This is a genomic window from Mesorhizobium sp. 131-3-5 (genome assembly GCF_016756575.1).
GTDB classification, from domain to species: domain Bacteria; phylum Pseudomonadota; class Alphaproteobacteria; order Rhizobiales; family Rhizobiaceae; genus Mesorhizobium; species Mesorhizobium jarvisii.
On sequence record NZ_AP023254.1, the window covers coordinates 1,072,436 to 1,128,034 of the forward strand.

A 55,599-nucleotide genomic window follows, 5' to 3' on the forward strand; every position below is an offset into this window, starting at 1 on the left:
GGCACCTGAAGCTGCAGGGCGTGCCCGAATATCTCGACGCCATCACCGAGGATGATGACGAGGATGAGGACGAGCCGTCCGGCAAGGGCGGTGGCTCCGGCGGCGGTGGCGGCGGCAATTTCGAGGATTCCGACGACCCCTACGACCAGGCGGTGGCGGTGGTGCTGCGCGACGGCAAGGCGTCGACCAGCTACATCCAGCGCCGGCTCGGCATTGGCTATAACCGCGCCGCCTCGATCATCGAGAAGATGGAAAAGGAAGGCATCGTCGGCCCGGCCAACCATGCCGGAAAACGCGAAATCCTGGTGCCGACCGAGGACGACAAGTTCTGATGGCGGGGAGCTCACGGCAACTTTGAACCCTCTGGCGCGTTCAGCAACTAAGCAGCGTTCGCCCCGCCAAACTTCAGCCCAACTGGGGGTTCAGGACAGCGACAGATACAGGAATCACCACGAGAGTGACCGACATGAAAAACGATCTTTCCAAGCTCAGCGATTTTGCCCCGACCCGCCGCCAGCTCCTCGGCTTCGGCCTTGTCGCTACGGGTGCAGCCGCCTTCAACGTGGTGCCCGGGTTCGAGCTGCTGGCTTCGGCGCAGGCGGCCGTGCCCGCCGCCGCGCAGAAGATCGCCGACCATTTTTCCTCGGTCAAATCGATGAGCGGCGAATTCGTGCAGTTTGGCCCCAAGGGCGAGCAGACCGGCGGCAAATTCTTCCTCGAGCGGCCGGGCAAGATCCGCTTCAACTATGATGGAGCGTCGAATTTCAAGGTGATTTCCGACGGCAAGTCGGTGGTCATACTCAACAAGAAAATGAACACATCGGACCTTTATCCGCTGTCGAAGACGCCGCTGAAGCTGCTGCTCGATGACCGGATCGACCTCTCCGGCGACCGCGTCAAGAGCGTCAAGGAAGAAGACGATCTCACCACCATCCAGCTTTCCGACAAGTCGGTGTTCGGCAATGCGCGCATCACCATGATGTTCGATCCGAAAACCTATGATCTGCGCCAGTGGACGATCACCGACGCGCAAGGCAAGGACACCACGGTGATGATCTTCAACACCAAGGAAGGCGTCAGCTTCGCGCCCGACACCTTTGCCATCGACTATACGGCGAACCGCGAGCTGAACACCAAGACAAGATAGCTCCCGTCGCTACGGCAAGTTTGCGGCGGCGGCGCTGAAACCAGTTTCTTTCTCCCCGTTTGCGGGGAGAAATGCCCGGCAGGTCAATGAGGGGCGCCGAGATCAATAACTGGCGCCCGGCTTGTCTTTGCTGCCCGCGGCTGGCAGTTTCCGGACTGACTCCCTCAAAAGGCGTCTTCTCCGTCAGGGCCTATCGATCCTGGCTGGCTGCACGCTGTCCGGATTGCCAAATGCCCTTTTCCGTCGCCACTTGGAACATCAATTCGGTTCGTCTGCGCATGCCGATCGTGGAGCGACTGCTCGACGAGTACGCGCCCGACGTGCTTTGCCTGCAGGAAACCAAGGTTCCCGACGAGCTGTTCCCGGAAAAGGCATTCCGCAGGCTCGGCTACCAGCACATCGCCTTCCATGGCCAGAAGGGCTATCACGGCGTCGCCACGGTGGCGCGGCGGCCGATCGAGGTGGTCGAAAAGCGCCGCTTCTGCGAGATCGAGGACAGCCGGCATCTGTCGGTGACGGTGCGCGCCGGCGGCAAGACGATCCTGCTGCACAATTTCTACGTTCCGGCGGGCGGCGACGAGCCCGATCCCGAAATCAACAAGAAATTCAAGCACAAGCTCGATTTCGTCGCCGAGATGAACGCTATTCGCGCCGAGCACACAGAGGTGTCCGCCTCGGTGCTGGTCGGCGATCTCAACATCGCGCCGCTCGAGCACGACGTCTGGTCGCACAAGCAATTGCTCAATGTGGTCAGCCACACGCCGGTCGAGACCGAAAACTTCGAGGCGATGCGGCTCGCCGGCAATTGGGTCGACCTGATGCGGCACAACGTGCCACTAGACCAGAAGCTCTACACCTGGTGGAGTTATCGCGCGCAGGACTGGGAAGCATCGAACCGGGGCCGGCGGCTCGACCATGTCTGGTCGTCGCCCAATCTGGTGCCTGATTTCGCCGGCTACGAAATACTGCGCGCGGCGCGCGGCTGGGAGCGGCCGTCGGACCATGTTCCTGTCATCGCACGCTTCGATCTGGACTGATTATCCCAACCGGCGTTTTTCCCATTCCGGCCGCAGCTGCGCCATGACCAGTTCGTCGCGGTGCACGCCATTGAAAAACGCGCTTCCTCGCGCAATACCTTCGGCTGTGAATCCAACAGCCTCGTAGGCGCGCCGCGCGCGATGGTTGTCCGGAAAGAGGCCGATGCATAGCCGATAGGCGTCGGTTTCGACAAAGGCCCGGTCAATCGCTGCCGCCAGCAGCATTCGGCCCTGGCCTTGGCCCGGCGCGACAACGGCAATGCGCTTGACCAGTGTCACACGTTCGGCAGAAGCCCAACCGCGCAAGATCACGAAGCCGATCGGCGCCGAGCCTTCGATCCCTACGAAATAGGCGTGGGTGCCGTCGGCAAAGGCTTGGCGATGACATGGCTCATCCCAGCGTCCGACAAAGGCATCGTAGCCTGCGCGCCGTTCGGTGGCCATGATGAAGGGCAGGTCATTTTCGGTGGCTCGAACAAGCCGGAAGTCCATTCGCGGCTCTCACCTACCCGAAAACCGTGGCGCCAGTTCCTCGATGCGGCGGATCATGTCCTGGAATTCCTCGGAGATGCGCTGGTGCAGCTTCACCGCCAGTTCCGGATATTCCTCGAGGATGCGGCGGAACATCTTGCGGCTGAGCCGGATCACTTCCGAATCGATTTCGGCCGACGCGCTGGTCAGCCGATTGGTGTCGGCGATCAATGCCAGTTCGCTGAGCATGGTGCCGGGGCCGGCGGTGCCGATCGGGATACGCTCGCCACTCTGCTCGCGATAGAGCACGATGCGTCCGCTGACCACGACATAGGCCGAATCGGCCTCGTCGTCCTCGCGGTAGAGCTTGTGGTTGGCCTGCAGCAGGGTGGTCTCGGCGCCGAAGGCGAGCAGGCGCAGCTGTTCCTGCGTGAAACCCTGGAAGAGCCTCACGGCGGACAGAATGCGGATGTCGTCATCCAACGCCATCTCTAGCTGCGTCCCCGAACGGTCAGTCCAATCCCTCCTTCACGAGTCGATCCTTAATCCCCTCCAACAGGATCGCACCCGAAAGCGGTCCCGCCCAGACCGCTTATTGGATAATGAAATGTTTAAGGAACCAGCTTGTAGCCACCGCTTTCTGTCACAAGAATTTCCGCATTGGAAGGATCGCGCTCGATCTTCTGGCGCAGCCGGTAGACATGGGTTTCCAGCGTGTGCGTGGTGACGCCGGAATTGTAGCCCCAGACTTCCTCCAACAGCACGTCGCGCGTCACCACCTTCTGGTCGGCGCGGTAGAGATATTTGATGATCGAGGCTTCCTTCTCCGTCAGCCGCACCTTGCCGCCACGCGGGTCGATGAGCAGCTTCTGGCTGGGTTTGAAGGTGTAGGGGCCGACCGAGAAGGTGGCGTCCTCGCTCTGCTCGTGCTGGCGCAGCTGGGCACGGATGCGCGCCAGCAGCACCGCGAAGCGGAACGGCTTCGTCACATAATCGTTGGCGCCGGCCTCGAGACCCAGAATCGTGTCCGAATCGGTGTCGTGGCCGGTCAGCATGATGATGGGCGCCTTATAGCCGCCCTTGCGCAGGATTTTGACGGCCTCGCGGCCGTCCATGTCGGGCAGGCCGACATCCATGATGAGCAGGTCGATGAGGCCGCCGCGTGCCGCCGTGACGCCTTTTGCCGCAGTCGCTTCCTGCAGCACGTCGAATTCCTCGTAGAGGGCGAGTTGCTCGACCAGTGTGCCGCGCAGGTCGTCGTCGTCGTCGACGATTAGGATGGTGCGTGAAGTCATGGATCAATCCGTTGTTTTGAAAATGAAATTCAGTTGACCGCTGCGTATTTATGCGGAAGCTGGCCGACACAATAGCCGATCACAGTGATTTGTTCCGTGGCACGATCATACAAGAAAAAACGCGATCGCAATGCAGCCGGCGCAATTTTGCCGAAACGGCTGCGTGTGCTGACCGTGCGGGCAAGGCCCGGCCACCCCAGCCAGGGCCTGCTGCAGGCCGGAAAAACCGTGTTTGCCTGCGCGCTCGGGCGTGGCGGCATCTCGGCCGACAAGCGCGAGGGCGATGGCGCCACCCCGCTCGGCTCGATGCGGATCCTGTCGGGTTATTTCCGGGGAGATCAGTTTGCCGGTGGCCGCCGGACGCGGCTGGCGATGACGCCGATCGGGCCCGACCTCGGCTGGTGCGAGGTATCAGACGACCGCAACTACAACAGGCCTGTCAAGATCCCCTATGGCGCCAGCCATGAGCGCATGCGGCGCGACGACCGGCTCTACGACGCCTGCCTGGTGCTCGACTGGAACATCGCGCCGCGCCGCCGCGGGCGCGGCAGCGCCATCTTCTTCCACCTGGCGCGACCGGATTTCACGCCGACGCAAGGTTGCGTGGCGGTGACCGCGCGCACGATGGCCCGGCTGCTGCCGCTGCTGTCGGGTAGGACAGTGGTGAAGGTGGTGCGGTAGGGAATGGGCAGTAGGCAGTAGGCAGTAGGCAGTAGGGATCTCTTTCTACGTCTATCCCCTACTGCCGACTTCCTTTTCTATCGCTTCTGCCAACCCGTGCCCAGCAGTCCGATTTCACGGAGTTCCCGGTCCATCGCCCTGGCGATGTCGCGGCGTTCGCCGCCGATATCGCGCAGTTCACGGTCGGAAAGGTCGTCGACCGATTCCAAGGGAAGCCTGGCGGCGACGTTGGCCTGGCGCAGCCAGTCGAACGTGGCGCGCAGCCACTGCGGGAGAGATGATTTCAGGGCGGTATGGGACTTCATAGCGATGTCGGTCATGGCTTTATCCGGTTTCTCCGGATATCAAATCCGGTTTGAAGGTATCTCGATGTCGAGATCATGCCGGATTGAAAAACAAACGGGAAACGAGTAGTTCTTTTCAGATCATCAAGTTTTATTTGGAGATCAGATGTCTCGCCTCCTGCCCGGAACGCGCGCGCTGAGGACCTTCGAGGCGGCGGCGCGTCACCTCAATTTCACCCGCGCCGCCGACGAGCTTGGGCTGACGCCGGCCGCGGTCAGCCATCAGGTCAAGGAAATCGAGGATCAGCTTGATCTGGTGCTGTTCACCCGCACCAGCCGCACCATGCGGTTGACGGAAGCGGGAAACGTGCTTCACGAGGCGTCGATCGATGCGCTCGACCTGCTCAACCGGGCGGTGTCGCGCGCCCACAAGATGACGCGCGGCACGGCGCTCTTGAAGGTGACGCTCGACGCGCAGTTCGCGACGAAATGGCTGATGCGGCGCATCGACGATTTCCGCGGTCAGAGGCCGGGCATCGAGTTGCGTTTCGACATCACCTACGATGTCAGGGACTTCGAGCGCGACGACGTCGATATCGGCATCCGGTTCGGCACCGGCAGATATGCCGGGCTTTGCGCGCACCGGCTGTTCGACAACATCATCATCCCGGTGTGCAGCCCGGCGCTGCTGGCTTCCGGGCCGCCGCTCAACGAACCGCGCGATCTCTTCCGGCATACGCTCGCGCATATCGATTGGTCGCGGCAAGGCGTCACCTGGCCGAACTGGAGCATGTGGATGCAGGCGGCCGGCGTCGACGATTTCGACGACAGCCGCACGCTCGTCTTCGGTTCCTCGACCGATGCCACGCAGGCGGCACTCGACGGCAATGCCGTGGCGCTGGCCGACTTCGCCATGGTCGCCAATGATTTGTCGCAGGGGCGTCTCGTGCGCCCCTTCGAGCTCGGCATCAAGGTCGCGCCGGAATTCGCCTATTTCCTGGTCTATCCGGAAACCGTGAAGGACGACGCCCGCATCGCAGCGTTTCGTGAGTGGCTGCTGGAGGAAGCGGCAAAGACGCACGGCACGGAGAAGGTGTAGGCGGCTGCCGGGCCTGTCTTTCGGTCACGACCGGGCGTTGTAGCCGAAGATCATGCGTCGGAACTTCTTCAGGGTCCATTTCAGCTTTTTGTAGAAAAGCGGCTGCTTTTTGCCGGCGACGGAGGTGTGAAATGAGCCGTTCTCGCTGCCCTGCTCGGCAATCGGCCGCTCGAACCAAAGCATCTCAACCCCGAGCCTCTCGTCCATCTGCTCAATCTGGTGGTCGATCGCCGTCGATATCTTGTTTTGCGCGATCCAGGCGCAGCGGGCCTCGGCAACCGGGCGGGTGATAAGGTAGGAATCGGCGCATCTTGCATGGAGAGCCGGATAAAGCTTCTGGCCCTTCCGCAATTTCCAACTCGGCGTGTAGTAGTTGCTGCCATTGCCGAGATAGATGACGGCCTTGCGCGTTGAGCCGCCGAGTTCAGCCAGCCCCTGCCGGAACTTGGCGACGAAGTCGCGGGCGAGGAAGACGTCGTCCTCGAAAACCAGGCAGTAGGGCTGGTCGGTCTCGAGGAAATCGCGCCAGATGCCGACATGTTTCAGCGCCAGCGAGACGGTCGCCAGGTGGGTAAGGGCGGGCGCGACCAGCTCGTTTCGGATTTCCGGCGTGATGTCTGCCTGGTCCCAGTCCGTGTAAAAATAGACCGGCACGCCGCGCCGCTCGAATTCGCGGACGATGTGGCGGCGCCGGTCGTCATAGCCTTGCTTGACGTGGCAGATCCGGGTGAACACCTGGTCGCGTGGAAATCCGGACTCGTCCGCCATCGACAATGCGCCGGCTTAGCTTGCCGCGGCGCCGAACCAGCCGATCACCGCGCCGACGATCAACAAGACGCCCAGCCAGTGGCCACCGTCGATGAGGGTCAGGTCCCAGCCGAAATTCTCGTAGCGATGGTTGACTGACAGCGTCGTGGCGACGAAACCCAGCCAGAGCACGAAACCGAAGACAAGCCCGGCGAGCAATGTCGGTTCACCGCCGGTCATCGCCCCGACCACCAGCGCCATGATGGAGGCCATGACCAGTTCGGCGACGAAGCTGATGACGAAAGGCAGCGGCGATTTCTTCATCGTCGCCGGATCGAGCTTGGCGGCCTTCAGCCACGGCTTGCTCAACACCATGTACCAGGCGGCGCCGAACAGCCAGGCCAAGACGGCGGCGGCAATGACCGCCAGCCAGTTCACTGCTGAAAAATCCATGAGCTTCCCCCTCCAGATGCAGGCCATGCGACATGCATGCATTCTGTATCAGGCGCTTCGGCGATGGCGTCAAGCAAAGCGCCAGACGGTGGTGCGCTTGACTAGGGAATCCTCCAGCGCCCGCGTGACTTCCACCTCATAGACTGCAAGCGGCTCCAACCCCGATTTCGGCAGATACGACCGGCCGGGATCGCCGACGAAGATCTCGGCTCCGCGCGCCTTGAGTGTCGCAAACCATGGCATCAGGCGGTCGGCGAAGGATTTGTCGTAGAAAACGTCACCGGCCAGCACCACGTCCCAGCCCGCATCGGTGCCGATGCAATCCGTGCCGAGGAAGCCGATCCCGACGCCATTGGCCTCGCCGTTGAGGCGGATCGCGGTGGCGCAGAACGGGTCGATGTCGGCGGCGATCACTTCGGCGGCGCCCGCCTTGGCGGCGGCGATGGCGACAAGGCCGGAGCCCGAGGCGAAGTCGAGCACGCGCTTGCCCCGCACCGTGTCGGGATTGTCCAGGACATAGCGGGCAAGGCCCTGGCCGCCTGCCCAGGCAAAGGCCCAGAAGGGCGGCGGCAGGCCGATCTCGACCAGTTCGTCCTCGGTCCGCTGCCACAGATCGTGCGCTTCATCGGCGAGGCGCAGCAGAATCTCCGGCACGTGCGGCGGCGCCATCAGCGCCGTGTTGTCGAGGATGAATTGCTTCGCGCCGTGCGGGGTGAGTGCCGTCACGGAGCGGGCGTCAGGCCGCCCATGCGGCAGACTTCCTTCCATTCGGCCGGGGTCACCGGCTGCACGGAAAGCCGGCCGAGCCGCACCAGCGCCATTTCGGCAAGCTTCGGATTGGCTTTTACCTGTTCCAGGGTCGGCGGGTTCGGCACATCGCAAACCGCGCGGATGTCCACGCATTCCCAGCGCGGATCATCCGAAGTGGTGTCGGGGTGGGCCAGCGCGCAGACTTCGGCGATGCCGACGATGTTGAGCCCCTCATTGGAATGGTAGAAGAAGCCGAGATCGCCGATCTGCATGGCCTTCATGTTGTTGCGGGCGGCGTAGTTGCGCACTCCGTCCCATTGCGTGCCTGCCTTGCCCTTGGCCTTCAACGCCTCGAAGGAGAAAACCGAGGGTTCGGATTTGAACAGCCAGTAGTTCATGTTTCTCCTCCGTGCGATCCAGGTGCCGGCCACCGGAATTAACTAGCCGCCGGCTTGTTGAACGTCCAGTTCCACTGGCGAATTTCGACGCTTTCGAACAGGCCCGCCTTGGCATAGGGGTCGGCGGCCGACAAGGCCTGCGCCGCGGCCAGATCCGGCGCCTCGACGACCACGAGACTGCCGTTGGGCTGGCCGTCGGCATCGAGGAACGGACCGGCGAAGGCCAGTTTCTTGTCCGCATTCAGCCCTTCGAGAAAGGCGACATGCTCGGGCCGCGTGTCGAGGCGCACCTGCAGGCTTCCGGGCTTATCCTTGCAAACAAAAGCAAACAGCATGGTCTTTCTCCTGGTCGTTGAGATTGAAATTGGGGGGTTGAAGTTGAGGGATCAATCGTTGGTTTCGGTCTTCAGCGGCCGGGTCATCAAGGCCGTCACGGCCTGGCGGATGGTGATGGTGCCGTCCAGTATGGCTGCCACGGCAGCGATGATCGGCGCGTCGATGCCGCGCTCGGCGGCGATGCGGGCGGCGATCGCCGCCGTCGGCACGCCCTCGGCCAGCGCCAGTCCGGCAAGCGCCTTGCCTTGCCCGAGCGCCAGCCCGTAGGCGAAGTTGCGCGATTGGGCGGACGAACAGGTCAGCAACAGGTCGCCAAGGCCGGAAAGCCCCATCAAGGTCTCGGGCCTGGCGCCGAAGGCGGCACCGATGCGGCGCAGTTCGACGAAGCCGCGCGTCACCATGGCGGCCTGGGCGCTGGCGCCGAGCCCGGCGCCGGTGACGGCGCCCGCGGCAATGGCAAAGACATTCTTCAAGGCGCCGCCGATCTCGACGCCGATCAGGTCGTCGCTCGAATAGCAACGCAGGTTTTCGGCGGAAAAGCGGGCGGCAAGGTCGACCGCCAGCGCCTCGTCACGGGCGGCGACCACCACCGCCGTCGGCAGGCCGCGGGCGACATCGGTGGCGAAGCTCGGGCCCGACAGTGCGGCAACCGGATTTCGCGGCAGGATTTCCTCGACAATTGCCGACAGCAAGGCGCCGGTGTCGCGCTCGATGCCCTTGGCGCAGAGAACAAGCGGGATGCCACCCAGTATATGGTCCTTCGCGGCCGTCAGCGTCGCCCGCAGCGATTGCGCCGGCGTCACGGCCAGCACGCAATCGGCGCCCGAGAGCGCTACCGCAATGTCCGATGTCGCCTCGATGCCGGGCGCAATGGCGATGCCGGGCAGATAGCGCGGATTCTGGCCTTGGACGATCGCCGCCACGGTTTCCGGATCGCGCGCGAACAGCCGCACCTTATGGCCGGCGCGCAGCATGGCCAGCGCCAGCGCCGTGCCCCAGGCGCCGCCGCCCAGCACGGCGACCTGCCAGCCGCCTTTACCGGGACGGGCCATGCCCTGACTGTTCTCGCTTGGACCAGTCATGCCTTGGCTCCGCGCCGGCCGGAACCGACCATCGGCGCCGAGATGCTGTCCAGCGGCCAGCGCGAGCGCGGCACGAAATCGAAGCCGTTCTCCTGCGCCATGCCTTCCCGCAGCCGTTCGATGCCGGCCCAGGCGATCATCGCGGCATTGTCGGTGCAAAGCTTGAGCGGTGGCGCGACGAAGGTGAAACCGGCCTCGGCGCACAACCGTTCCAGCGTTGCCTTGATGGTGCGGTTGGCGGCGACGCCGCCGGCAACCACCAGCGCAGGGTTTTTCGTGTCGGGAAATGTCTGGCTGAATCGCGCCAGCGCGCGCGAAACGCGGTCGGCCAGCGCATCGGCGACCGCTGCCTGGAACGAGGCGCAGATGTCGGCGACGTCCTGGTCGCTCAGCGGCTCGATCGCGGTCGCCGCCTGGCGCACGGCGGTCTTCAGGCCGGAGAAGGAGAAGTCGGGCTGCGCCGAACCCTTCATCGGCCGAGGGAAGGCAAAGCGCGAGGCGTCACCTGATAGAGCCGCCGTCTCGACGTTCGGTCCGCCTGGATAGGGCAGGCCGAGCATCTTGGCGGTCTTGTCGAAGGCTTCGCCGAGCGCGTCGTCGATGGTGGTGGCCCAGCGCTGATAGTCGCCGACACCGCGCACCGCCAGGATCTGCGTGTGACCGCCGGAGACCAGCAGCAGCAAATAGGGAAATTCGAGCCCATCGGTCAGCCGCGCCGTCAACGCGTGGCCTTCGAGGTGGTTGACGGCGATCAGCGGCTTGCCTGCGGCGGCGGCGATCGCCTTGGCCGTCATCAGCCCGACGATCAGGCCGCCGACTAGGCCGGGGCCGGCGGTGGCGGCGATGGCATCGATATCGGCAAGGGTTGTGCCCGAATCGGCCAGCGCCGCCTCGATGATGCCGTCCAGCGCCTCGACATGGGCGCGGGCGGCGATCTCGGGCACGACACCGCCGAAGGCGGCATGTTCCTCGATCTGCGAAAGCACGACGTTGGACAGGATTTGCGGCGCGGCATCGCCTTCCAGCGCCACGACGCTGGCGGCGGTCTCGTCACAACTCGTCTCAATGCCCAGAACGCGGATCAATTCGTCGCTATCCCAAGAGATTGTGTAGCCAGGCGTTCCCCTTTAGGGAGAATGCCGGAAACGCAAAGCCAGCCGGGGGGTTATCACGGACCGCGCGCCATGCAAACAATCTTGAAAATCGGAACACGCGGCAGCCCGCTGGCGCTGGCACAGGCGCATGAAACACAGGCGCGGCTGATGGCCGCGCATGGCCTGCCGGCGGAAGCCTTCGAGGTCGCCGTCATCTCGACCAGCGGCGACCGCATCCAGGACCGGCCGCTGTCGGAAGCCGGCGGCAAGGGCCTGTTTACGAAGGAAATCGAGGAAGCGCTGCTTGCCGGCGCGATCGACATCGCCGTTCATTCGTCGAAGGACATGCCGACGCGATTGCCGGACGGTCTGGAACTCAGCGCATTCCTGCCGCGCGAGGATGCGCGCGATGCCTTTGTCGGCAAGGCGGCAAAGGCCATCGCCGAGCTGCCGCGCGGCGCCAAGGTCGGCTCGTCGTCGCTCAGGCGGCAGGCGCTGATCCGCCGCATGCGGCCGGATCTCGACGTGGTGATGTTCCGCGGCAATGTGCAGACGCGGCTGCGCAAGCTCGACGAAGGCGTCGCCGCCGGCACCATCCTCGCCTATGCCGGGCTGAAGCGGCTCGGTCTTGAGCATGTCGCCACCGATTTGATGCCGCTCGACATTTTTCCGCCCGCACCCGGACAGGGTGCGATCGGCATAGAGAGCCGTATCGGCGACCGCGACGTCGAAAAGATGCTGACGGGGATCCATGATGTTCGGACGGGGCAGGCGCTGGCCTGCGAGCGCGCCTTCCTGGCGGCGCTCGACGGCTCCTGCCGCACCCCGATCGCCGGCCATGCGACGATCGAGGCCGGAACTCTCTCTTTCGCCGGCCTGATCATCTCACCCGACGGCACGCAGTCGCACACGGTCGAATTGCAGGGACCGGCACAGGATGCCGCCCGCATCGGCGATGAGGCCGCCCGGACGGTGCGGGCCAGGGCCGGCGAAAAGTTCTTCGACGGCTGGCTCTGACGATGCTTCGCGTCCTGGTGACCAGACCGGAACCGGGCGCATCGCGCACGGCGCGGCGGCTTCAGGAGACGGGCTTTCAACCGGTCGTTCTGCCCTTGACCGAAACGGTGGCTTTGCCTGCCGATGCGGGGTTCGTCACTGGTGATGCCGTTGCCGTTGCCGTTACCAGCGCCAATGCCGTGCGCCATACCGCAAACGAGGTCATCGCGGCGCTTGCTGCTCTTCCTTGCCATGCCGTGGGCGCCAGGACCGCCGAAGCGGCGCGCAAGATGGGGTTCTCATCCGTCATTGAAGGCTCGGGCGATGCCGAGGCGCTGGCCGACGCCATCGCGGCGGCGTTGCCCGGCAAGGCAATCACCTATCTCTGCGGGCGCGTGCGGTTTCCGATGTTCGAACAACGGCTGGAAGCGGCTGGAGTCCGGGTTCGCGCCGTGGAGACGTATGACACGCTCCCGGTGCCATATTCAGACGAGACCATCCTCGCGCTGCTGTCCGGCCAGTCGGTCGATGCGGTGCTGCTCTACTCGGCCAAGGCGGCCCTCGCGATGCAGGCTTTGAGCAAACGGCCTGCCTTGCAAGAGGCCTTTGAAAAGATACAGGTTTTCGCTCTTTCCGCCCGCATAGCCGCTGCCTTCGGCGACGGCGCCGGCAAAACAATCCGCATCGCCGCGCGACCCGACGAGGAGGCGCTGCTGGCGCTTTTGCGGGTGCTGCCCTGAGCCGCGTCATCACACCGCCCCTTTTCACCGCTTGGTGATGTGCTAGACCCTTTCTGAACCATCACGCGCCGGCAGGCGTTGAGACGAAGCGAATTTTGCGGAGCCCAGGCATGGTCAAGACGCCGAAGATGCGACACTCGAAAAGCCGCCGCGAGCCGGTGACCATCGATCTCGAGCCCGGTGCCGTTTCCCGCCTCGTCGACGAGGATGCCGCCAAGGCAGCGGCCCAGACCGACGAGGCAAAGGCCGAGGAAGCCGCTGATGCCTCGCAGCCGGAGGCTCCCGAAGAGCCGGTGCATGCCGACCAGACCGATCTCGAACCCTGGGAGCATGCCGATGGCGTGGGACAGGCCGGGATCGAGCCGCCCACGGAGGCCAAGGCCGCTGAGCCGGAGATGCCCTATCCCGGCTCGGATGCGCCAGCCGATCGCACTGCCGCCTCCGACTATAATTTCGAGGATGCGTCGGCCAAGCGCACCGATGACAGCAAGGCAAAAACCCAGATGCGGGACGAAAAGATAGCGCCGGCCGTGGCGAGGCGTGGCGGCCTCAACAGCATCGCTGCCGGCATTATCGGTGGCGTCATCGCGCTCGCCGGCGCCGGCGGCTTGCAATTTGCCGGCCTGCTTGGCGCGCCGGGTTCCGGCGCCGGCGTCTCGCTCGACGGCGTCAATGGCGAGATCGCTTCGCTGAAAACCGAAATTGCCGGGCTGAAGGACGGCGGCGGCAATAACGATGCAGCGGCCAAGGTGGTCGGACTTTCCTCGGGACTGGAGCAGGTAAAGGCCGATGTCGCGGCGCTGAAATCGGCGGTCGAACAGGGCGGTGCTGGCGACAATGCCGGGCTTGCGGCGCTCGGCGACAAGGTCAAGCAGATCGAAACCGCGGTCGCCGCCCTCGGCAAGGCCGGCAGCGCGGCGCCGGTCGATCTCGGCCCGCTCAACGAAAAACTGGCGAGCCTCGACGCGCTGGTGAAATCGACGGGCGAAGCTGCGAAGGCCCAGGACAGCCGGCTCGCCGCGCTGGAACAGTCGGTGTCGCAGCTTTCCGGCAAGGTCGAGGCGGCGGCAGGACAGCCGAAGATCGCGCTCGCCATTGCCGCGTCGGCTTTGAAGTCGGCGCTCGAACGCGGTGCGCCGTTCTCGGCTGAACTCGATACGCTGGCGGCGATTTCGCCCAACGCGCCTGAGCTCGCGACCCTACGGCCCTATGCCGAAAAGGGCGTGCCCACCCGCACCGAGATCGCCTCGCAAATGGATGCCGCAGCCAATGCCATGGTCGCCGCCGCCACGCCGGTCGACCAGAATGCCGGCTTCCTGCAGAACCTGATGTCGAGTGCCGAATCGCTGGTCAAGGTCCGGCCGATCGGCGCCGTCGAGGGGCCCGGCGCGCCGGAAACCGTTGCGCGCATGGAGGTGGCCGTCACACAGGGCGACTATGCCAAGGCGCTCGGCGAATACAATTCGCTGCCTGAGGCCGTGAAGGCCGCCGGTGCCGACTTTGCCGGCAAACTGAAGGCGCGCATCGAGGTCGAAACCCAGGTCGACGCGCTGATCTCCGGCGCGATGAAGGCATGAGGGCAAAACGATGATCCGCCTGCTCGCCTTCCTCATCGTCGTCTTCGCGCTCGGTCTCGGCTTTGCTTGGCTGGCCGACCGGCCGGGCGACATGGTCGTTACCTTCAGCGGCTACCAGTATCAGGTCAGCCTGATGGTGGCGGCGGTGGCCATCGTCGCTGTCGTCGCCGCGGTAATGATCCTGTGGTGGCTGATCAGGTCGCTGTGGAACAGCCCCTATACCATCTCGCGCTATTTCCGCGTGCGCCGCCGCGACCGCGGCTACCAGGCGCTGTCGACCGGCATGATCGCCGCCGGCGCCGGCGACGGTGCGCTGGCCCGCAAGAAGACCAAGGAAGCGGCCAAGCTGATCCGTTCCGACCAGGAACCGCTGATCCATCTGCTCGAGGCGCAGGCTTCGCTGCTCGAAGGCGACCATGAAGGGGCGCGGCAAAAGTTCGAGAGCATGCTCGACGATCCCGAAATGCGGCTGCTCGGCCTGCGCGGGCTTTATCTCGAAGCCGAACGGCTGGGTGACCGCAATGCCGCCCGCCACTATGCCGGCCGCGCCGCCGCCGTTGCGCCGCAACTGGCCTGGGCGGCCGAATCGACACTGGAGGAGCTGACCGCGCGCGGCGATTGGGACGGCGCCTTGAAACTGGTCGACGCGCAGAAGGCGACGCGGCAGATCGAGCGCGATGCCGCCAATCGCCGTCGCGCCGTGCTGTTGACCGCCAAGGCGCAGTCGCTCGCCGACAGCGATCCCACCACCGCCAGGGCGGCCGCACTCGAGGCCAACAAGCTGCAGCCGGATTTCGCCCCCGCCGCCGTTGCCGCCGCCGCCGCGCTGTTCAGGCAGAACGATGTGCGCAAGGGCTCGAAAATCCTGGAGACCGCCTGGAGGGCCGAGCCGCATCCCGAGATTGCCGAGCTCTACACCCATGCCAGGCCGGGTGACGCCGTGCTCGACCGTCTCAACCGGGCGAAGAAGCTGCAGGAGATGAAGAAGAACCACGCCGAATCGTCGATGACGGTGGCGCGTGCCGCGCTCGACGCACAGGATTTCGCCACCGCTCGCACCGAGGCCGAGGCCGCGATCCGGATGGACCGCCGCGAGGGCGCCTATCTGCTGCTGGCCGACATCGAGGAGGCCGAGACCGGCGACCAGGGCAAGGTGCGGCAGCTGCTGTCCAAGGCGGTGCGCGCGCCGCGCGATCCGGCCTGGGTCGCCGATGGCGTGGTTTCGGAACGCTGGGCGCCGGTATCGCCTGTCACCGGTCGGCTCGATGCCTTCGAATGGCGCGCGCCGATGGAGCGGCTTGGCCAGTTGATCGACAGCCGTGACGATGCGCCCGAGACCACGGTGCCGGTGATCGAGGCGTTGGCGAAGCCGGCCAGCGAGAAGCCGATCGACGCGATCGAGCCTGCCACGGCGAGCAGCGAGACAACAAGCAAGGGAATCGATAGAAGCGAAGACCACGTCACGCCGGTCACGGCGGCTGCGTTCGCGGCGGTACCAGCCGATGCCGAGGCCGTCGAGCCGGCGGAAGAACTGGCGCGGCTGCCGGACGATCCGGGCGTCGATCCGGACGAGGAAGCGGAAAAATCGCCGCGCCGCTTCCGGCTGTTTTAATTTTTGGCCTTCGGGTGATTGACTTGGCCCTTGGGCCGTTTGGGAATGGATTGATGTTCGAACGCGTTCTGTCGTTTCTCAGGGATTTGCCGGCCGGCGCCGGCGCGCAAACCAGCACGGACGACCCGCGCGTCGCCGCCTCGGCGCTGCTCTACCATGTGATGAACGCCGACGGCGTGCGCCAGGACGTCGAATGGGAGCGGTTCAAGGCTGTGCTCTCCGAGAGCTACTCGATCAGCGGCGCCGAACTCGAAGCGCTGGCCGCCGCCGGCGAGCGCGCCGACAATGAGGCGATCGACCTCTACGCCTTCACCAGCGTGCTCAAGCGCCATCTCGACGCGGACGGGCGCAAGGCCTTCATCGGCCTGATGTGGGAGATCGTCTATGCCGATGGCGAGCTGCATGAGCTAGAGGACAATACGGTGTGGCGGGTCGCCGAACTGATCGGCGTCGAGCGCCACGACCGGGTCGAGGCGCGCCGCAAGGCGGCGGCGCAGGCGCCGGGTGCCCGCGGAATATCCAGCGACGAATAGACGGGATCTCGCCTGACGATGCCGCGCGCAACGAGCTCGAAGCCAAAAATCCTGATCGTGCTGCATCAGGAGAATTCGAGCCCCGGACGCGTCGGCCACATGCTCATCGAAGAGGGTTTCGAGCTCGACATCCGCCGGCCGCCGCTCGGCGACGCCTTGCCGGAGACGCTGGACGGCCATGCCGGCACGGTGGTGTTCGGCGGACCGATGAGCGCCAATGACGAGGACGAGTTCGTTCGCCGCGAGACCAACTGGCTGGAAATCCCGCTCCGGGAGAACCGGCCGTGCCTTGGCATTTGCCTCGGCGCGCAGATGCTGGTCAACCATCTCGGCGGCAAGGTCGAGGGGCACGGCGAAGGGCTGGTCGAGATCGGCTGGTATCCGCTCAAGGCGACCGAGGCCGGCAGGAAGCTGATGCACTGGCCCGACATGGTCTACCAGTTCCACCGCGAGGGCTTTTCCTTGCCCCGCGACGCGACGCTGCTGGCGACGGCGGAGACCTATCCCAACCAGGCCTTCCGCTATGGCGACAATGCCTGGGGCATACAGTTCCATGGCGAACTGACCCGGGTGATGATGCAGCGCTGGGTGGTGCGCGGCGCGCATCGCTTCGAATTGCCTGGCGCCCAGCCCGGCCGCGATCACCTCGGCGGCAGGCTGATCTGGGACATGCATCTGAAGCGCTGGCTGGACGAGTTTTTGCGCATGGTGTTTGGGACGCCGGCGGTGCGGTAGCTCCATCTCTTGGAGCAATTCTTTAGCTAGGGTTCGAGCACCGGCCGCATGAAGCTGCGCTCATAGCTTAGAATGCTGCGATTGCGCTTTTCCGCTTCAAACACATCCTGGCATTCCGGGTCGGCTGCCATCCGCTTGCGATAGTCCTCATAGTCGGCAAGGCTCGGAAAGCTGAACATGGCATAGGCGATATTGTTCGCTCCTTCGCTCGGCAGGAAATAGCCATGATGGTTTCCGCCTAGGCGATTGACCAGACCGATCCAGCGACGGCCATATTCTTCAAACTCGGCAAGCTTGTAGGGGTCGATGACATATTTCAGGCAGCAGGTGATCATGGGATTTCCTGTGACGGGGGTGATGTATCTTGCCGACCATCGGCGAGCGTCAGTTGCGCCCGTCGAGGTGGCGAACCCTGCGCAATTGCGGAAACAGCCAGGCCCACAGGCCTGCTACCGCGATGGCGCCGACGCCGCCGATCACCACCGCCGGCACGGTGCCGATCAGCGCCGCCATGGTGCCGGCACGGAATTCGCCGACTTCGTTGGAGGCGCCGACGAAAACCTGGTTGACGGCGTTGACGCGGCCGCGCACCTCGTCCGGCGTCCACAGCTGGATCAGCGTCTCCCTGATGTAGACGCTGAACATGTCGGTGGCGCCGAGGAGGGCCAATGCGACGATCGACAGCCAGGTGAGGGTGGACAGTCCAAACAGCACGGTTGAGGCGCCGAATGCCGCGACGAAACCGAGCATGATCACACCGGCATGGTTGCGGATCGGGTGCCCGGCGAGCCACACCGCCACGCAGATGGCGCCGATGCCGGGCGCCGAGCGCAGCAGGCCGAGGCCCCACGGGCCGAGCTGCAGGATGTCGCGCGCATAGACCGGCAGCAATGCCGAGGCGCCGGAGAGAAGCACCGCGAACAGGTCGAGCGAGATGGCGCCAAGCACGATCTTCTCGCTCCAGATGTAGCGGAAGCCGGCAAACAGCGTCTCCATGGTCGGCTTGTCGGTGGCGGTCCGCTGGGCGGGCCTGGGAATGGTGAAAATCAAAAGGGCGGCGGCCAGCATCAGCATGGCGGCGATGGCGTATGCGACTTCCGGAGAAACGCCGTAGAGCAGGCCGCCGGCAACCGGTCCAACGATGGTCGCCGTCTGCCAGGCGGACGAGTTCCAGGCAATCGCATTGCCGAAATCCTCCGGCGGCACCAGATTGGCGAACAGCGAGGACGAAGCCGGGCCGTAAAAGGCCCGCGCCGTGCCGAACATCGCGAGCACGGCGAAGATCGGCAGCGGGCTGACAAGACCGCGCAGCGTCAGGACCAGCAGAGTGAGGGCGCATATGCCCTCGATCACCGTCGACAGCGCCATGATCAGCCGGCGTCCGAAGCGGTCGGCGACGACGCCGGTGACCAGCACCAAAAGCAGCGATGGCAGGAACTGGACGATGCCGACAATGCCGAGGTCGAAAGGATCGCGCGTCAGATCATAGATCTGCCAGCCGACGGCGACGGAGACGATCATGGTCGCGAAGGTGGTGAGGAAGCGCGCCGTCCAGTAGCTGAGGAAGGCTTTGTGCCGGAAGGCAGCGTAACGCTGCTCAGGTGAAGTTTGTAGGGATGTCATGAATAAAGGCCCCGTTGCGATGGCATTGGAGCGACGTGCGTCCAATTGGACGCACAAAGTGCGCTCCAACACTGTTTAGTTTCGCATCGTGCTTTCCGAAAATCGGAGTGGACTTTCGGGCCGATGCGATGCCGGCGGGGCACTTCCCAAGGTTGGGCGCTGGTCCGACCAATGGAACGTCTAGCAAAGTTCGATGCGCGATGCGTGCGAAAATCAGCACTGGATCAAGGGATTTTCAGCCTGTTGCGCCCATCGCACAAGGAAATTACTGCCGAAGTGCTGCCGAAATGGCGTCGAGCCCGCCTCGCAACTCGGCCTCCGTCGGCCAGCCGAAGCCGACGCGGAAGAAGCGCTTTTCCATCTCGAACCAGTGGCCGGGCCCGACATAGGTGCCATGGTTTTCCAGCAGGTTCACATAGAAGCGGTCGAGATCGAAGCCGGGTTCGACATTGAGGCGCGGGAAGCCGACGACACCGCCTTCGGGCCGCACCCAGTCGACCAGCGGTTCGCGGTCGATCCAGGCCTGGACGATGTCGCGGCGCTTGGCCATTTCGGGCAGCAGCGCTCCCAGGAAGGCGTCCCGGCGTTCGAGCATGCCGCGCGCAATGCCTTCGTCGATGACGCTGCCGCAGATGCCGATCTGTTCCTTGGCGGCAAGGAACGTCTCCTGTAGTGCTGGATCCCTGGTGATCAGCCAGCCAATGCGGATGCCTGGAATGCCGAAGGCCTTCGACAGCGACGCGACGCTGATCGCCTTCGTGCTCAGCGAGGCCGCCGACGGCAGGCGCCGGCCATAGGAAAGGTCGCGATAGGTCTCGTCGACCAGCAAATGGCAGCCGCTGGTCTCCGCGAGCGCCACCAGCGCGTCGAGATCGGTCTGGCCCATCATCGTGCCGGTCGGGTTGTGCGGGCACGTAACGCTGATCAGTTTCGTGTTCGGTCGCATCGCCGCCCTGACGGCCTCGACATCGATGGCAAAGCCGTCCTCGAAGGCGAGGTCGACGAAGCTGATGGCGCAGCCGATCGCCCTTGGGGTTTCGATGTTGGTGGCGTAATTGGGCCGGATGACGACGAGATGGTCGCTCGCCGACAGAAGCGATGTCGAGATGATGAACAGCGCGCCGGCGGCACCGGCGGTGACCAGCACATCGTCAGGCGAGACGCCCGCGTCCTGTGCCGCGATCAGCGCGCGCAAGTCCTTGTCGCCGCGATGCTCGCCATAGAACAGCGTGAGGTCCGGCAGCGACAGGCCGATGTCGGAGAGCTTCTGGTCGGCGATCGAGCTCTCGGAGAGGTTGAAGCGGATGCGGTCGTAGCCGTACTCCTCCGGCGCTTCCTTCTCGATCACCATCCTGGTGTAGTTCATGGCTTCCCCCAGATCCCCTTGTCTGGTTTATCCAAGCCACAAAAACAGGAAGCCTGCCAAGGCGGTTTCGCCGGCAGGCTTCTGTTCCAGTCGTCCTAAATATTGGCTCAGGACTGAATTGCTCAGGCCGAAACCTTGGCCTTGCGGCCCTTGGCCTTGACGGGCGCCACCTCAACGGCCTTGCGGCCGAGTCCGATGGACTTCGCCAGTTGCGAGCGCGAGGCCGCATAGTTGGGGGCAACCATCGGATAGTCAGACGGCAGGCCCCATTTGGCACGGTAGGCGTCCGGCGTCAGGCCGAAATGCACGCCGAGATGGCGCTTCAGCGATTTGAACTTCTTGCCGTCTTCGAGGCAGATGATGAAATCCGGCGTCACCGACTTTTTCGGGTTGACCGCGGGGACCAGCGGTGCGGCCACCGGCACCGCCGGCTTGCCGAGCCCGCCGATCGAGGTGGCGACGCTGGCGATGAGGTCGGCCAGGCCGGAGGCGGGCAGGCGGTTCTTCTCAACGTAGGCGGATACGATGTGGGCGGTCAGCTCGAGAAGGTCGATGCGAGCGTCGTTGCTATCGTCGGTCAATGTTTCCTCCGTCTATGGTGCACGGCCTCGAAAATGGGGTTCGTTTTCGAAAGGACGAGGCACAAAATCAAAAATGCTGAAGCGTTTCTGGCGTATCCAGTGGACCGCGCGGGGGCAGCGCGCAAAATTCCTAGTCGGCAAATCTGCACAACGCAATGATTAAGCGCGGCGCCACACGTTATTTTGAACAACTATACTAAACTGTAATAATATCAGACGATCAGAGCCTTGTCTCGCCACAGACGAAATCCGCCTTCGAAGGCGCGTGTGTTGTCACCGCGCCTGGTCTCGGCCGGTAACGCGTCGAGCTTGTCGACATTGCCGCCGCCAATGACGACATAGTCTGGCTGCAGGGCGGCGCGCAGGCGAGTGACGACGTCGAAGACGTATTTGCGCCACTTCTTCTTGCCGTGCTTTTCCAGGCCGCGCTCGCCGACATAGTCCTCGAAACTCCGGCCTTTCCTGTAGGGAAGATGGGCGAGTTCCATCGGCTGGCCGACATTGTCGAAGACCATCGCCGCGCCGAGGCCGGTTCCCAGCCCGAGGAACAGCATGCGCCCGCCTTCGTAGCTGCCGATGGCCTGCATCAGCGCATCATTGACCACCTTGACCGGCTTGCCGAATTGGGCGGCGAAATCGAAGCCAGCCCAGCCCTTGCCAAGATTCTTCGGATCGAGCACCGGCTTGTTGTGACGCACCGGGCCGGGATAGCCCATCGAGATGACGTCGTAGGACAGGCCCTCGGCGAGCTTCTTCACCTTGTCGATCATCTGCTGCGGCGTCAGGCCCGGGCCAGAATCGTCCCGGCGCTCGGCGCCGCCGGCGCTGGTCAGGATCTTGACGTGCGAGCCGCCAATGTCGATCGCCAGAACGATCTTCTCGGTGTCGGGTGCCGGGTGCTTCATCGCCTTGGCCATCGTGTCTTCTCCGATCATGCCACCGGGTCGATCCAGCCATTGGGCGGTCCGAAGCCGGCCATGGCGTCCGTCGGTCCCCATGTCTTCGGCTCGTAGAGATGCGGCGGCGTGGTGTCGCCGAGCACCGGCCCGACGATGCGCCAGGCAAGCTCGGCCGCGTCCTGGCGGGTGAAGAGCTGGCCGTTGCCGTTCATGGCGTCGCCGATCAGCCTTTCATAGGGCGGCATGTCGGCCTTGCTGTCGTCGAGCGCCGTCAGTTCCACCTGCTCGCCGACCATGTCGTCGCCTGGCGCCTTGCGCTGGGCGCCGATGGCGATCACCACTTGCGGGTCGATGCGGAAGCGCACGTAGTTCTGGTCGGCGGGCTTGATCGGGTCGAAGACGTCGAGCGGCGGCCGCTTCAGCCGCACCACCACCTCGGTGACATGCACCGGCATGTTCTTGCCGGCGCGGATGAAGAAAGGCACGTCCTGCCAGCGCCAGGTGTCGACGAAGAAGCGCACCGCCGCGAAGGTCTCGACCGGCGAGTTCGGCGCCACGCCGGGCTCGGCGAGGTAGCCGGTGAACTGGCCGCGCACGACATCGTCTTTCGCCAGCGTCCGAATCGCCCTGAGCACCTGGACCTTCTCGTCGATCAAATCGTCGGCGGAGCGGCCGACCGGCGGCTCCATGGCCAGCAGCAGGAGGATGTTGAGCAGATGGTTCTCGATGACATCCCTTATGCAGCCGACATCGTCATAGAAGCGGCCGCGCCCCTCGACGCCGAAATCCTCGGCCATGGTGATCTGCACGCTCTCGACGAAATTGCGATTCCAGATCGGCTCGAGGAAGGAATTGGCGAAGCGGAAATAGAGCAGGTTCTGGATCGCTTCCTTGCCGAGATAGTGGTCGATGCGGAAGATCGACTGCTCGTCGAACACCAGATGCAGCACGCGGTTCAGCCAGCGCGCCGACTGCAGATCATGGCCGAACGGCTTTTCCACCATCAGCCGCGCGCCACGCGCGGTGCCCGACTGCTCCAACCCCTGCACGACAGTCTCGAACATGGTCGGCGGCACCGCCATGTAGTGCAGCGGCCGCTGGGCGGTGCCGAGTGCGGTCTTCAGCTTCTCGAAGGTGGCCGGATCGCGGTAGTCGCCGCTGACATAGCGCAGCAGCGAGGCGAATTTGGCGAACACCTTCTCGTCGATCTTGCCCAGCGCATTGACGATGCCGTCGCGAGCGCGGGCCTGCAACTGCTTGATGTCCCAGGCGTCGAAGGCGACGCCGATCACCGGTTCGGTGAGCGAGCCCTTGGCGACCATCTGGTAAAGGGCCGGAAATATCTTCTTGTGGGCGAGGTCGCCGGTGGCGCCGAAGAGCACCAGCGTGTCGGACCGTTCCTGGCTCATGCGTGCGTCTCCTGCTGTGGCGTCACTTGCCGGCCTTCGGCTTTTCGACATGGCCGCCGAAGGCATAGCGCATGGCGGACAACAGCTTGTCGGCAAATTCGGATTCGCCTTGCGAGGAGAAGCGGTCGAACAGCGCCGAGGACAGCACCGGCGCCGGCACGCCGGTGTCGATCGCCGCCTTCAGCGTCCAGCGTCCTTCGCCCGAATCCGAAACGCGGCCGCCGAACTGCGCCAGGCCCGGATCGCCCTTCAGCGCGCCGGCGGTGAGATCGAGCAGCCAGGAGCCGATGACGCTGCCATGCCGCCAGACCTCGGCCACCTGCGGGAGGTCGATGTCGAACTGATAATATTGCGGGTTTTCCAGCGGGCTGGTCTCGGCGTCGGCCGTGCGTTGCCGCTTGCCGGCATTGGCCGACTTCAGGATGTTCATGCCTTCGGCATAGGCGGCCATGACGCCATATTCGATGCCGTTGTGCACCATCTTGACGAAGTGGCCGGCGCCGCTCGGCCCGCAATGCAGATATCCGAAGGGCGCGGTGCCGGCAGCCTTGTCGGGAGCCGGCGCGCCGGCATCGGCGCCGGGCGCCAGCGTGGCGAAGACCGAATCGAGGTGCTGCACCGCCACGTCGGGGCCGCCGATCATCAGGCAGTAGCCGCGCTCGAGGCCCCAGACACCGCCGCTGGTGCCGACATCGACAAGATGGATACCCTTGGTGGTCAGTTTCGCGGCCTGGTCGACGGCGTCGTGATAGTAGGAATTGCCGCCGTCGATGACGATGTCGCCGGGCTCCATCAGGGCTGAGACCTGATCGATGATCTTGCCGGTGATCGCCGCCGGCAGCATCAGCCAGACACAGCGCGGCTTGGCGAGCTTGCCGACGAATTCCGTCAGGGATGCAGCGCCCAGCGCGCCGTCGCTGACCAGGGCGGCGACGCTTGCCGGGTTGATGTCGTAGACGACGCATTCATGGCCGTCGCGCATCAGGCGCCGCACCATGTTGGCGCCCATCCGGCCCAGTCCCATCATTCCGATCTGCATGGTTTCGTCCCGATTGCTTGAGGAGAGAGAAAATCTATCGGCCCGGCCGCTTTTACCACGATGCGTCGATGCCGACGCTGAAGTCGACATTCTCCCAACGCATCGCATCGGGCCAGAAAAAAGTGAAGACGATGGTGCTTCCCGACGTCAATCCGGCAACCGGCAGGTCGGCCAGATGGACGCCAAAAGCGGTTTCCCTGGTCTTGTGGTCCTGGATCGTCAGCCAGTTGTCGCTGCTCCAATGGACGACGCCGGGCGCTGAAAGCTCTACGCGTAAAGCCTTGCCGGCCGGGATGGAGCGGATTTTGTTGTTGAAGCGCCATATCCTGAGCGGCGAGCTTGTCTTGCCCTTGATGTAGCGCTCGACGCCTTGCGGCGGCGTGTCGAAGACCACGCCGTCGCGCAACGAACGCAACAGCTTTATGTGCTCGGCATGCGCCCAGACCAGTGGCATGGCGCTGCCGGACGGTTTGCCCTCCCACAGCTCGCGGCCCGGCACATCCGGGCTGTCCCAGACCTGTTCCGGCAGCAGCCCGCCCATGCCAGCCGAACGCTCGAAGGTCTCCAGAAGCTGCGCGGCTTTCTCCTTGCGGCCGGCGGCAAGCTCGTAATGCGCCCGCTCGCCGGTGAGCAGGGGCCAGGCGCGTCCCCGGCCTGTGCCGTCGAAAGGCGTGCCATCCTCGTGCTCGCCATAGCCGTCATCGGTGTAGCGGTACCAGACCGGGCCTTGCGGCAGATCGCATCGCAAAAGGGTGTCGACGGCCTTGACGGTACCGACGATGCGCGGATCGTCGGCTGCCCTGAGGCCAAAGCGAACCAGGGCCAGGGCGTCGGGGCTGATTATGGCTTCTGCCGGTTTGTCAGTGTCGGCCGGCGGCCGGTTCTTGATCGGCACGAAGCCGTCCTTCGGCGATGCGGCGCCCGCATCGTCCGGTGGCGCGATGCGGACATAGTAGCCTGTGATGCCGGCCTCGATGCAGAGCTGGGTGCCCGTGACGTAGGTCCAGCGTTCGACCTGATCGTTCCAGCAATCAGCGGTTTCGCGCAGGTAGTTTGCCGGCTCACTCTTTCCCAGGATATCCAGCATATCGGCGGCGGCAAGCAGCGCGGCGATCTCGACGGCCAGCGTGAACGGGCTGTACCCGGCGTCTTCCTCCCAGCGGTCCTCGCCGGTGACGGGGCCGTTGCGCACGACATAGGAGGAGGCGGCTTCGATCATGGCCAGGAAATCGGCGAGCCTGGCACGCGGCAGGTGGCCCGCCCGGCGCAATGCGTCGGCCAGCAGCAGCGGAAAGGCGCATTCATCCATCTGGATGCCGGGCCAATAGGCGGTGCCGTCCGACCAGACATTCTGCGGCCAGTGACCGTCCGGTTGCTGAATCGAGTGCAGATAGGTCAGGATCTGCAGCGCCTGCTTGCCGTCGCCGGCGGCGAGGAAACCGCCAGCGGTCTCGACCAGGTCGCGCGGCCAGACCAGATGGTAGCCGCCGAGATCGTCGTCGCCCTTGTTGAAGCCCCATGGGATCGACAGGCTGGCAACAGCGGCGCCGGGTCTCGCGACCGAGAGATGCGAGGCCAGAACCGCTGTGCTCACACGATAGGTGTTCAGCCCGGAGGCAGTGTGGCGGTCGAGCTTCTCAAGCCTGGTCTGAAATGTCCGCCAGTTTTCGACATAGGTTTCGGCGGCGGCGTCGAAACCCTGCTTGAGACTGGCCAGCGCCACGTCGGCGGCGGCTTCCGGCGTCGCGCCGAAGCCAAGCGCCAGCAAGGCCGTGGTCTTGCCGGCGGAAAAGCCGATCTCGCCGGTCAGAGCGACATTGCCGTCTTCCGCCCGCTGGCAGGAGGGATCGAGCGCACCGCCGTTCTGCAATTGCTGCCATCCGTCGGAGAAACCGACATAGCCGGCCGAACAGGTATTCCAGGGCAGTGAGGAGACCAGCGCAAGGGATACGCCGCGCCCCGTGGCGAAGAGCATGCGCTGGCCCATGTGTTCGCCGACCCAGGCAGTGTTGCCCATGCCGGCGTTGACGAGGTGCGGCGCAAGCAGCGCGTAGATCTTGTAGTCGGCCGCCGAATGTTTCAGCGGTACGAATGCAATCTCTTGCAGCAGGACAGGCCGTTTCGGATCCGTAATGATGCGCTTTTCGATACGGTAGGCGCCGTCTGCCGCAGTGTTGGTCAGCCTGTAGCCGGGTACGCCGTCCTCGAAAGGCGCTACTGCGTGCGCGGCGTCGCGCTTCTCTTCCGAGAAATAGCCACCGGGGCCGGTGACGATCAGCTCCATGTCGCGCGTGCAGGCGCTGTCGAGACGCGGATAGTACATCTCGTTCAAGATGCCGTGGCTGATGGTGAACCAGAGCGGGCTCTTGGCTGAAAACGCGGTGCCGACGCCGCTCTTGGCGCTCGACGTCCAGCGCGCCGGAATGCCCGGTGCGCCCGGGGGAACGATCGGCGTCACTGCCATCTCTGTTTGGCCTCCTGTGCGCATGGCTTACCGATCCAGCCAGACCATTTCAATTGGCGCACCGCAAGTTGATCGGCGGGCTTTGCGGATTGCAGTTGACAGGCTGCCGCGCCATCTGCATTTGTCTGACAATCGATAAAAAACAGGAACACAGGCTCGATTTTTCATCTAGAATCCGCACGACCAGCAACTCTTGGGAGGAGTATGACATGAAGAAACTGTTAGCCTTGAGCGCTCTTGCCGCGATGCTCGCATCGGGGACGGCGCTTGCCGATACCAGCGGCAAAAAGATCGCATTCTCCAACAATTACGCCGGCAATTCGTGGCGGCAGGCGATGCTCGACAGCTACGGCATCGTCACCAAGAAGGCGGTCGCCGACAAGATCGTCGGCGCGGCCGACATCTTCACCACCGCCGACAAGGAAGTGCCGACGCAGGCGGCCCAGGTGCAGAACCTGATCCTGCAGGGCTATGACGCCATCGTCATCAACGCCGCCTCGCCGGACGCGCTCAACGGCGCCATCAAGCAGGCCTGCGATGCCGGTATCACCGTCGTCTCCTTTGACGGCACCGTCACGGAGCCCTGCGCCTATCGCGTCGTCGTCGACTTCAAGGACATGGGCAAGCAGGAAGTCGAGCAAATGGCCAAGTTCCAGCCCAAGGGCGGGAACCTGTTGGAAATCCGTGGCCTGGCCGGCACCTCGATCGACGATGCCATCCATGCCGGCATCCTCGAAGGCGTTGCCGCCCATCCCGAGTTCAAGATTGTCGGTTCGGTGACCGGCGACTGGGACCAGACCACGGCGCAGAAGGCGGTCGCGACCATCCTGCCGTCGCTGCCTGACGTCGTCGGCATCGTCGACCAGGGTGGTGACGGCTATGGCGCCGCACAGGCTTTCGCCGCCGCCGGCAAGCCGCGCCCGACCATCATCATGGGCAACCGGCAGGACGAGCTGAAGTGGTGGAAGGAACAGAAGGACAAGGACGGCTACAAGACCTGGTCGGCTTCGATCGCGCCTGGCGTGTCGTCGCTCGCCTTCTGGGTGGCGCAGCAGGTGCTCGATGGCCGCAAGGATATTCCGCACGACCTGCTGGTGCCGTATCTGGCCTTCACCCAGGACGACTTCGAGGCAGCCCTGCCGAAGATCAAGGAAGGCGGCGTCGCCACCCACGAATACACGCAGGAAGACGCCCTCGCGGCGATCAAGGCCAACATCAAGTGAATGTCGCGCTTGCGTTGCCCTTCGTACCATCGCGCGGATAGTGTTGAGCATGCCTGAAGGGAACGCTGACATCATCAGACTGAACGGCGCCGAAAAACATTTCGGCGCCGTTCGCGCGCTGGGCGGCGTGGACTTCCATGTCCGGCCCGGCGAATGCGTCGGCCTGGTCGGCCACAATGGCGCCGGCAAATCGACGCTGATGCACATGGTGGCGGGCACGCTCACACCCGACAGCGGCAAGATCGGCGTGCATGGCGGCGTCGAGGACAACTACTCGGTGTCGCGGGCGCAAAAGCTCGGCATACGTTGCGTGTTCCAGGAACTGTCGCTGTGCCCCAATCTCAGCGTCGCCGAAAACACGCGCATCAACCATGCCTCGCTCTCGGGCCTCGGCTGGCGGCGCAAGGCGGCCGCGCTGATCACCGCCAAGCTTGACGAGATCTTTCCGGATCATGGCATTTCGGCCTGGGACATCGTCGGCGACCTGTCGATCGGCCGGCGCCAGATGGTCGAGGTGGCGCGCGCCTTCACGGTGACGCAGGATCGGCTCGACCTCGTCATCCTCGACGAGCCGACCTCGTCGCTCGACGCGCATACTGCGGGGCAACTTCTGGCCTTCGTGCGCCGTTTTATTGCCAGCGGCAAAAGCTGCATCCTGATCTCGCATGTGCTGGGCGAGGTGCTCAGGAATGCCGACCGCATCGTGGTGATGCGCGACGGCAAGGTGGTGGTCGCCGATGCGGCGAATGCCTTCGACCGCGACCGGCTGGTGACGGCGATGGGCGGGGCCGAGGCGCGCCAGAAGATCGCCGCTGAAATTGCCGCTGCCAAGCCGGCTGACGGTCCGTTGCGGGTGCGTGCGCGTCCCGCCGCGCAGAAGGACGGCGCCGACCTTGTCGCCCGCGCCGGCGAGATCATCGGCCTTGCCGGGCTGGCGGGACACGGCCAAACCGACCTGTTGCTGGCGATTTTCGCTGCTGCTTCCCGCGCCAGAACCGGCATCGAAGTGACCGAGCCGGTAGCGCTGGTCGCCGGCGACCGCCAGTCGGATGGGATTTTCCCGCAATGGTCGATTGCCGAGAACATCGGCATCCGCTCGCTGGCGCGGTTGCGCAACGGGCTGCTGATTTCGCCGCGGCGCGAGGCCGAGTTGGCCCAGTTCTGGCAGAAGAAGATCGGCATCCGCACGCCCGACATGAACAACAACATCTTCTCGCTGTCGGGCGGCAACCAGCAGAAGGCGCTGTTTGCCCGCGCGCTCGGCTCGGATGCCCAGATCGTGCTGATGGACGATCCGATGCGCGGCGTCGATATCGGCACCAAGCTGGAAGTCTACGACCTGGTGCGCGAGGAGGCGGGCCGCGGCCGCACCTTCCTCTGGTACACCACGGAAACCGAGGAACTCGACAATTGCGACCATGTCTATGTCTTCAAGAACGGCCGCATCGTCGCCAATCTGGGTCGCGACGAATTGACCGAAGAGAAGATTATCCAGTCCTCCTTCGGCAACGCGGCCTGAGATGACCGCCGCCAGCCTCGACGCCACCGCCAGGAGCTCCGCCGAGCGTGGTGCGCTGGCCCGTGCCCGCCTGCTGCGCGGGCTGCTGCCGGCGCTGTCGCTGGCATTGGTGCTCGCCGCCATCGCCTGGCTCAACCCGCGCGCCATCAGCTATTTCGGCTTCAGCCTGATGCTGAACCTGGCGATCCCGATCGCGCTGGCGACGATCGCGCAGATGTTCGTCATTTCAGGCAATGAGCTCGACCTGTCGATCGGCACCTTCGTCGGTTTCGTCGGCTGCGTCACCGCGACCTGGCTGAAGGACGCGCCGCTTATCGGCGTTGCCATCCTGCTTGGCTCGATCGGCGTCTATGCGCTGCTCGGCGCGCTGATCCATCTGCGCAATCTGCCGTCGATCGTGGTGACGCTCGGCATGAGTTTCGTCTGGCAGGGGCTGGCCATCCTCGTCCTGCCCAAGCCCGGCGGCAAGGCGCCGGACTGGCTGCTGGCGATCATGTCCTTCAAGCCGCCTCTTATCCCCTTCCCGATCATCGCGGCGCTGCTAATCGGCCTCGTCGTCCATTTCGGCCTGATGCGCACCTCCTATGGCGTGATCCTGCGCGGCTCCGGCGGCAATCCGGCCGCGCTCAAGCGCGCAGGCTGGTCGCTGCTCAGAACCAAGATCGTGCTGTTTGCGCTGGCCGGCCTGTTCGGCGTGCTGTCCGGCATGGCGCTGATCGGCATCACCACCTCGGCCGACGCCAATATCGGCAATGGCTACACGCTGCTTTCGATCGCCGGCGTCATCCTCGGCGGCGGCGAATTCGTCGGTGGCCGGGTGTCGCCGATCGGCGCGGTGATCGGCGCGCTGACGCTGGCGCTGGCCGCTTCGCCGCTGCTCACCTTCATGCACATTCCGCCGGACTGGCAGGTGGCCGCCAACGGCGCCATCCTGATCATCGTGCTGGCGGCGCGGGTGCTGATCAGCCGCAGGGAGAGGTGAGCGATGATTTTGGTTAGATCGCTGGCCGGCAAACCCTGGGTATGGTCGTTCCTCGGCGCGCTTGTCGTGTGGCTGGCGACGATCGCCTTCACCGGCGGCTATGGCGCCGGCGGCATGGTCACGGCGGCGTTGTCACTTGCCGTCTTCACGGTGATCGTCGGCGTCGGCCAGATGTTCGTCATCACGCTCGGCCCCGGCAATGTCGACCTGTCGCTGCCGGCCAACATCGGCTTGGCCAGCGCGGTCGCCATGAAGGTGATGGCCGGCAGCGATTCCATGATCGTCGTCGGGCTGCTGGCGGCGCTCGCCTGCGGCGCGGCGATCGGCGCGATCAACTATCTGCTGATCTGGGCGCTGCGCATTCCGCCGATCATCGCCACCTTGTCGGCGAGCTTCATCATCCAGTCGATCGACATCAGCTACGGGCGTGGGCTGCAGATCAAGCCACCGCCTGGCTTTGCCGATTTCACCAACTGGCAGGTGCTGGGTATTCCCGTGCTGGCGGTGCTGACCGTGCTGTTCACCATCGGCGCGGCCATCGCCTTGCAGCGCATGATCTATGGCCGCTCGGTGCTGGCGATCGGTCAGAACATCCGCGCCGCCTGGCTCGCCGGCGTCAATGTCGGCCGCATCCGCTTCCTCACCTACACGCTGTCGGGCGCGCTCGGCGGCATCGACGGCGCCCTGCTCGCCGGCTATTTCAGGGGCGCTAATGTCGATATCGGCAATGAATATCTGCTCGCCTCGATCGCCGTCGTCGTCATCGGCGGCACGTCGGTCGCCGGCGGCAAGGCCAATGTCCCCGGCGTCTGGGGCGCCGCGCTGTTTCTGGTGCTGCTCTTGACCATGCTCAACACGTTCGGCGTCAGCGCCGGCGTGCGGCTGCTGCTGACCGGGCTGATCATCGTCGGGGTGATCACGGCGGCGGGTGGGGAGAAGGCGGTGCGGTGATCGCCGTCTCCAAGCGTCTGGCGAGCATCGACCGCGACCTCCGGGGCAGCCCGTCGCGCCGCCAATCGTTGGGCCAGCCCAACAGCGGGTTCCCATTCGCGGCGCGGCCTAGTAAACCCTTCCGCGATCTCAGTCGGTCCCGGGAGGGCTCTGCTTGTCCAATTCTGTCAGCGTCGTGAACGACAATGGCGTCGCCATCGTCACCATCGACAACCCGCCGGTCAACGCGCTGAGTTTCCATGTCCGCGAGCCGCTGATGCAGGCGCTGGTCGACTTGCGCGACGATGCTTCGGTCACGGCAATAGTCATCGCCTGCGCCGGACGGACCTTTGTCGCCGGCGCCGACATCACCGAATTCGGCAAGCCGGTGCAGCAGCCCGATCTGCGCGCCATCGTCGCGATGCTGGAAACCATCGCCAAACCGACGGTCGCCGCCATCCACGGCACCGCGCTCGGCGGCGGGCTGGAACTGGCGCTCGGCTGTCATTTTCGCGTTGCCGATATCGACGCCAAGCTCGGCCTGCCGGAAGTGAAACTTGGCCTGCTGCCGGGCGGCGGCGGCACGGTGCGGCTGCCGCGCCTGGTCGGCGCGGTGAAGGCTCTGAAGATGATTGTCTCGGGTTCGCCGGTCGGTGCCGACGAGGCGCATGAAGCCGGTCTCGTCGATGCCGTTTTCGAGGGCGATCTGGTCACGCATGCCACGAACTTCGCAGGGGAAATCGCCCGCAAGGGTGGTCCGTTCACGCCTGTGCGCGATCGCAATGACGGGCTTGGGGAAACCGACCTCGCGGCTTTCGATGCCGAGGCGGCGGAACTCGCCAAAAAGGCGCGCGGGCTGGAAGCGCCGGTCGCCTGTGCGCAAGCGGTGCGCAACGCCGTTACACTACCCTTCGACGAGGCGCTGGCGGCGGAGCGCGCGCTGTTCGTGAAACTGGTCGCCAGTGACCAGTCGCGGGCGCAGCGCCATCTGTTCTTCGCCGAACGTGAGGCGGCAAAGCTTCCCGGCAAGGACACGCCCAAGCGCAGGATCACCCGCGTCGGCGTCATCGGCGCCGGCACGATGGGCGGCGGCATCGCCATGGCCTTCGCTAATGGCGGCTTTCCGGTCACCTTGCTGGAAACCAGCGTGGAAGCGCTGCAGCGCGGGCTGGGCATGATCGAGAAGAACTACGCCGTTTCCGTTTCGCGCGGTTCCCTGGCCGAAGACGCCAAGCGTCAACGGCTCGCCCAGTTCAAGGGCTCGACCGACTATGCCGATCTCGCCGAGTGTGACCTCATCATCGAGGCGGTGTTCGAGGACATGGCGGTGAAGAAGGAGGTCTTCGGCAAGCTGGATGCCATCGCCAAGCCGGGCGCCATCCTTGCCACTAACACTTCCTATCTCGACATCAATGAAATCGCCGGCTCGATCTCGCGGCCACAGGATGTGCTCGGCCTGCATTTCTTCTCGCCGGCCAATGTCATGAAGCTGCTGGAGATCGTGCGGGCAGACAAGACCGCGCCGGATGCGCTGGCGACGGTGGTCGACCTCGCGCGGCGGATCGGCAAGGTGGCGGTCGTCGTCGGCGTCTGCCACGGCTTTGTCGGCAACCGCATGCTGGCGGCGCGTGGTTCGGAATCGGAAGCGCTGCTGCTCGAGGGCGCGACACCCAGCCAGATCGACAAGGCCTTCACCGATTTCGGCTGGCCGATGGGGCCGTTCCAGATGGGCGATCTCGCCGGGCTCGACATTGGCTGGCGCAACCGCAAGGCGCGCGGCCTGACGGCCGTGATCGCCGATACGCTGTGCGAACAGGGGCGTTTCGGGCAGAAGACCGGCCGGGGTTTCTACCTCTACGAGGCCGGCGCCCGGGCAGGCGTTCCAGATCCAGAGGTCGAGGCGCTGATCCGTGAAAAGGCCGCCGAGCGTGGCATCGTGCCGCGTGCGATCAGTGCGGACGAGATCATCGAGCGCACGCTCTACCCCCTGGTCAATGAGGGGGCGAAGATCCTCGAGGAGAAGATCGCTGCCCGTGCCTCCGACATCGATGTCGTCTGGGCCAATGGCTACGGTTTTCCCATCGGCAAGGGTGGCCCGATGTTCTGGGCCGGTCTCGAAGGGGCGTCCAGGATCGTCGAACGGCTCGACCACTGGCATCAGCGGACCGGCAAGCAGGTTTTCGAGGTGGCTCCGCTGCTCAGGCAAATGGCCGAGACCGGTTCCTGGGAGTCCGACGCTACAGCCTGACCAGATGACCGCCGAAGGCGGCGGCGATCATCGAGCCGCGCGGTGTCGCCGCCATGCCCTCACACGTGCTTGCGTCCGCCGGTCTCGCGGAACCAGCTGTCGGGATAGGGATACCACCAGTCCTGGATCGCCGGTCTGTGGTCGATGATGACCATCTTGGAACGGCGGAAGGCATCGAGCCCCTGCCGTCCCAGTTCGCGGCCGAGACCTGACGCCTTCCAGCCGCCGAAGGGCAGGGCGTCATTGTCGATCAGCGGATTGTTGACCCAGACCATGCCGGCCTCCAGCCGTTCGGCCGCCTCATGCGCTTCGGCGAGATCGGTGGTGAACACCGAGGCGCCGAGCCCGAACGGGCTGTCATTGGCAAGCCGGATCGCCTCATCGAAATCCTTCACGCGGCAGATGGCGGCGACCGGCCCAAAACACTCTTCGCGCACGATCGCCATGTCGGGGGTGACGCCGGTCAGGATCGTCGGTTCGTAGAACCAGCCGGTGTTGTGCGCCGGCGGGATGCGCCCGCCGGTAATTGCTTTGGCGCCGCTGAGAATGGCGTCATCGACAAGACGCATGACCTTGGCCCGAGCCGCTTCGCTGACCAGCGGACCAATCTCGGTCTTGTCCATGCCGTTGCCGATGCGCAGCGCGCGTGTCCTGTCGGCGAACAGGTCGACGAAGCGGTCATGCACGGCATCGACGACGAAGAAGCGCTCGGCCGAGGTGCAGACCTGGCCGGTGAGGTGGAAGGCTGCGGTGACGCTGCCGGCCGCGGCGACCTCCAGCGGCGCGTGTTTGCTAATGATCAGCGGATCGCTGCCGCCGGCCTCGATGACGCAAGGCTTCATGCGTTCGGCGCAGGCAACCGCCACCGCCTTGCCGGCGGCGACCGAGCCGGTGAAGGCGACGGCATGGGTGCGGTCCGAAGTGATCAGCGCCTGCGCCGTTGCCGCGCCGCCGGGCAGGCAAGAGACCAGGCCTTCCGGTAGCGAGTGGAACACCGCCATGTAGTCCAGGGTCGACAGCGTCGTCGCCTCGGCAGGCTTGACGATGCAGGCATTGCCCGCGGCAAGCGATGCCGCGACGGTCCAGCACATCAGCAGGATCGGGAAGTTGTAAGGCATGATGTGGACGGAAACGCCATAGGGCTCGTAGCAGGCATACTGGAACGAGCCGGCCTGTGTCGTGCCGGCGATCTTGCCAGCGTCGTCGCGCGCCATCTCGGCATAGTAGCGGAAGATCGGCGCGCAATTGGCGATCTCGCCGATCGCTTCCGGATAGGGCTTGCCCATCTCCCGCACCATCAGCTCGGCGCAACGGGTGAAGTCGGCGGCCTCGATGGCATTGGCGACGGCATGCAGATGTTTCGCCCGGCTCTTGGCATCGAGCCTTTTCCAGGCGACTTGCGCCCTGGTCGCGGCGGTGAGCGCGGCGTCGATCTCGCCCTCGCTGGCCGTGGCGACGGCGCCGACCGTCTGCAGCGTGGCCGGGTCGATCACTGCCTTGTTTGCACCGGCCATCGGCCGGTAGTCCGGATTGACGAAGTAGGTCGGCCGGTCGGGGGAGAAGGGCATGGACATCCTCTCGAATCCGCTCAGCGGATCATGTAGACCTTCTTGATGGTCTCGTGGACGATGCAGACGCCTTTCCAGTCCTGCGGAAAGAAAGCCGCCGTGTCCGGCTCGATTTCGATCACTTCGCCCGATTCGTGCACATAGGTGCAGCGGCCTTCGAGGAAGTGGCAGAACTCGTCGCGGCTGACGTGGCAGTGCCATTTGCCCGGCGTGCAGACCCATAGGCCGCATTCGGAACGGCCTTCCGGTCCCTTGTGGAGCAGCTTGCCCGAGGTGTGGGACTGCCCCTCGATCATCGTCGGGATGACGCCCCAGTCGATGAGGTCGGTGACGGCGAGCGGCGATTGCAGGATTGGCGTGGTCATATCGAATTCCTTGAAATGATGCTCACCGGCACATGAAGGCCTTGGTCAGCGTTTGCGTGATGATGGAGATGCCGGTCCAGCCGGCAGGAAAGAACACCAGCGTGCCGGCCGTGACCGGAATCTGTTCGCCATTCTCGTGGACATAGCTGCCGTGCCCCGACAGGAAATGGCAGAACTCGTCGGCGGCGAAGGTGACCTTGCGGGTGCCCGGCGTGCACGACCACAGGCCGCATTCGCTCGACCCGTCCGGGTTCCGCGACAGGATCTTGCCGGAAGCGCGCGGCGCGCCGGCAAGCGTGTTGCTGCCCGCGCCCCAATCTTCCAGTTCCACGGCCGAAGCCTTGGGCCAATGCGGTGTCGACATGTGATCTAGCTCCGTTGCTCTCAGGCCAGCATGTAGACGTTGCGCATGGTCTCGTGCACCGCGCACTCGCCCGTCCAGCCGGCGGGGAACATGACCACGGTCCCAGCCGATACTTCTATCACTTCGCCGACATCCGAGCGGTAGGTCGCACGGCCGGCGACGAAATGGCACAATTCGTCGCGCGGGATCGAGAGCCGCCAGCGGCCCGGCGTGCACACCCAGATGCCGGATTCCGGCTGGTTGTTCGGACCCTTGTGCACCAGCCTGCCGGTGGAGTGCGAGGCGCCGTCCAATGCGTCGGGCTGGGCGCCCCAGTCGACGAGATCGGTGCGGGTGGAGGCTTGATAGAGGTGCGGCGCGGAGGAGGTCATGGACGTGCTCCGATGGCGGGATGCCTAATGTCGACATGTTGCGCCCAGGCACCCCCCTCTGGCCTGCCGGCCATCTCCCCCGCAAGGGGGGAGATCAGATGCATCTCAAACATCGTGCTCACAGCAGCGCCTCCAGCAAGCCGGCAGCCTTTTCCGGCCCGTTCTGCGCATGCATCTGCGCCGAGGTCCTCGCCAGCTTGGCCTTCATCCTGGGATCGGTCAGGCAGGCCTCGATCTTCGCGACCAGCTCGGCGTCGTTCCAGTCATAGCGCGGCATGCCGAAGCCGTGGCCGGTTTCCTCGACGCGGGTGGCGTTGTCGTGGCCATCCCAGACATAGGGCATGATGATGGCCGGTTTGCCGAAAAAGAGGCACTCGGTGAACGAGTTGTTGCCGCCATGGTGGATGACGGCATCGACCTGCGGGATGACCGAAGGCTGCGGAAACCAGCTCTCGACGATGACGTTGCCGGGCACGTCCTTATATTGGTCCTTGTAGCCGCCGACATTGACCAGCGCGCGGTAGCGCGTCTTGCCCAGCGTGGCGATGATGCGCTTCAAGAGTTCGACATCGCCGGCGCCAAGGCTGCCGAAGGAGACATAGAGCAGCGGCCCGTCATTATTCTCACCGAAGGTCGGCACGGCGTAAGGTTTCTCCTGCCGCACGCAGCCTTCGAGATACTGGAATTGTCGGGGGTCGAGCGGATGACGGCGCTTGAATTTCGCCGCTTCGGGATAGAGCAGCAAATTGAGATATGGCGAGGACTCGAAGAATTGGCCGACCGGGTAGGCCGCCTCGTTGTTGGCCTTCAGGAAGGCATTGAAGTCGTCATGGATCGGCTTGATCACCGCGTTGAAGTGATCGCGATAGCGCTGGTGGCCGGCATGGTCGTTCTCGCCGCAACCGGAGAGATGCGGCGGGATGTCCTCGTCCTCGATCTCGTTTTCCGAGCAGGAGATGACGCGCACCCAAGGCTTGCCGAACTGTTTGATCGCCGGGAACAGGATGACGTTGTCGACGCAGATGACGTCCGGCTTGATGGCGGCCAGCACGCGCGGCAGATCCTTCTGCGCCCATTTGGCGCTGTCGACGATCGCCGTCCAGCAATCCTTCACATAGTTGTCGACCTGGTCGTAGGGCGATTTGCGGAAATTCGGGATGTGGCCGTTGATGAAATCCTCCCAGAATTTCGCCATCTGCTCGGGCGGCATCGGTTCGGACAGGTTCACCGTATGCGCCTCGAAGCCGTAGCCCCTGTAAACCTCGACAAAGCCGGGGTCGGACAGGAACACGGCCTTGTGGCCACGCGCCTCGACGGCTTGCGCGATGCCGACGGAATTGAGCGCCGGGCCGTAGGCGGCTTCCGGAAAAAAGGCGATCGTCTTCTGCGCCATCAAGCTTCTCCTATTCTGCGAAAATTCTGACATCGGCGGCGTCCCAGCCGAGTTCGACCTGGTCGCCGGATGCGACAGGCCTGCGGTCAGCCGCATCCGCGGTGACGCGCACCAGGAACGGTTTTGGCGACAGCGGCGTGCGGATATGCAGCTGCAGGTCGAGCCCGTGATAGGCCAGCGCCTCGACCGTGCCGGTCGTACGGTTAGCGGTCTCGGCTGACGGGAACAATCGGATGCGCTCGGGCCGCACCGAGGCAACCGCCGATGCGCCCGGGGTGAGCGCTGCAGGGACCTTGCCAGCTATGCGCGCACCGTTCGCGGCGACCACGCCATCGGCTGAGGTCTTGCCCGGGATAAAATTCATCACGCCGATGAAGTCGGCGACGAAACGGTCGGCGGGATGCTCGTAGATCGCGTGCGGCGTGTCGCATTGCAGCAGCCTGCCGTCTTTCAGCACCGCCATGCGATCGGCCATGACAAGCGATTCTTCCTGGTCATGGGTGACGATGACGAAGGTGATGCCGACCTCGTGCTGCAGGCGCTTCAATTCCAGTTGCATGGCGCCGCGCAGCTTCTTGTCGAGCGCGCCGAGCGGCTCGTCGAGCAGCAGCAGCCGGGGCCGCTTGACCAGGGCGCGGGCGAGCGCGACGCGCTGCTTCTGGCCGCCCGACAATTGCTCCGGCTTGCGGTCGGCGAAGGGGACGAGCTCGGTGGTCGCCAGGATGGCGTCGACGCGGGACCGGATCTCTTTCGCCGGCAAGCGCTCCATCTCCAGCCCATAGGAGACGTTGGCGCGCACGCTCATATGCGGGAACAACGCGTAAGACTGGAACATCAGGTTGACCGGCCGCTTGTTGGGCGGGGTCCTGGCGATGTCCTTGCCGTCGAGCAGGATGCGGCCGTCGCTCGGCATCTCGAAACCGGCCAGCATGCGCAAGAGCGTGGTCTTGCCGCAGCCCGATGGGCCGAGCAGCGCGAAGAACTCGTTCTCGCGGATGTCGAGCGAGATGCCGTCGACGGCGGTGACCCGGCCGAAATTCTTCGACACATGGTCGATGGCCAGCAGCGTGCGCGGTTCGCTCATTGGCCGATGATTCCTCGATTGAGCCGCTGCGACAGGGTCAGCGCGGTGATGCTTACGGCCATGACGATGGTCGCCAGCGCGTTGATCTCAGGCGTGATGCCGAAGCGGATCATGGCGTAGATCTGCATCGGCAGCGTGGTCGAGGCGCGGCCGGCGCCGGCGGTGAAGAAGGCGATGATGAACTCGTCGACCGACAGGGTGAAGGCAAGCAGCGCGCCGGCGATCACCGCCGGCGCGATGACCGGCAAGGTCACGCGCCGGAAGGTGGTGAGCGCGGAGGCGCCGAGGTCGGCGGATGCCTCGACGATCGACCAGTCGAAGCTCTTCAGCCGGGCGCGCACCACCGAGCAGACGAAGGCAAGGTTGAAGACGACATGGGCGAGGATGATGGTGTGCAGGCCCATGGTCAAATTGAGCATGGAAAAGAACGACAGCAGTGCAATCGCCAGCACGATGTCGGGGATGATCATCGGCGCAAAGATCAGGGCTTCCAGCCCCTTGCCATATTGCCGGCGCATCTCGACGCCGATCGCCAGCAGCGTGCCGAGCAAGGTGGCGATGGCTGTCGAGACCAGCGCCACGATCAGCGTGTTGAGCGCGGCGGACAGGATCGCGGAATTGTTGGCTAGCGAGGCATACCATTTCAGCGAGAAGCCGGACCATGCGGTCGGCAACCCGCCTTCGTTGAAGGAGAGCGCCACCAGTACGGCGATCGGGATGTAGAGGAAGGCGAAGACGAGGCTCAGCACAAGCCACAGCGTACGCCGCGTCACAGGGGAACGCTCAGCCATCGGCGTCACCTTTGGTCTGCGCTGCCCGCCCCGAGGCGCGGTCGGCGGCGAGCGCCTGGACCATCAGCACCAAAAGCATGATGGCGATCAGCGCCATGGCGAGGGCAGCGCCGAAGGGCCAGTCATTGGCGGTGAGGAACTGGTCGTAGACGAGATTGCCGATCATCTGGAAACGGCCGCCGCCGAGCAGGGCCGGGGTGACGAAATTGCCGATAGACAGCACGAAGACGAAGACCGCGCCGGCGGCGATGCCGGGCACAGTCAGCGGCAGGATGACACGGCGGAATGTGGTGGCGGCCGAAGCGCCGAGGTCGCGCGAGGCTTCGGCGAGTTCGGGGTTGAGCCGCGACAGCGGTGCGTAGCAGGCGAGGATGACGAAGGGCAGATAATTGTAGACGAGGCCGGCGATGACCGCGCCTTCGGTATAGAGCATCGATGGCGGTTCGCCGGTATAGCCCAACCAGCGCAGGAGCTGGGTGATCAGGCCTTCGCGGTTGAGCAGCACGATCCAGGCATAGGTGCGGATCAAATAGTTGGACCAGAACGGCAGCACGGCGAAGAACAGGAACACAGGCTGCCAGCGGCGCGGGGCAGCGGAGATGGCGTAGGCGGCGGCATAGCCGATCACCACCGCGATCAGCGTGGCAGTGCCGGCGATGCGCGCTGACTTCAGGAAAATGCCGGCATAGAGCGGGTCGAAGACCAGCCTGAAATTCTCCAGCGTGAAGGTGTAGTCGATGCCGCCATAGATGCCGCGCCGGAAGAAGGCGAGCGCCAGCACCAGCGCGCACGGCACCACCATCAGCACGGTCAGCCAGACCAGCGCCGGGGCCATCAGCAGGGAGGAGCGAAGTCGGGTCTGGGACAATTTAAGCTACCGCTCAGGGCCGGCAGCCAAAGCACTGCCGGCCGTGATATCCGTGCCGCTTACTGCGCGGCCTTGATCTCGCTGACGATCTTGGAATAGTCGCGCTGGGCTTCGCCGACATCGCGCAGCTGCTCGAACTTGACGAGATCGGCCACCGGCATAGCCATGTTGGGGAATTTCGCCAGGAAATCGGCGGGCAGGCTTTCCATCGCCGGCTTGTTCGGCACCTTGTAGTCGATGTTCTGCGCCGCCCAGGCGTGGTTCTTGGCGTCGAGCATGAAGTTGATGAACTTGAAGGCGTCGTCCTTGTGCTCGGAGGCCTTCATCACCACCATCGTGTCGACCCAGAGGTCCGAGCCTTCCTTCGGAATGACGTATTTGATCTCCGGCTTTTCGGCGATGCCGTAATTGCACCAGCCGTCCCAGGCCTGCACCATCAGCGCCTCGCCGGAAACCAGTTTGGAATAGAAGGTGGTGTCGTCATAGGCGAGCAGGGTCCTCTTGGCCGAGATCAAGAGGTCCTTGACCTCGGCCATCTTGGCCGGATCGGTCTCGTTGACGGAAAAACCCTTGTCGAGCTGGCCCGCGGCCAGCAGCCAGCGGTCGGTCGCCAGCATGGTGGTCTTGCCCTTCAGCGCATCTGAAGGCGCGAGCAGATCGCTCCAGCTCGTCGGCGCCGTCTTGACCAGGTCCGAGCGGTAGCAGAGGCCGGTCGTGCCCCAGGTGTAGGGCACGGAGAACGCGTTGCCGACATCGTGCGGCAGCTTGGTCGCTTCCGGATAGAGGTTGGCGAGATTGGGGATCTTGGCGTGGTCCATCGGCTCGGTCAGACCGAGCTTGTTCAGCACTTCGGCAAAGGGCGAAGAGACGAAGACCACGTCATAGCCCTTGCCGCCGGCGGCGATCAGCTTGCCCATGATCTCTTCATTGGTGGCGTGCACCACCACTTCGCCGGAGACGCCGGTGGCGGTCTTGAAGGCGGTCATGGCGTCGGGCGCCATGTAGCCGTCCCAGTTGGAGATGACGAGGTCGGCGGCGATTGCCGGCGCCGACAGCGCCAGGGCAAGGCCGAGAGCGATTGAAGAGACCTTGAGCGCACGGCGCTCCGGGCTGGTAGCGGTCATGGCAGACTCCCATTCCGGTTGATCGTCGAATTCTGTGCTGGACCGGACGCGACCCATGCCGCTGCCTTCGATCCTGTTCCCTCGGTCTTTTTTGTCGCCGATTGCCAGGACAGTACTATTGCAGAAAAAAGTACGTCAATCCATAATTTGCCAACCGACCGAGGAATCTGGCCGATTGCGCTTGCTCCGGCGATCAGCCAAACCAATGCGGTCACATCCGTCCGCCGAGACAAGTCATGCAAGCCGCAGCCCGACGACCTCGAACCAACCATCTCGACCTGGCGCAGCGTATCCTCGATGTGGCGCGCCAGCGCGGCTTCGAGCCCGGCGCGCGCCTGCCCGAACAGCAGATCGCCTCTTTGTGTAATGTCTCGCGCACGCCGGTGCGAGCGGCACTCAGCCTTTTGGCTGAGCGGGGCGTCGTGCGCTGGGAAGCCGATACCGGTTATCACCTGGCGGTCGACCTCGCCGCGCAGCCGGCCATATCAGCCGAGCTTCCCAGCGCGGAGGAAGACGAGCTGGCCGAGGCGATCCTGCGCGACCGCTCGGCGCGGCGGCTGGACCAGACGGTGACCGCCGCGGCGCTGATGCGACGCTACAGCGCTGATCGAAAGACGGTACTAAAAGCGCTTAATAAACTGACGGAAGAGAATCTGCTGGACCGCGCGCCCGGCCAGTCCTGGCTTTTCCGGCGCACGCCCGACGATCCGGAGGCGCAAGGCGAAAGCTACGAGTTCCGGCTGCTGCTCGAGCCGGCGGCGATCCTGACACCGGGCTTCCGGCTGGACGGCGCGCGCGCGGCGGCGTTGCGCCAGGGCATGGACGCCTTGTCGGCGCTGCCGGATGCCGCGTTCGACACGCGCGAGTTCCAGCGTCTGGACATGGATTTCCACGGCATGATCGCCGAGGGCTGCGCCAACCGCTTCATCGCCGACGCGCTGGCCGATCATCTCCGCCTGCGCCGGCTGCCGGGCATCTATGCCGGGGTCAACGTCTTCCGGCTGCGGCAATCCTTGCTGGAACACCTGAACATACTCGACCATCTCGAAAGCCGGCAGTATGAGGTGGCTGCCGATCTGCTTCGCATCCACCTGAGGCTCTCCCGCAACCAGCGACCACAAGCGGCCAGCCGCGGGGCGCCCGCCCTGTTCGGCATGATCAGCCGGCCGGAATGAAGAGGATTAATTGACGCGCAACGCCAGCCCGACCATCGCGCTGTTTCCCGAAGCCAGCTTCGGCGCCGCGTTGAATTGCGTCGGCATCGCGCAGGCCTTGCGAGCGCGGGGCGCCCGGCCCGTCTTCATCTGCCATGCTGGTTTCTCCGGTGTCTTTGCCGACTATGGTTTCCAGGAATATCAACTGCCCACCGACGAGCCGCTGAGCGACAGCGAGCGCCAGAGCTACTGGCAGGCCTTCGTGCGCCGGCACCTGCCGCATTTCCGGCTGAGCCCGATCGACCAACTCGAAACCTATGTCGCACCGACCTGGCAAGCGATCGTCGACACTGCGGTCAATGCCGAGGCGCCGCTGCGGCAATTGCTGGCGCGGCTGAAGCCGGACGCGGTGGTGCTCGACAATGTCATCATGTTTCCGGCGATCGCCGCCGCCGGCTGCCCCTGGGTGCGCGTCGTCTCCTGCGCCGAGACCGAGCTGCCGGACGCCGAGGTGCCGCCCTACCTTTCCGGGATGGCTGCCGATGACCCGCAACGCGCGGCGTTCGAGGCGCGCTATCTCTCGGCTTCGGCGCCGGCACATGACCGCTTCAACCGCTTTCGTGCCGATGCCGGCCTGGGACCGTTGCCGAAGGGCCTGTTCCTGGAAAGCTCGCCCGATCTCAATCTGCTGCTGACGCCAGCGATCGTGCGGCGCGAGCGGGCCGAACCGCTCGATCCGGCCCGCTTCGTCTATCTCGAAGGCTGCGTGCGCTCGGAAGGGCCGTTCGAGGTGCCGGTGTTTCCGCGCAATGGCGGGCCGCTGGTCTATGTCAGCTTCGGCAGTCTCGGCGCCATGGATGTCGGGCTGATCGAGCGCATGCTCGCAGTCTTCGACAGGCTGCCGGCGCGCTTCATCGTCAATGTCGGCGGCCTGCGCGACGCCTATCGCGCGGTGCCGGACAATGTCTATCTCGACGCCTGGTTTCCGCAGCCTTCGGTGGTGGCGAAGTCGGACCTGTTCATCCATCACGGCGGCAACAACAGCTTTTGCGAGGCGCTGCGCTTCGGCGTGCCGTCGCTGATCATGCCCTATTGCTGGGACGGACACGACAATGCACGCCGCGCCGAAGAGACCGGCACCGGCGACCATATCGGCCGTGACGGCTGGACCGAAGGAGTATTGGAGAGAGCCATTCTCGGCCTGCTGGCCGACGACGCCATGCGCGCCCGCCTGAGGGACAATGCAGCCCAGATGGCGCTGAAACCCGGAACGGACGTGGCCGCGCAAGCCATACTCTCTCTGATACGGACTTGAACGACATGCTTGATAAAAACACCAAGACCTCTCTCTCCAGCGGCAACGATCCCAAGGCCTGGCTGGCCCAGCACGGCATCACCGAGGTCGAATGCCTGGTGCCCGACATGAACGGCGTGCTGCGCGGCAAGGCGCTGCCGACGGTCAAATTTCTCAAGGCGCTGGAAGACCGCGCGCTCTATCTGCCGAGCAGCGCCTTCCTGGTCAGCATCGACGGCCGCTATTCCGGCTCGATCGACGAGGGCTTTGCCTATTCGGATCCGGATATGCGCATGGTGCCTGACGTTTCGACGCTGTGCCTGGCGCCGGGTGCCGGGGCCGGCAAAGCCTATGTCTTCGCCGACGCCTTCCACATGGACGGCCGGCCATGGATGGCCTCGCCGCGCCATGTGCTGCGCGCCGTGCTCGATCTCTACCGCCAGCGCGGCTGGCGCGCGGTGGTGGCGCCGGAGGTCGAATTCTATCTGACCGCGCCCAACCCCGATCCGGACAGGCCGCTGACCGCGCCGGTCGGCAGCAATGGCCGCGCGGAAACTGTGCAGCATCCCTACGACATGGTGGCACTGGAAGAATTCGAGCCGGTGATCCGGCGCGTCTATGATTATGCCGCGGCGGCCGGCCTGCCGCTCGATACGCTGATCCATGAATCGGGCACGGCGCAACTGGAGATCAATCTCCTGCATGGCGACGCGCTGCCGCTCGCCGACCAGGTGCTTTTGTTCAAGCGGCTGACGCGCCAGGCCGCGCAGCAATGCGGCATGCACGCCACCTTCATGGCCAAGCCGATCGCGGCCCAGGCGGGCAGCTCGATGCATCTGCACATGTCCATCATCGACGAGAAGACGGGCACTGCACTGTTTGCCAGCGACGATGATGCCGACACCGAGATGTTCGGCCATTTCATCGGCGGCCTGCAGAAATATGTGCCGGAAATCATGCCGCTGTTCACGCCGAACGTGAATTCGTTCCGCCGCATAAGGCCGAACCACAGCGCTCCGGCCAACATCGAATGGTCGCACGACAACCGCTCCTGCGGCCTGCGCGTACCGGCCGGTGGCCGCTCGGCGCGGCGGGTGGAGAACCGTTTGCCGGGCGCCGATTGTAATCCCTATCTGGCCATCGCCGGCTCGCTGCTCGCCGGCTATCTCGGCGTCGAGCAGAAGCTGGCGCGCTCGGCGGAAGCCACGGGCAATGCCTACAAGATCAAGAGCACGCTGCCGAAGACCATGGAGGAGGCGCTCGACCGCTTCACCGCCTGCGAGCCGGTGCGCAAACTCCTCGGCGAGGATTTCTTCCAGACCTATCTGCGCGTCAAGAGCATCGAGCTTGACCTGTTCCAGAGCGTGGTGACGAGCTGGGAACGCGATCACCTGCTGCTGAAGGTGTGATCATGGCATCTTCAACAGGTTTCAATTCCGGTCTCGATATCGGCAAATCCTACTATGTCGCCACCGCCAATCCGGCGCCGGACCATCCGGCGCTTGCCGGCGATGTCGAAGCCGATCTGGTCGTTGTCGGAGGCGGCTGCACCGGCCTGTCGGCTGCCCTTCACGCCGCCGAGCGCGGCCTGAAGGTGGTGCTGCTCGAAGGCGGCAAGATCGGCTGGGGCGCATCGGGGCGCAATGGCGGCCAGATGATCCCCGGCCTGCGCAAGGGCGCCAAGGGCCTGGTCAAGCTTTACGGGCCGGAGCGGGCGAAGGTGCTATTCGACCTTGCCTTCGAAGCACGCGGCCTAGTGCTCGATATCATCGAGCGCCACGCCATCGACTGCGATCTGAGGCTCAACGGCCATATGGTCGGCGCGGTCAACGGCTCCGATCTCAAGGATTTGGAGGAAGAGGCCAAGTGCCTCGAAAGCGTGATGAAGTTCCGCGATGTCGAGATCCTCTCGGCGGCGGACGCCCGCGCCAAGGTCGACACGCCTTATCACGGCGCGATGTATGAGCCGCTTGGCGGCCACATGCATCCGCTGAACTACACGCTTGGCCTTGCCCGCGCGGCAGTGGCCGCCGGCGTCGTCATCCACGAGAATTCGGTGGCGGTGAAACTGGAGCGCGAGCCTTCGATCCGGGTCTCGACAGCAAAGGGTTCGGTGCGCGCGAAACATGTCGTGCTGGCGGGCGACGCGCTGCTCAATGGGCTGGAGCCGCGCGTCAACAGCCGCATCATGCCGGTCGGCAATTACATCGTCGCCACCGAGCCGCTGGAGGGCAAGCGCAACGTCATCCCGGCCAATGTCGCGGTGTCCGACACGCGCTTTGTCGTCAATTACTACCGCATGTCGGCGGACGGCCGGCTGCTGTTCGGCGGCGGCGAGCGCTACACGCCATCGCCGCCGGCCGACATTGCCGGCTTCGTGCGGCCGCACATGGAAGGCACCTTCCCGCAGCTCAAGGGCTGCCGCATCGATCATGCCTGGGGCGGGCTGGTCTCTGTGACGACATCCAGGCTGCCGCATGTCGGGCACTATGGCGAGGTCTATTTCGCGCATGGCTATTCCGGCAAGGGCGTCATCCTGTCGACGCTGTCGGGCAAACTTTTGGCCGAGGCGATTACAGGCGACGCCTCGCGGCTCGATTTGTTCTCGACGCTGACTCCAATGCCGTTCCCCGGCGGCACGACGCTGCGCGGGCCGCTCTATGTGCTGGGCATGCTGTGGTACGCGATGCGGGATCGCATCAAGCATTGAAGGTTGGCGCAGTTACGCATCGAAGTTTGCGCTGCCCCTCACCTGCCTGCCGGCATCCTCTCCCCGTATAGTGACGGGGAGAGGGGCGCTACCATCGGCGATTTCGCCAATCACCAACGTTCCAACAAAAGGCGATGGCGTTGAGGCCAACCACTTTCTCCCCGTCACTATACGGGGAGAAATGCCCGGCAGGGCAATGAGGGGCGGCGCTGGCTTTGAAAGCTTTGGCGATTTGATTAGACGACGAAGAAATCTTCGATCCGCTCCCTGGCCTCAAGCAGCGCCGGCAGGATTTCCCGCTCCATCTCGGCGACCGAAAATCGCGCCGACTGCGTCGAGACATTGATCGCCGCGACCGTGCCGCCAGCGCGGTCGCGGATCGGCACGGCGATGGAGCGCAGGCCGAGCTCCAGCTCCTCGTCGACGATGGCAAAGCCGTCGGCTTTCGCCTTGCCGATGGCCTCGGCCAGGAGCCTGATGTCGGTGATCGTCTTCGGCGTCCGTCTCTCGATGGTCGCCTGGTGCAGAAACTCGTCGAGTTCCTCAGGCGCCAGTCCGGCGAGCAGAATGCGCCCCATCGAGGTGCAATAGGCGGGCAGCCTGGTGCCGACATCGAGCGACACGCTGAGGATTCGTCGGCCGGGAATGCGGGCGACATAGACGACATCCTGGCCCGACAGGATCGCGGCCGAGCAGGCCTCGTTCAGTTGCGCGGCGACCGCGCGCATGATCGGCGCGGCGAAGCTCCACAGCGAGCCGCCGCCCAGCCATGTGCGGGCAACGGCCAGCAGGCGCGGCGACAGCGAGAACACACGGCCGTCCTGGGTGGCATAGCCCGTGGCGACAAGCGTCAGCAGGAAACGGCGGGCGCCAGCACGGGTCAGGCCGGCTTCCTCGGCCATCCCGGTCAGCGTCATGCCAGAGGGGTGGCGGGCGAGGATCTCCATGACGGCAAGGCCGCGCTCAAGCGAGCCGACATGATCACGGGAAGCGGCCTCTTCGTCCATCTCACCTCCGCCAAACGGCATCGCCGCCAGGATTGACTCCACGACCTCACTCGGCGTAGAAAGTTTCGCATACAAAACAAAAGTTCGCAATACGAACTTTTTGAATCCGGAGCCGATCGATGGTCAAGTTCCTGCCGCTCAAACAGGCCGTGGCCGAGAATTTGAACGATGGCGATTCCGTCGCCTTCGAGGGCTTCACCCATCTGATCCCGACAGCCGCAGCGCATGAGGCGATCCGTCAGGGATTTCGAGATTTGACCCTGATCCGCATGACGCCGGACCTGATCTACGACCAGATGATCGGCATGGGCATGGCGAAAAGACTAATCTTCTCCTATGTCGGCAATCCCGGCGTCGGCCTGCTGCGGCGCGCCCGCGATTCCATCGAGAACGGTTTTCCCCGGACGATCGAGGTCGAGGAGCACAGCCATGCCGGCATGGCCAACGCCTATGAGGCGGGCGCGGCCGGCCTGCCCTGCGCGGTGTTCCGCGGCTATCGCGGCGCAGGCCTTGCTGCGGTCAACCCGAACATCAAGTCGGTCACTTGTCCGTTCACCGGCGAGGTGCTGGCGGCCGTTCCCTCGATCCGGCCTGACGTGACCTTCATCCATGCGCAGAAGGCCGACAAAAAAGGCAATGTGCTGGTCGAGGGCATCATCGGCATCCAGAAGGAGGCCGTCCTGGCGGCCAAGCGCGCTGTGGTGACGGTGGAGGAGGTGGTCGACAATTTCGACGATCTGCACCCCAACCTGACCGTGCTACCCCGGTGGACGATCGCGGCGATATCCGTCGTGCCTGGCGGCTCGCACCCGTCCTACGCGCATGGCTATTATGCGCGCGACAACGCCGCCTATCTCGAATGGGACGAGATCGCCGCCGACCGCGAGAAATTCCAGGCCTGGATGCAAGCGAACGTCATCGAGAAGAGCGCCGACGATTTCGCCGGCCGCGTCGACCATCTGAGGAAAGCGGCATGAGCGACAATCCGGGCTTCACCCCCAACGAGATGATGACGATTGCCGCCAGCCGCGCGCTGCGGAATGACGATGTCTGTTTCGTCGGCATCGGTGCGCCGTCCGCCGCCTGCAATGTGGCGCGGTTGACGCACGCGCCCGACATCACCTTGATCTACGAGAGCGGCACGATCGGCACCGCGCCTGATGTGCTGCCGCTGTCGATCGGCGACGGCGAATTGTGTGAGACCGCCGTCACCACCGTCGCGGTGCCGGAAATGTTCCGCTACTGGCTGCAGGGCGGCCGCATCTCGATCGGCTTCCTCGGTGCCGCACAGCTCGACAAGTTCGGCAACATCAACACCACGGTCATTGGGGACTATGTCCATCCCAAGACCAGGCTGCCCGGCGGCGGCGGCGCGCCGGAGATCGCGACCTCGTCGAAGGAGATCTACATCACCATGGCGCAGAGCAAGCGCGGCATGGTCGAGAAGATCGACTTCTTCACCTCCTTCGGCCATGGCGAGGGCGGCGATCACCGCAAGCGGCTTGGGATCGACACCGCCGGGCCGACGCTGCTGATCACCGATCTCGCCATCTGGAAGCCGGATCCGCTGACCAAGGAATTCACGGTCGTGTCGCTACATCCCGGCGTCACCCGCCAGCAGGTGCAGGAGAGCTGTGGCTGGATCGTAAAGTTCGCCGAGGCGCTTGACGAAACACCGGCGCCAAGCGAACTCGAACTCAATACATTGCGCGACCTGCAGGCCCGCACCAAGGCGGCGCATGAGGGAACGGGAAACAAGAAAGCTGCGTGACATGGCCGAGGCCTATATCTGCGACTACATCCGCACGCCGATCGGCCGCTTCGGCGGGTCGCTGTCCTCGGTGCGATCAGACGATCTCGGCGCCATACCCCTAAAGGCACTTGTCGAGCGCAATGCCGGCATCGACTGGCAGGCGGTGGACGACGTCGTCTATGGCTGCGCCAACCAGGCCGGCGAGGACAATCGCAACGTGGCGCGCATGGCGCTGCTGCTGGCCGGCCTGCCCAAGGAAATCCCGGGTTCGACCGTCAATCGCCTGTGCGGGTCCGGCATGGATGCGCTGACCATCGCCGCGCGGGCCATCAAGGCCGGCGAGGCGGAACTGATGATATCAGGCGGTGTGGAATCGATGAGCCGGGCGCCCTTCGTCATGCCCAAGGCCGATACGGCGTTTTCGCGCAATGCCGAGATCTACGACACCACCATCGGCTGGCGCTTCGTCAACCCGCTGATGAAGAAGCAATATGGCATCGATTCGATGCCGGAGACCGGCGAGAACGTCGCCGAGGATTTCGGCGTCTCGCGCGCGGCCCAGGACGCCTTTGCCGTGCGCAGCCAGGACAAGGCGGTCGCGGCGCAGGCCAATGGAAGGCTGGCCAAGGAGATCACCGCAGTGAGGATCCCGCAGCGCAAGGGCGATCCGGTCGTGGTGTCGAAAGACGAGCATCCCCGGGCCGGCACGACGGTCGAGTCACTGGCCAAGCTGCCGACGCCGTTCCGCCAGGGTGGCACGGTGACCGCCGGCAATGCCTCCGGCGTCAATGATGGCGCGGCGGCGCTGATCGTTGCCTCGGAAGCGGCTGTCAAAAAATACGGCCTGACGCCGATCGCCCGCATTCTCGGTGGGGCTGCCGCCGGCGTTGCGCCGCGCATCATGGGCATTGGCCCGGCGCCGGCGACGCAGAAGCTGGGCGCGCGGCTTGGCCTGACGCCAAAGCAATTCGATGTCATCGAGCTCAACGAGGCCTTTGCCTCGCAAGGCATCGCCGTGCTGCGCCAGCTCGGAATCGCCGAGGATGCCGAGCATGTCAATCCGAATGGCGGTGCCATCGCGCTCGGCCATCCCTTGGGCATGTCGGGCGCGCGCATCTCCGGCACGGCGGCGCTGGAACTGCGCGAACGCGGCGGCCGCTATGCTCTCGCGACGATGTGCATCGGCGTCGGCCAGGGCATCGCCATCGCGCTCGAACGGGCCTGACCGCCGCCTTCCCTTTGGCCAGCGAGAATCAGGGTTGGATTCGGCGTGTCGCCAAATTTGACCATGTGGACAAAAGTCCGGACCCGTTCCATAGTTCCCCGTCTGATTTTTAGAACGGCCGGCTCGACACGGCTGTCAAACAGAGGGGACTGCAATGGAAAACCGGAAGAACAAATTTTCGTCGACACGCGAAGGTCTCTCGCGACGCAATGTGCTGGAGCTCGGCGCGCTTGGCCTGGCAGCGGCCATGCTGCCGGGCGCGGCTTTCGCCAAGGAGAAGAAACTGAAGGTGGCGGCGATCTTCGCCACGCCGATCGAGGAGCCGTGGGACAACCAGATCCATGTCGCCCTGCAGAAGGCGGAGAAGGAACTCGGCATCGAATACAAATGGTCCGAAAAAGTTCAGACCGCCGACTTCAGCCGCGTCATGCGCGAATATGCGCAAGGCGGCTACCAGCTGGTGCTGGGCGACGCCTTCGCCGCCGAACGTGAATCGCGCCGCACCGCAAAACAGTTCCCGAAGACCGCCTGGCTGTTCGGCTCTGGTGCCGGCCCGGCCGAACCCAATTTCGGCGTCTTCGACAACTGGATCCACGAGCCCGCCTATCTCTCGGGCATGATCGCCGGCAAGATGTCGAAGTCGGGCACGGTCGGCGCCGTCGCGGCGATGGGCATTCCGGAAGTGAACCGGCTGGTCAACGCCTTCTTCGCCGGCGCCAAGGAGGTCAACCCGAACGTCAAGAAGAAGGTCGCCTTCATCGGTTCCTTCTTCGATCCGCCCAAGGCCAAGGAAGCCGCGGTCGCGCAGATCGATGCCGGCGTCGACGTCATCTATGCCGAGCGCTTCGGCGTCATCGAGGCGGCGGTCGAGAAGAAGATCCTCGCCATCTCCAACATGTCGGACCAGTCGAGCCTCGGCCCCGACACGGTCATCACCGGCCCGGTGTGGGACATGTATCCGACGGTCGAACAGGCGATCAAACTGGTCAAGGCTGGCGTCTACACCGCGCAGGACTATGGCGACTTCTCGCGCATGGCCAAGGGCGGTTCCTATCTCGCCCCCTACCACAAGTTCGACAAGACGCTGCCGGCCGAGGTCAAGGATCTGGTCGAGAAGAAGAAGGCCGAGATTCTTGAGGGCAATTTCCGCGTCGACGTGGATGAAAATACGCCGGTTTCGGATTGAGGCTTGCTCACCCTCCCCTTGTGGGGAGGGTCGATCCGCGAAGCGGAGCGGGGTGGGGGTCTTCAGCGCCGCACCCCCACCCCGGCTCACGATCTCCGCTTCGCTGCGATCGTAAGCCGACTCTCCCCACAAGGGGGAGGGTGAGGAGCCGCGCCATCTCATCGGAGCATTCTGACCCTTGTCCGCCCCACTCATCGAAATGCGCGGCATCACCAAGAGCTTCGGCGCCGTCAAGGCGAACGAGGCTGTCGACCTCAGCGTCGCGCCCGGTGAAATCCTCGGCCTGCTGGGCGAGAACGGCGCCGGCAAGACGACGCTGATGAATGTGCTGTTCGGCGCCTACGCGCCGGATGCCGGGGAAATCCTGGTCCAGGGGCAGCCGGTACGGATCACCAGTTCAGCCGATGCGCTGGCCGCCGGCATCGGCATGGTGCATCAGCATTTTCACCTCGCGCCACGGTTGACGGTGCTGGAGAACCTCTTGATCGGCATTCCGGGCAAAGGCGGGCGGATCGACCGCGCCGGCGGGCTGGCGCGGCTGGCCGAAATCGGCCGCCAGCATGGACTGACGCTCGATCCCGACCTGCCGGTCTCGGCGCTGTCGGTCGGCGAACAGCAGCGGCTCGAGATCGTCAAGGCATTGTTTCGCGGCGCGAGGCTTCTGATCCTCGACGAGCCGACGGCGGTGCTGGCGCCGAGCGAGGTCGACGGGCTGTTTTCGGCGCTGCGCTCGATGGCGGCGCAAGGCCTCGGCATCATCTTCATCTCGCACAAGCTCAACGAGGTGCGGGCGCTCACCCATCGCTGCACGGTGCTGCGGCATGGGCGCGTCGCCGGTCGCGTCGACGATCCGGCCAACACGACATCCGCCGCCATGGCGCAGCTGATGTGTGGCCACGAGATCGTGCCGCCGGCCAGGGGGCCATCAACGCCGGGCGAAGCGGTGCTGACGCTCGATGGCATTTCCACCTCGAACCATGCAGGCACGGTGCTGCGCGGTGTGTCGCTTGCCGTCCGCTCCGGCGAAATCCTCGGCATTGCCGGCGTGTCCGGCAATGGCCAGCGGGCGCTGGCGGAGGTGATTTCGGGCGTGCGCTCGCCCGATGCCGGCCGGATGACGATCGCCGGCCAGACGGTCTCGCGGTTCTCGCCGCGCGAGGTGCAGGCGCTCGGCCTCGGCCGCATCCCGGAGGACCGCATGACCACGGGTCTGGTCACCAATCTGCCGCTTGCCGATTCGATGGTGCTGCCACGCATCGGTACCGCCGCGTTCAGCAGCAAAGGCCTGCTCAAGCCGGATGCGATCCGCACCTTCGCCGAAGAACAGATCAAGGCCTACGATATCAGGTGCCCCGGGCCGATGACACGTGCCGGGGCGCTGTCGGGCGGCAATCTGCAGAAGGCGCTGTTGGCGCGCGAACTCGCTTTCGATCCGAAGGTTCTGATCGTCTCGCAGCCGACGCGCGGCCTCGACATTGGGGCGGCGCGCTTCATCCACGAAAAATTCCTCGACATGCGGGCCAAGGGCTGCGGCATCATCGTCATCGGCGAGGATCTGGAAGAACTCCTGGTGCTCTGCGACCGCATCGCGGTGATGTATGAGGGCCGCATCGTCGGTACGCTCGACAGTGCTGATGCGACGATCGCGCGGCTCGGCCTGCTGATGACCGGGGCGGAGGGGAGGGCATAGCATGGATTTTCCGCCGCGGCTCTTCGCACGGACCTCAAAGGATATCGCCCGCTTTTGGCTGACTTTGAATGTCGGCGCCGCCCCTCACCTGCCTGCCGGCATCCTCTCCCCGTATAGAGACGGGGAGAGGGGCGCTCTCATCGCTGCTTTCGCCAACCACCGACGTTGCACGAAAAGTGCCGAGGTCGCGGGCAGTTCCCTTCTCCCCGTCCCTATACGGGGAGAAGGTGCCGGCAGGCGGATGAGGGGCAGCGCCAACGCCGGATCCGTCGGTTGGGCTGCTGCGCCGAGTGCGGAGGGCCACAGCTGATGTTTCGCCTGGAAGTTCGCACCTCGACGCCGACCTGGTTCAATCTCGCGCTGCCGTTGCTGGCGATCGCGGCAACGCTTGTCCTGTGCAGCGGCCTGATCGCGCTGGCCGGCGCCGGCATTCTGGAATCCTACGGCGTGATGTTCACCGCCTCGCTCGGCGACAGCTACGCCATCACCGAAACGCTGGTGCGCGCCGCACCGATGATCTTCACCGGGCTGGCGGTCGCCGTCGCCTTCCGCGCCAAATTCTGGAACATCGGCGCCGAGGGGCAGTTGCTGGCCGGTGCCGTCGCCAGCTGCTTTGTCGGCGCCATCCCGATGCCGGGAGCGCTCGCCATGCTGTTGATGGCAATCGCCGGCGCCGCCGCCGGTGCGGCCGTCGCGCTGGCGCCCGCGACGCTGCGGGTCAAATTCAAGGTCGACGATGTCGTCAGCTCGCTGTTGCTCAACTCGGTCATCTACTACGCGCTGATGGCGCTGATCGAAGGACCGTGGAAGGACAGTTTCAGCGGCTATCCGATCTCGCCGCCGATCGAGGATTCGGCCAATTTCCCAGTGCTGATTGAAGGCACGCGGCTGCATCTGGGCGTCATCGTGGCGCTGATCGCAGCACCGCTGATCTGGTTCCTCATCGCGCGCACGACGCTTGGTTTCCGCATCAGGGTCACCGGCGAGAACCCGGAAGCCGCCCGCTATGGCGGCATCCATGTCGAGCGGGTGCTGCTCTCGACCGCGTTGCTGTCCGGCGCGCTGGCGGGGCTCGCCGGCGTCGGCGAAGTCGGCGGCGTGCATTTCCAGGTGATGAGCGACATCTCGCCGGGCTACGGCTATTCCGGCATCGTCGTTGCCATGTTGGCGCGGCTCAATCCGCTGGGCGTCGTGCCAGCGGCGATCTTCCTCGCCGCCGTGATGACCGGCGCCGAGGCGATGTCGCGCGCGACAGGCGTGCCGGCCTTCCTGAGCGACGTCATCCAGGGCACTGCCTTGCTAGCCATGCTGGTGGCGCTGCTGTTTACCGCCTATCGCATCCGCCGCGTTGGAGTCGCCACATGAGCGTGGTGCTGGAACAGATCTTCCAGGTCGGCTTCCTGGCCGCCATCATCCGCATCGCCACGCCTTTGGCTTTCGCCACGCTCGGCGAAATGTTCTCCGAGCGGGCCGGCGTGCTCAATCTCGGCATCGAAGGCATCATGCTGCTCTGCGCCATGACCGGCTTCACCGCCACCAGCCTCAGCGGCAGCCTGTGGCTCGGCGTCCTGGTGGCAGTGCTGACCGGCATGCTGATGGGCGCGCTGCATGCGCTGTTCACCGTGATGCTGGGCCTCAGCCAGCATGTCTGCGGCATTGGCGTGACTTTGTTCTCGTCGGGCCTTGCCTATTTCCTCTACCGGCTGATCTTCGGCCAGCAATCGGTGCCGCCTGCCATCAAGGGTTTTCAGACGCTGCCGATCCCGGTTCTGTCGGACATTCCGGTGCTCGGACCGGCGGTGTTCAACCAGTTCGCACTGGTCTACATGGCGATCGTTGCCATACCGCTCGCCGCCTTCGTGCTTTACCGCACACCCTGGGGTCTGTCGGTCCGCATGGTCGGCGAGAACCCGCGCGCAGCGGACTCCGCTGGCGTCAGCGTCATTGCCACGCGCTTCCAGGCCGTCATCCTCGGCGGCGCGCTGATGGGGCTGGCCGGCGCCTTCCTGTCGATGGCGCAGTTCAACGCCTTCACCTTCGGCGTCGTGTCAGGGCGCGGCTGGGTGGCGATCGCGCTGGTGGTGTTCGGCCGCTGGGACCCGTGGCGTTCGGCGGGCGCGGCACTGCTGTTTGCCTTCGTCGATGCGTTGCAACTGCGCATGCAGGCCAGCGGATTGGGGCATATCCCCTACGAAGCGTTCCTGATGCTGCCGTTCATCTTCACCATCGTCGCCATGGCTGTGATGTCGCGCAATGCGGTGGCGCCCTCGGCGTTGTTGAAGCCGTTTCGCAGGGAAGAGCG

Annotated in this window: 56 protein-coding genes (2 of these 56 only partly in view); 27 read left to right on the forward strand and 29 right to left on the reverse strand. The window is 64.7% G+C overall.

Features of this window, described 5'->3' with window-relative positions; all coding sequences use genetic code 11:
- From JG747_RS05180 to JG747_RS05190, 3 genes are all read left to right on the forward strand, one after another.
- Positions 1-332, forward strand: partial view of a DNA translocase FtsK gene (locus JG747_RS05180; protein ID WP_202361295.1) — the 3' end only. The gene continues 2,332 nt to the left of window position 1, outside the view; the window shows 332 of its 2,664 coding nt (coding positions 2,333-2,664); its start codon lies off the left edge, out of view; its stop codon occupies positions 330-332.
- A 134-nt stretch (positions 333-466) separates the two neighbouring features.
- Positions 467-1,147 (forward strand): outer membrane lipoprotein carrier protein LolA, encoded by a 681-nt coding sequence (locus JG747_RS05185; protein WP_027047537.1) that lies wholly within the window; start codon positions 467-469, stop codon positions 1,145-1,147.
- A gap of 230 nt (positions 1,148-1,377) precedes the next feature.
- Positions 1,378-2,184 carry an exodeoxyribonuclease III gene (locus JG747_RS05190; RefSeq protein WP_038650507.1) on the forward strand — a complete coding sequence of 269 codons (807 nt, stop codon included), beginning with the start codon at positions 1,378-1,380 and terminating at the stop codon, positions 2,182-2,184.
- Here the strand turns inward: JG747_RS05190 and JG747_RS05195 are convergent, their stop codons facing one another.
- The 3 genes from JG747_RS05195 to JG747_RS05205 all read right to left on the reverse strand — a co-directional run bounded on the left by JG747_RS05195 (position 2,185) and on the right by JG747_RS05205 (position 3,950).
- On the reverse strand, positions 2,185-2,628 hold the full coding sequence (locus tag JG747_RS05195) for a GNAT family N-acetyltransferase (RefSeq protein ID WP_236952210.1): 444 nt from the start codon (positions 2,626-2,628) through the stop codon (positions 2,185-2,187).
- 57 nt (positions 2,629-2,685) lie between these two features.
- Entirely contained in the window at positions 2,686-3,144 is a 459-nt protein-coding gene (locus JG747_RS05200; protein WP_038650502.1) for a cyclic nucleotide-binding domain-containing protein, read from the reverse strand.
- Between the two features lie 122 nt (positions 3,145-3,266).
- Positions 3,267-3,950, reverse strand: a complete 684-nt coding sequence (locus JG747_RS05205) for a response regulator transcription factor (protein WP_010912284.1) — start codon at positions 3,948-3,950, stop codon at positions 3,267-3,269.
- 144 nt (positions 3,951-4,094) lie between these two features.
- On the opposite strand from JG747_RS05205, the gene JG747_RS05210 reads away from it, so the two are divergent.
- The gene (locus JG747_RS05210) at positions 4,095-4,631 is read left to right on the forward strand and encodes a L,D-transpeptidase family protein (protein ID WP_223217913.1); all 537 of its coding nucleotides are present in this window, start codon (positions 4,095-4,097) and stop codon (positions 4,629-4,631) included.
- Positions 4,632-4,708: 77 nt separating this feature from the next.
- Here the strand turns inward: JG747_RS05210 and JG747_RS05215 are convergent, their stop codons facing one another.
- Positions 4,709-4,951 carry a hypothetical protein gene (locus JG747_RS05215; RefSeq protein ID WP_202361296.1) on the reverse strand — a complete coding sequence of 81 codons (243 nt, stop codon included), beginning with the start codon at positions 4,949-4,951 and terminating at the stop codon, positions 4,709-4,711.
- A 130-nt stretch (positions 4,952-5,081) separates the two neighbouring features.
- Between JG747_RS05215 and gcvA the strand changes: the two genes are divergently transcribed.
- Positions 5,082-6,014 (forward strand): transcriptional regulator GcvA, encoded by a 933-nt coding sequence (gcvA, locus tag JG747_RS05220; RefSeq protein ID WP_019861981.1) that lies wholly within the window; start codon positions 5,082-5,084, stop codon positions 6,012-6,014.
- A gap of 24 nt (positions 6,015-6,038) precedes the next feature.
- On the opposite strand, the gene JG747_RS05225 is transcribed toward gcvA, so the two are convergent.
- The 7 genes from JG747_RS05225 to tsaD all read right to left on the reverse strand — a co-directional run bounded on the left by JG747_RS05225 (position 6,039) and on the right by tsaD (position 10,862).
- Positions 6,039-6,782 (reverse strand): glycosyltransferase family 25 protein, encoded by a 744-nt coding sequence (locus JG747_RS05225; RefSeq protein ID WP_064981453.1) that lies wholly within the window; start codon positions 6,780-6,782, stop codon positions 6,039-6,041.
- Between the two features lie 15 nt (positions 6,783-6,797).
- Positions 6,798-7,214 carry a DUF1761 domain-containing protein gene (locus JG747_RS05230; protein WP_202361297.1) on the reverse strand — a complete coding sequence of 139 codons (417 nt, stop codon included), beginning with the start codon at positions 7,212-7,214 and terminating at the stop codon, positions 6,798-6,800.
- Positions 7,215-7,283: 69 nt separating this feature from the next.
- Positions 7,284-7,982 (reverse strand): class I SAM-dependent methyltransferase, encoded by a 699-nt coding sequence (locus tag JG747_RS05235; RefSeq protein WP_441938901.1) that lies wholly within the window; start codon positions 7,980-7,982, stop codon positions 7,284-7,286.
- Entirely contained in the window at positions 7,937-8,362 is a 426-nt protein-coding gene (locus JG747_RS05240) for an EVE domain-containing protein (RefSeq protein WP_202361298.1), read from the reverse strand. Before JG747_RS05240 ends, JG747_RS05235 begins: the two co-directional genes overlap by 46 nt.
- Before the next feature lie 38 nt (positions 8,363-8,400).
- Positions 8,401-8,697 (reverse strand): YciI-like protein, encoded by a 297-nt coding sequence (locus tag JG747_RS05245; RefSeq protein WP_202361299.1) that lies wholly within the window; start codon positions 8,695-8,697, stop codon positions 8,401-8,403.
- A 51-nt stretch (positions 8,698-8,748) separates the two neighbouring features.
- Positions 8,749-9,780: an NAD(P)H-dependent glycerol-3-phosphate dehydrogenase gene (locus JG747_RS05250; protein WP_202361300.1), complete on the reverse strand. Its 1,032-nt coding sequence runs from the start codon at positions 9,778-9,780 to the stop codon at positions 8,749-8,751.
- Positions 9,777-10,862, reverse strand: a complete 1,086-nt coding sequence (gene tsaD / locus JG747_RS05255; protein WP_171903317.1) for a tRNA (adenosine(37)-N6)-threonylcarbamoyltransferase complex transferase subunit TsaD — start codon at positions 10,860-10,862, stop codon at positions 9,777-9,779. The genes JG747_RS05250 and tsaD overlap by 4 nt, the downstream gene beginning before the upstream one ends.
- Positions 10,863-10,964: 102 nt before the next feature.
- Between tsaD and hemC the strand changes: the two genes are divergently transcribed.
- The 6 genes from hemC to JG747_RS05285 all read left to right on the forward strand — a co-directional run bounded on the left by hemC (position 10,965) and on the right by JG747_RS05285 (position 17,067).
- Complete coding sequence (gene hemC, locus JG747_RS05260) at positions 10,965-11,891, forward strand: hydroxymethylbilane synthase (RefSeq protein ID WP_202361301.1); 927 nt, start codon at positions 10,965-10,967, stop codon at positions 11,889-11,891.
- 2 nt (positions 11,892-11,893) lie between these two features.
- Positions 11,894-12,610, forward strand: a complete 717-nt coding sequence (locus tag JG747_RS05265) for a uroporphyrinogen-III synthase (protein ID WP_202361302.1) — start codon at positions 11,894-11,896, stop codon at positions 12,608-12,610.
- Positions 12,611-12,720: 110 nt separating this feature from the next.
- Positions 12,721-14,187: a COG4223 family protein gene (locus JG747_RS05270; RefSeq protein ID WP_202361303.1), complete on the forward strand. Its 1,467-nt coding sequence runs from the start codon at positions 12,721-12,723 to the stop codon at positions 14,185-14,187.
- A gap of 10 nt (positions 14,188-14,197) precedes the next feature.
- Positions 14,198-15,799 (forward strand): heme biosynthesis protein HemY, encoded by a 1,602-nt coding sequence (locus tag JG747_RS05275; protein WP_064981438.1) that lies wholly within the window; start codon positions 14,198-14,200, stop codon positions 15,797-15,799.
- Between the two features lie 53 nt (positions 15,800-15,852).
- On the forward strand, positions 15,853-16,332 hold the full coding sequence (locus JG747_RS05280) for a tellurite resistance TerB family protein (RefSeq protein WP_202361304.1): 480 nt from the start codon (positions 15,853-15,855) through the stop codon (positions 16,330-16,332).
- A gap of 18 nt (positions 16,333-16,350) precedes the next feature.
- Entirely contained in the window at positions 16,351-17,067 is a 717-nt protein-coding gene (locus JG747_RS05285) for a glutamine amidotransferase (protein WP_019861966.1), read from the forward strand.
- A 26-nt stretch (positions 17,068-17,093) separates the two neighbouring features.
- Here the strand turns inward: JG747_RS05285 and JG747_RS05290 are convergent, their stop codons facing one another.
- The 8 genes from JG747_RS05290 to JG747_RS05325 all read right to left on the reverse strand — a co-directional run bounded on the left by JG747_RS05290 (position 17,094) and on the right by JG747_RS05325 (position 26,448).
- Positions 17,094-17,402 carry an NIPSNAP family protein gene (locus JG747_RS05290; protein ID WP_019861965.1) on the reverse strand — a complete coding sequence of 103 codons (309 nt, stop codon included), beginning with the start codon at positions 17,400-17,402 and terminating at the stop codon, positions 17,094-17,096.
- Between the two features lie 49 nt (positions 17,403-17,451).
- Entirely contained in the window at positions 17,452-18,690 is a 1,239-nt protein-coding gene (locus tag JG747_RS05295) for an MFS transporter (RefSeq protein WP_202361305.1), read from the reverse strand.
- 265 nt (positions 18,691-18,955) lie between these two features.
- Positions 18,956-20,056, reverse strand: coding sequence for an aminotransferase class I/II-fold pyridoxal phosphate-dependent enzyme (locus JG747_RS05300; RefSeq protein WP_064981425.1), 1,101 nt, complete (start codon positions 20,054-20,056; stop codon positions 18,956-18,958).
- Between the two features lie 122 nt (positions 20,057-20,178).
- Complete coding sequence (locus JG747_RS05305) at positions 20,179-20,637, reverse strand: MucR family transcriptional regulator (protein ID WP_010912262.1); 459 nt, start codon at positions 20,635-20,637, stop codon at positions 20,179-20,181.
- A gap of 212 nt (positions 20,638-20,849) precedes the next feature.
- Positions 20,850-21,572, reverse strand: coding sequence for an ROK family protein (locus JG747_RS05310; RefSeq protein WP_446720610.1), 723 nt, complete (start codon positions 21,570-21,572; stop codon positions 20,850-20,852).
- On the reverse strand, positions 21,569-22,945 hold the full coding sequence (zwf, locus tag JG747_RS05315; RefSeq protein ID WP_202361306.1) for a glucose-6-phosphate dehydrogenase: 1,377 nt from the start codon (positions 22,943-22,945) through the stop codon (positions 21,569-21,571). The genes JG747_RS05310 and zwf overlap by 4 nt, the downstream gene beginning before the upstream one ends.
- Positions 22,946-22,967: 22 nt before the next feature.
- Entirely contained in the window at positions 22,968-23,984 is a 1,017-nt protein-coding gene (gene gnd / locus JG747_RS05320; RefSeq protein WP_019861959.1) for a phosphogluconate dehydrogenase (NAD(+)-dependent, decarboxylating), read from the reverse strand.
- A gap of 52 nt (positions 23,985-24,036) precedes the next feature.
- Positions 24,037-26,448 (reverse strand): glucan 1,4-alpha-glucosidase, encoded by a 2,412-nt coding sequence (locus tag JG747_RS05325; RefSeq protein ID WP_202361307.1) that lies wholly within the window; start codon positions 26,446-26,448, stop codon positions 24,037-24,039.
- A gap of 209 nt (positions 26,449-26,657) precedes the next feature.
- Between JG747_RS05325 and JG747_RS05330 the strand changes: the two genes are divergently transcribed.
- The 5 genes from JG747_RS05330 (at position 26,658) to JG747_RS05350 (ending at position 33,350) form a co-directional block, all read left to right on the forward strand.
- Complete coding sequence (locus tag JG747_RS05330) at positions 26,658-27,671, forward strand: ABC transporter substrate-binding protein (protein WP_027047529.1); 1,014 nt, start codon at positions 26,658-26,660, stop codon at positions 27,669-27,671.
- 49 nt (positions 27,672-27,720) lie between these two features.
- Positions 27,721-29,190 carry a sugar ABC transporter ATP-binding protein gene (locus tag JG747_RS05335; RefSeq protein WP_202361308.1) on the forward strand — a complete coding sequence of 490 codons (1,470 nt, stop codon included), beginning with the start codon at positions 27,721-27,723 and terminating at the stop codon, positions 29,188-29,190.
- Position 29,191: 1 nt separating this feature from the next.
- Positions 29,192-30,172, forward strand: coding sequence for an ABC transporter permease (locus tag JG747_RS05340; RefSeq protein ID WP_019861955.1), 981 nt, complete (start codon positions 29,192-29,194; stop codon positions 30,170-30,172).
- Between the two features lie 3 nt (positions 30,173-30,175).
- Positions 30,176-31,123: an ABC transporter permease gene (locus JG747_RS05345; RefSeq protein WP_019861954.1), complete on the forward strand. Its 948-nt coding sequence runs from the start codon at positions 30,176-30,178 to the stop codon at positions 31,121-31,123.
- 154 nt (positions 31,124-31,277) lie between these two features.
- The gene (locus tag JG747_RS05350) at positions 31,278-33,350 is read left to right on the forward strand and encodes a 3-hydroxyacyl-CoA dehydrogenase NAD-binding domain-containing protein (RefSeq protein WP_202361309.1); all 2,073 of its coding nucleotides are present in this window, start codon (positions 31,278-31,280) and stop codon (positions 33,348-33,350) included.
- A gap of 59 nt (positions 33,351-33,409) precedes the next feature.
- Here the strand turns inward: JG747_RS05350 and JG747_RS05355 are convergent, their stop codons facing one another.
- The 9 genes from JG747_RS05355 to JG747_RS05395 all read right to left on the reverse strand — a co-directional run bounded on the left by JG747_RS05355 (position 33,410) and on the right by JG747_RS05395 (position 41,278).
- Entirely contained in the window at positions 33,410-34,918 is a 1,509-nt protein-coding gene (locus JG747_RS05355; RefSeq protein WP_202361310.1) for an aldehyde dehydrogenase family protein, read from the reverse strand.
- A gap of 20 nt (positions 34,919-34,938) precedes the next feature.
- Positions 34,939-35,283, reverse strand: coding sequence for a cupin domain-containing protein (locus JG747_RS05360; RefSeq protein ID WP_202361311.1), 345 nt, complete (start codon positions 35,281-35,283; stop codon positions 34,939-34,941).
- 22 nt (positions 35,284-35,305) lie between these two features.
- Positions 35,306-35,647 carry a cupin domain-containing protein gene (locus JG747_RS05365; RefSeq protein WP_202361312.1) on the reverse strand — a complete coding sequence of 114 codons (342 nt, stop codon included), beginning with the start codon at positions 35,645-35,647 and terminating at the stop codon, positions 35,306-35,308.
- Positions 35,648-35,667: 20 nt separating this feature from the next.
- On the reverse strand, positions 35,668-36,018 hold the full coding sequence (locus tag JG747_RS05370; protein ID WP_202361313.1) for a cupin domain-containing protein: 351 nt from the start codon (positions 36,016-36,018) through the stop codon (positions 35,668-35,670).
- Between the two features lie 118 nt (positions 36,019-36,136).
- Positions 36,137-37,411, reverse strand: coding sequence for a glycosyltransferase (locus tag JG747_RS05375; RefSeq protein ID WP_202361314.1), 1,275 nt, complete (start codon positions 37,409-37,411; stop codon positions 36,137-36,139).
- A 10-nt stretch (positions 37,412-37,421) separates the two neighbouring features.
- Positions 37,422-38,495, reverse strand: coding sequence for an ABC transporter ATP-binding protein (locus JG747_RS05380; RefSeq protein WP_038650447.1), 1,074 nt, complete (start codon positions 38,493-38,495; stop codon positions 37,422-37,424).
- Positions 38,492-39,286: an ABC transporter permease gene (locus tag JG747_RS05385; protein WP_038650444.1), complete on the reverse strand. Its 795-nt coding sequence runs from the start codon at positions 39,284-39,286 to the stop codon at positions 38,492-38,494. The genes JG747_RS05380 and JG747_RS05385 overlap by 4 nt, the downstream gene beginning before the upstream one ends.
- A complete protein-coding gene (locus tag JG747_RS05390; protein WP_202362230.1) occupies positions 39,279-40,121 on the reverse strand; it encodes an ABC transporter permease in 843 nt (280 codons plus the stop codon). Before JG747_RS05390 ends, JG747_RS05385 begins: the two co-directional genes overlap by 8 nt.
- 92 nt (positions 40,122-40,213) lie before the next feature.
- On the reverse strand, positions 40,214-41,278 hold the full coding sequence (locus tag JG747_RS05395; protein WP_202361315.1) for a polyamine ABC transporter substrate-binding protein: 1,065 nt from the start codon (positions 41,276-41,278) through the stop codon (positions 40,214-40,216).
- 299 nt (positions 41,279-41,577) lie between these two features.
- Here JG747_RS05395 and JG747_RS05400 point away from each other — a divergent pair, with 299 nt between their 5' ends.
- Genes JG747_RS05400 through JG747_RS05415 form a run of 4 tightly spaced genes read left to right on the forward strand, consistent with a single transcriptional unit; the run spans position 41,578 to position 46,436 of the window.
- Positions 41,578-42,453 (forward strand): GntR family transcriptional regulator, encoded by an 876-nt coding sequence (locus JG747_RS05400; protein ID WP_240565047.1) that lies wholly within the window; start codon positions 41,578-41,580, stop codon positions 42,451-42,453.
- 10 nt (positions 42,454-42,463) lie between these two features.
- Positions 42,464-43,747, forward strand: a complete 1,284-nt coding sequence (locus tag JG747_RS05405; protein WP_202361316.1) for a glycosyltransferase — start codon at positions 42,464-42,466, stop codon at positions 43,745-43,747.
- A gap of 5 nt (positions 43,748-43,752) precedes the next feature.
- Positions 43,753-45,135 (forward strand): glutamine synthetase family protein, encoded by a 1,383-nt coding sequence (locus tag JG747_RS05410; RefSeq protein WP_202361317.1) that lies wholly within the window; start codon positions 43,753-43,755, stop codon positions 45,133-45,135.
- A 2-nt stretch (positions 45,136-45,137) separates the two neighbouring features.
- Positions 45,138-46,436 (forward strand): NAD(P)/FAD-dependent oxidoreductase, encoded by a 1,299-nt coding sequence (locus JG747_RS05415; RefSeq protein ID WP_202361318.1) that lies wholly within the window; start codon positions 45,138-45,140, stop codon positions 46,434-46,436.
- Positions 46,437-46,672: 236 nt separating this feature from the next.
- Here JG747_RS05415 and JG747_RS05420 read toward each other — a convergent pair whose 3' ends face one another.
- Entirely contained in the window at positions 46,673-47,443 is a 771-nt protein-coding gene (locus tag JG747_RS05420) for an IclR family transcriptional regulator (protein ID WP_202361319.1), read from the reverse strand.
- A gap of 119 nt (positions 47,444-47,562) precedes the next feature.
- Here JG747_RS05420 and JG747_RS05425 point away from each other — a divergent pair, with 119 nt between their 5' ends.
- From JG747_RS05425 to JG747_RS05455, 7 genes are all read left to right on the forward strand, one after another.
- Entirely contained in the window at positions 47,563-48,420 is an 858-nt protein-coding gene (locus JG747_RS05425) for a CoA transferase subunit A (protein ID WP_038650424.1), read from the forward strand.
- Positions 48,417-49,214 carry a CoA-transferase subunit beta gene (locus JG747_RS05430; protein WP_202361320.1) on the forward strand — a complete coding sequence of 266 codons (798 nt, stop codon included), beginning with the start codon at positions 48,417-48,419 and terminating at the stop codon, positions 49,212-49,214. Before JG747_RS05425 ends, JG747_RS05430 begins: the two co-directional genes overlap by 4 nt.
- A gap of 1 nt (position 49,215) precedes the next feature.
- A complete protein-coding gene (gene pcaF, locus JG747_RS05435; protein ID WP_202362231.1) occupies positions 49,216-50,421 on the forward strand; it encodes a 3-oxoadipyl-CoA thiolase in 1,206 nt (401 codons plus the stop codon).
- Between the two features lie 154 nt (positions 50,422-50,575).
- The gene (locus JG747_RS05440; protein ID WP_069090461.1) at positions 50,576-51,607 is read left to right on the forward strand and encodes a BMP family protein; all 1,032 of its coding nucleotides are present in this window, start codon (positions 50,576-50,578) and stop codon (positions 51,605-51,607) included.
- Between the two features lie 178 nt (positions 51,608-51,785).
- Complete coding sequence (locus JG747_RS05445) at positions 51,786-53,297, forward strand: ABC transporter ATP-binding protein (protein WP_202361321.1); 1,512 nt, start codon at positions 51,786-51,788, stop codon at positions 53,295-53,297.
- A 309-nt stretch (positions 53,298-53,606) separates the two neighbouring features.
- Positions 53,607-54,662 (forward strand): ABC transporter permease, encoded by a 1,056-nt coding sequence (locus JG747_RS05450; protein ID WP_064981386.1) that lies wholly within the window; start codon positions 53,607-53,609, stop codon positions 54,660-54,662.
- Positions 54,659-55,599, forward strand: the 5' portion of a protein-coding gene (locus JG747_RS05455) for an ABC transporter permease (protein WP_019861928.1). Its footprint extends 4 nt past the window's final position; only the first 941 of its 945 coding nucleotides appear in the window; its start codon is at positions 54,659-54,661; its stop codon lies off the right edge, out of view. The genes JG747_RS05450 and JG747_RS05455 overlap by 4 nt, the downstream gene beginning before the upstream one ends.

What these genes read in the sequence shown, in the direction of transcription:
- JG747_RS05330 (WP_027047529.1), top strand. Translation starts at nt 26,658, where the DNA reads ATGAAGAAACTGTTAGCCTTGAGCGCTCTTGCCGCGATGCTCGCATCG.
- JG747_RS05300 (WP_064981425.1), bottom strand. Translation starts at nt 20,056, where the DNA reads ATGAACTACACCAGGATGGTGATCGAGAAGGAAGCGCCGGAGGAGTAC.
- JG747_RS05195 (WP_236952210.1), bottom strand. Translation starts at nt 2,628, where the DNA reads ATGGCCACCGAACGGCGCGCAGGCTACGATGCCTTTGTCGGACGCTGG.
- JG747_RS05185 (WP_027047537.1), top strand. Translation starts at nt 467, where the DNA reads ATGAAAAACGATCTTTCCAAGCTCAGCGATTTTGCCCCGACCCGCCGC.
- JG747_RS05375 (WP_202361314.1), bottom strand. Translation starts at nt 37,411, where the DNA reads ATGGCGCAGAAGACGATCGCCTTTTTTCCGGAAGCCGCCTACGGCCCG.
- JG747_RS05395 (WP_202361315.1), bottom strand. Translation starts at nt 41,278, where the DNA reads ATGACCGCTACCAGCCCGGAGCGCCGTGCGCTCAAGGTCTCTTCAATC.
- pcaF (WP_202362231.1), top strand. Translation starts at nt 49,216, where the DNA reads ATGGCCGAGGCCTATATCTGCGACTACATCCGCACGCCGATCGGCCGC.
- JG747_RS05345 (WP_019861954.1), top strand. Translation starts at nt 30,176, where the DNA reads ATGATTTTGGTTAGATCGCTGGCCGGCAAACCCTGGGTATGGTCGTTC.
- JG747_RS05265 (WP_202361302.1), top strand. Translation starts at nt 11,894, where the DNA reads ATGCTTCGCGTCCTGGTGACCAGACCGGAACCGGGCGCATCGCGCACG.
- JG747_RS05335 (WP_202361308.1), top strand. Translation starts at nt 27,721, where the DNA reads ATGCCTGAAGGGAACGCTGACATCATCAGACTGAACGGCGCCGAAAAA.
- JG747_RS05380 (WP_038650447.1), bottom strand. Translation starts at nt 38,495, where the DNA reads ATGAGCGAACCGCGCACGCTGCTGGCCATCGACCATGTGTCGAAGAAT.
- JG747_RS05230 (WP_202361297.1), bottom strand. Translation starts at nt 7,214, where the DNA reads ATGGATTTTTCAGCAGTGAACTGGCTGGCGGTCATTGCCGCCGCCGTC.
- JG747_RS05240 (WP_202361298.1), bottom strand. Translation starts at nt 8,362, where the DNA reads ATGAACTACTGGCTGTTCAAATCCGAACCCTCGGTTTTCTCCTTCGAG.
- gnd (WP_019861959.1), bottom strand. Translation starts at nt 23,984, where the DNA reads ATGCAGATCGGAATGATGGGACTGGGCCGGATGGGCGCCAACATGGTG.
- JG747_RS05430 (WP_202361320.1), top strand. Translation starts at nt 48,417, where the DNA reads ATGAGCGACAATCCGGGCTTCACCCCCAACGAGATGATGACGATTGCC.
- JG747_RS05245 (WP_202361299.1), bottom strand. Translation starts at nt 8,697, where the DNA reads ATGCTGTTTGCTTTTGTTTGCAAGGATAAGCCCGGAAGCCTGCAGGTG.
- JG747_RS05200 (WP_038650502.1), bottom strand. Translation starts at nt 3,144, where the DNA reads ATGGCGTTGGATGACGACATCCGCATTCTGTCCGCCGTGAGGCTCTTC.
- JG747_RS05290 (WP_019861965.1), bottom strand. Translation starts at nt 17,402, where the DNA reads ATGATCACCTGCTGCCTGAAATATGTCATCGACCCCTACAAGCTTGCC.
- JG747_RS05425 (WP_038650424.1), top strand. Translation starts at nt 47,563, where the DNA reads ATGGTCAAGTTCCTGCCGCTCAAACAGGCCGTGGCCGAGAATTTGAAC.
- JG747_RS05235 (WP_441938901.1), bottom strand. Translation starts at nt 7,982, where the DNA reads ATGGAAGGAAGTCTGCCGCATGGGCGGCCTGACGCCCGCTCCGTGACG.
- JG747_RS05450 (WP_064981386.1), top strand. Translation starts at nt 53,607, where the DNA reads ATGTTTCGCCTGGAAGTTCGCACCTCGACGCCGACCTGGTTCAATCTC.
- JG747_RS05270 (WP_202361303.1), top strand. Translation starts at nt 12,721, where the DNA reads ATGGTCAAGACGCCGAAGATGCGACACTCGAAAAGCCGCCGCGAGCCG.
- JG747_RS05390 (WP_202362230.1), bottom strand. Translation starts at nt 40,121, where the DNA reads ATGGCCCCGGCGCTGGTCTGGCTGACCGTGCTGATGGTGGTGCCGTGC.
- JG747_RS05365 (WP_202361312.1), bottom strand. Translation starts at nt 35,647, where the DNA reads ATGTCGACACCGCATTGGCCCAAGGCTTCGGCCGTGGAACTGGAAGAT.
- JG747_RS05410 (WP_202361317.1), top strand. Translation starts at nt 43,753, where the DNA reads ATGCTTGATAAAAACACCAAGACCTCTCTCTCCAGCGGCAACGATCCC.
- JG747_RS05225 (WP_064981453.1), bottom strand. Translation starts at nt 6,782, where the DNA reads ATGGCGGACGAGTCCGGATTTCCACGCGACCAGGTGTTCACCCGGATC.
- JG747_RS05385 (WP_038650444.1), bottom strand. Translation starts at nt 39,286, where the DNA reads ATGGCTGAGCGTTCCCCTGTGACGCGGCGTACGCTGTGGCTTGTGCTG.
- JG747_RS05370 (WP_202361313.1), bottom strand. Translation starts at nt 36,018, where the DNA reads ATGACCTCCTCCGCGCCGCACCTCTATCAAGCCTCCACCCGCACCGAT.
- hemC (WP_202361301.1), top strand. Translation starts at nt 10,965, where the DNA reads ATGCAAACAATCTTGAAAATCGGAACACGCGGCAGCCCGCTGGCGCTG.
- JG747_RS05340 (WP_019861955.1), top strand. Translation starts at nt 29,192, where the DNA reads ATGACCGCCGCCAGCCTCGACGCCACCGCCAGGAGCTCCGCCGAGCGT.
- JG747_RS05280 (WP_202361304.1), top strand. Translation starts at nt 15,853, where the DNA reads ATGTTCGAACGCGTTCTGTCGTTTCTCAGGGATTTGCCGGCCGGCGCC.
- gcvA (WP_019861981.1), top strand. Translation starts at nt 5,082, where the DNA reads ATGTCTCGCCTCCTGCCCGGAACGCGCGCGCTGAGGACCTTCGAGGCG.
- JG747_RS05215 (WP_202361296.1), bottom strand. Translation starts at nt 4,951, where the DNA reads ATGACCGACATCGCTATGAAGTCCCATACCGCCCTGAAATCATCTCTC.
- JG747_RS05360 (WP_202361311.1), bottom strand. Translation starts at nt 35,283, where the DNA reads ATGACCACGCCAATCCTGCAATCGCCGCTCGCCGTCACCGACCTCATC.
- JG747_RS05440 (WP_069090461.1), top strand. Translation starts at nt 50,576, where the DNA reads ATGGAAAACCGGAAGAACAAATTTTCGTCGACACGCGAAGGTCTCTCG.
- JG747_RS05355 (WP_202361310.1), bottom strand. Translation starts at nt 34,918, where the DNA reads ATGCCCTTCTCCCCCGACCGGCCGACCTACTTCGTCAATCCGGACTAC.
- JG747_RS05250 (WP_202361300.1), bottom strand. Translation starts at nt 9,780, where the DNA reads ATGACTGGTCCAAGCGAGAACAGTCAGGGCATGGCCCGTCCCGGTAAA.
- zwf (WP_202361306.1), bottom strand. Translation starts at nt 22,945, where the DNA reads ATGAGCCAGGAACGGTCCGACACGCTGGTGCTCTTCGGCGCCACCGGC.
- JG747_RS05275 (WP_064981438.1), top strand. Translation starts at nt 14,198, where the DNA reads ATGATCCGCCTGCTCGCCTTCCTCATCGTCGTCTTCGCGCTCGGTCTC.
- JG747_RS05295 (WP_202361305.1), bottom strand. Translation starts at nt 18,690, where the DNA reads ATGACATCCCTACAAACTTCACCTGAGCAGCGTTACGCTGCCTTCCGG.
- JG747_RS05325 (WP_202361307.1), bottom strand. Translation starts at nt 26,448, where the DNA reads ATGGCAGTGACGCCGATCGTTCCCCCGGGCGCACCGGGCATTCCGGCG.
- JG747_RS05285 (WP_019861966.1), top strand. Translation starts at nt 16,351, where the DNA reads ATGCCGCGCGCAACGAGCTCGAAGCCAAAAATCCTGATCGTGCTGCAT.
- JG747_RS05420 (WP_202361319.1), bottom strand. Translation starts at nt 47,443, where the DNA reads ATGGACGAAGAGGCCGCTTCCCGTGATCATGTCGGCTCGCTTGAGCGC.
- JG747_RS05205 (WP_010912284.1), bottom strand. Translation starts at nt 3,950, where the DNA reads ATGACTTCACGCACCATCCTAATCGTCGACGACGACGACGACCTGCGC.
- JG747_RS05415 (WP_202361318.1), top strand. Translation starts at nt 45,138, where the DNA reads ATGGCATCTTCAACAGGTTTCAATTCCGGTCTCGATATCGGCAAATCC.
- JG747_RS05310 (WP_446720610.1), bottom strand. Translation starts at nt 21,572, where the DNA reads ATGATCGGAGAAGACACGATGGCCAAGGCGATGAAGCACCCGGCACCC.
- JG747_RS05190 (WP_038650507.1), top strand. Translation starts at nt 1,378, where the DNA reads ATGCCCTTTTCCGTCGCCACTTGGAACATCAATTCGGTTCGTCTGCGC.